At 69.1% G+C, this 56257-nt stretch carries 55 protein-coding genes (2 of these 55 running past the window's edge); 30 read left to right on the top strand and 25 right to left on the bottom strand.

Features of this window, described 5'->3' with window-relative positions; genetic code table 11:
* The 6 genes from ACFVRO_RS17685 to ACFVRO_RS17710 all read left to right on the top strand — a co-directional run.
* On the top strand, positions 1-443 hold the 3' portion of the coding sequence (locus ACFVRO_RS17685; RefSeq protein ID WP_105675295.1) for an NTP transferase domain-containing protein. Its footprint begins 250 nt before the window's first position; only the last 443 of its 693 coding nucleotides appear in the window; its start codon lies off the left edge, out of view; the stop codon is at positions 441-443.
* Positions 444-527: 84 nt separating this feature from the next.
* Positions 528-1517, top strand: a complete 990-nt coding sequence (locus ACFVRO_RS17690) for a hypothetical protein (RefSeq protein ID WP_386954776.1) — start codon at positions 528-530, stop codon at positions 1515-1517.
* A 77-nt stretch (positions 1518-1594) separates the two neighbouring features.
* Positions 1595-1897, top strand: coding sequence for a hypothetical protein (locus ACFVRO_RS17695; protein ID WP_105675297.1), 303 nt, complete (start codon positions 1595-1597; stop codon positions 1895-1897).
* 146 nt (positions 1898-2043) lie between these two features.
* Positions 2044-3405 carry a sugar porter family MFS transporter gene (locus tag ACFVRO_RS17700; protein WP_386954779.1) on the top strand — a complete coding sequence of 454 codons (1362 nt, stop codon included), beginning with the start codon at positions 2044-2046 and terminating at the stop codon, positions 3403-3405.
* Positions 3406-3499: 94 nt separating this feature from the next.
* Complete coding sequence (locus tag ACFVRO_RS17705) at positions 3500-5089, top strand: acyl-CoA carboxylase subunit beta (RefSeq protein ID WP_181155916.1); 1590 nt, start codon at positions 3500-3502, stop codon at positions 5087-5089.
* Positions 5089-5310: an acyl-CoA carboxylase subunit epsilon gene (locus ACFVRO_RS17710; protein ID WP_386954782.1), complete on the top strand. Its 222-nt coding sequence runs from the start codon at positions 5089-5091 to the stop codon at positions 5308-5310. The genes ACFVRO_RS17705 and ACFVRO_RS17710 overlap by 1 nt, the downstream gene beginning before the upstream one ends.
* 209 nt (positions 5311-5519) lie before the next feature.
* On the opposite strand, the gene ACFVRO_RS17715 is transcribed toward ACFVRO_RS17710, so the two are convergent.
* The 5 genes from ACFVRO_RS17715 to ACFVRO_RS17735 form a co-directional block, all read right to left on the bottom strand.
* The gene (locus tag ACFVRO_RS17715; RefSeq protein WP_386954785.1) at positions 5520-6719 is read right to left on the bottom strand and encodes an ROK family transcriptional regulator; all 1200 of its coding nucleotides are present in this window, start codon (positions 6717-6719) and stop codon (positions 5520-5522) included.
* Positions 6720-7021: 302 nt separating this feature from the next.
* Positions 7022-8032, bottom strand: a complete 1011-nt coding sequence (locus ACFVRO_RS17720; protein ID WP_223586168.1) for a hypothetical protein — start codon at positions 8030-8032, stop codon at positions 7022-7024.
* Positions 8029-9264 (bottom strand): sensor histidine kinase, encoded by a 1236-nt coding sequence (locus tag ACFVRO_RS17725; RefSeq protein WP_386954788.1) that lies wholly within the window; start codon positions 9262-9264, stop codon positions 8029-8031. Before ACFVRO_RS17725 ends, ACFVRO_RS17720 begins: the two co-directional genes overlap by 4 nt.
* On the bottom strand, positions 9254-9916 hold the full coding sequence (locus tag ACFVRO_RS17730; RefSeq protein WP_386954791.1) for a response regulator: 663 nt from the start codon (positions 9914-9916) through the stop codon (positions 9254-9256). Before ACFVRO_RS17730 ends, ACFVRO_RS17725 begins: the two co-directional genes overlap by 11 nt.
* 44 nt (positions 9917-9960) lie before the next feature.
* Positions 9961-11187 carry a class I SAM-dependent RNA methyltransferase gene (locus ACFVRO_RS17735; protein WP_386954794.1) on the bottom strand — a complete coding sequence of 409 codons (1227 nt, stop codon included), beginning with the start codon at positions 11185-11187 and terminating at the stop codon, positions 9961-9963.
* Positions 11188-11210: 23 nt separating this feature from the next.
* Between ACFVRO_RS17735 and ACFVRO_RS17740 the strand changes: the two genes are divergently transcribed.
* On the top strand, positions 11211-11849 hold the full coding sequence (locus ACFVRO_RS17740; protein ID WP_386955211.1) for a Maf family protein: 639 nt from the start codon (positions 11211-11213) through the stop codon (positions 11847-11849).
* Positions 11850-11926: 77 nt separating this feature from the next.
* On the top strand, positions 11927-13693 hold the full coding sequence (locus ACFVRO_RS17745; RefSeq protein ID WP_105675316.1) for a biotin carboxylase N-terminal domain-containing protein: 1767 nt from the start codon (positions 11927-11929) through the stop codon (positions 13691-13693).
* 65 nt (positions 13694-13758) lie between these two features.
* On the opposite strand, the gene ACFVRO_RS17750 is transcribed toward ACFVRO_RS17745, so the two are convergent.
* Entirely contained in the window at positions 13759-15213 is a 1455-nt protein-coding gene (locus ACFVRO_RS17750) for an NAD(P)H-quinone dehydrogenase (RefSeq protein ID WP_386954797.1), read from the bottom strand.
* A 48-nt stretch (positions 15214-15261) separates the two neighbouring features.
* Between ACFVRO_RS17750 and ACFVRO_RS17755 the strand changes: the two genes are divergently transcribed.
* From ACFVRO_RS17755 to ACFVRO_RS17765, 3 genes are read left to right on the top strand one after another with little or no spacing between them, the layout of a single operon-like run.
* Positions 15262-16095 (top strand): purine-nucleoside phosphorylase, encoded by an 834-nt coding sequence (locus ACFVRO_RS17755; protein ID WP_105675320.1) that lies wholly within the window; start codon positions 15262-15264, stop codon positions 16093-16095.
* A complete protein-coding gene (locus ACFVRO_RS17760) occupies positions 16092-17762 on the top strand; it encodes a phospho-sugar mutase (RefSeq protein WP_386954800.1) in 1671 nt (556 codons plus the stop codon). The genes ACFVRO_RS17755 and ACFVRO_RS17760 overlap by 4 nt, the downstream gene beginning before the upstream one ends.
* A gap of 19 nt (positions 17763-17781) precedes the next feature.
* Complete coding sequence (locus tag ACFVRO_RS17765) at positions 17782-18048, top strand: HPr family phosphocarrier protein (protein WP_146114333.1); 267 nt, start codon at positions 17782-17784, stop codon at positions 18046-18048.
* Between the two features lie 3 nt (positions 18049-18051).
* Here the strand turns inward: ACFVRO_RS17765 and ACFVRO_RS17770 are convergent, their stop codons facing one another.
* On the bottom strand, positions 18052-19974 hold the full coding sequence (locus tag ACFVRO_RS17770) for a BglG family transcription antiterminator (RefSeq protein ID WP_386954803.1): 1923 nt from the start codon (positions 19972-19974) through the stop codon (positions 18052-18054).
* Positions 19975-20139: 165 nt separating this feature from the next.
* Here ACFVRO_RS17770 and ACFVRO_RS17775 point away from each other — a divergent pair, with 165 nt between their 5' ends.
* The 9 genes from ACFVRO_RS17775 (at position 20140) to ACFVRO_RS17815 (ending at position 28941) form a co-directional block, all read left to right on the top strand.
* Positions 20140-20457, top strand: a complete 318-nt coding sequence (locus ACFVRO_RS17775) for a PTS sugar transporter subunit IIB (RefSeq protein ID WP_105675328.1) — start codon at positions 20140-20142, stop codon at positions 20455-20457.
* On the top strand, positions 20454-20735 hold the full coding sequence (locus ACFVRO_RS17780; RefSeq protein ID WP_105675330.1) for an HPr family phosphocarrier protein: 282 nt from the start codon (positions 20454-20456) through the stop codon (positions 20733-20735). The genes ACFVRO_RS17775 and ACFVRO_RS17780 overlap by 4 nt, the downstream gene beginning before the upstream one ends.
* Positions 20732-22399 carry a phosphoenolpyruvate--protein phosphotransferase gene (gene ptsP / locus ACFVRO_RS17785; RefSeq protein ID WP_386954806.1) on the top strand — a complete coding sequence of 556 codons (1668 nt, stop codon included), beginning with the start codon at positions 20732-20734 and terminating at the stop codon, positions 22397-22399. The genes ACFVRO_RS17780 and ptsP overlap by 4 nt, the downstream gene beginning before the upstream one ends.
* Positions 22400-22410: 11 nt before the next feature.
* Positions 22411-24018, top strand: coding sequence for a PTS mannitol transporter subunit IICB (locus ACFVRO_RS17790; protein WP_386954809.1), 1608 nt, complete (start codon positions 22411-22413; stop codon positions 24016-24018).
* Between the two features lie 63 nt (positions 24019-24081).
* Entirely contained in the window at positions 24082-24513 is a 432-nt protein-coding gene (locus ACFVRO_RS17795) for a PTS sugar transporter subunit IIA (RefSeq protein ID WP_105675336.1), read from the top strand.
* On the top strand, positions 24513-25670 hold the full coding sequence (locus ACFVRO_RS17800; RefSeq protein ID WP_386954811.1) for a mannitol-1-phosphate 5-dehydrogenase: 1158 nt from the start codon (positions 24513-24515) through the stop codon (positions 25668-25670). Before ACFVRO_RS17795 ends, ACFVRO_RS17800 begins: the two co-directional genes overlap by 1 nt.
* A 93-nt stretch (positions 25671-25763) precedes the next feature.
* Positions 25764-27056: a flavin-containing monooxygenase gene (locus ACFVRO_RS17805; RefSeq protein ID WP_386954814.1), complete on the top strand. Its 1293-nt coding sequence runs from the start codon at positions 25764-25766 to the stop codon at positions 27054-27056.
* Complete coding sequence (locus tag ACFVRO_RS17810; protein WP_344011180.1) at positions 27053-27994, top strand: bile acid:sodium symporter family protein; 942 nt, start codon at positions 27053-27055, stop codon at positions 27992-27994. Before ACFVRO_RS17805 ends, ACFVRO_RS17810 begins: the two co-directional genes overlap by 4 nt.
* A complete protein-coding gene (locus tag ACFVRO_RS17815; RefSeq protein ID WP_386954817.1) occupies positions 27991-28941 on the top strand; it encodes an SDR family oxidoreductase in 951 nt (316 codons plus the stop codon). Before ACFVRO_RS17810 ends, ACFVRO_RS17815 begins: the two co-directional genes overlap by 4 nt.
* Before the next feature lie 8 nt (positions 28942-28949).
* On the opposite strand, the gene ACFVRO_RS17820 is transcribed toward ACFVRO_RS17815, so the two are convergent.
* From ACFVRO_RS17820 to ACFVRO_RS17865, 10 genes are all read right to left on the bottom strand, one after another.
* Complete coding sequence (locus ACFVRO_RS17820) at positions 28950-29807, bottom strand: carbohydrate kinase family protein (protein ID WP_386954820.1); 858 nt, start codon at positions 29805-29807, stop codon at positions 28950-28952.
* 27 nt (positions 29808-29834) lie between these two features.
* Positions 29835-30938, bottom strand: coding sequence for a polysaccharide deacetylase family protein (locus ACFVRO_RS17825; RefSeq protein WP_386954823.1), 1104 nt, complete (start codon positions 30936-30938; stop codon positions 29835-29837).
* A 6-nt stretch (positions 30939-30944) separates the two neighbouring features.
* Positions 30945-32060 (bottom strand): adenosine deaminase, encoded by a 1116-nt coding sequence (locus ACFVRO_RS17830; protein WP_386954826.1) that lies wholly within the window; start codon positions 32058-32060, stop codon positions 30945-30947.
* 51 nt (positions 32061-32111) lie between these two features.
* The gene (locus tag ACFVRO_RS17835; RefSeq protein ID WP_386954828.1) at positions 32112-33404 is read right to left on the bottom strand and encodes a thymidine phosphorylase; all 1293 of its coding nucleotides are present in this window, start codon (positions 33402-33404) and stop codon (positions 32112-32114) included.
* Positions 33404-33802: a cytidine deaminase gene (locus ACFVRO_RS17840; RefSeq protein ID WP_341941691.1), complete on the bottom strand. Its 399-nt coding sequence runs from the start codon at positions 33800-33802 to the stop codon at positions 33404-33406. Before ACFVRO_RS17840 ends, ACFVRO_RS17835 begins: the two co-directional genes overlap by 1 nt.
* Before the next feature lie 7 nt (positions 33803-33809).
* The gene (locus tag ACFVRO_RS17845; RefSeq protein ID WP_386954830.1) at positions 33810-35084 is read right to left on the bottom strand and encodes an ABC transporter permease; all 1275 of its coding nucleotides are present in this window, start codon (positions 35082-35084) and stop codon (positions 33810-33812) included.
* Positions 35081-36343, bottom strand: a complete 1263-nt coding sequence (locus tag ACFVRO_RS17850; protein WP_386954832.1) for an ABC transporter permease — start codon at positions 36341-36343, stop codon at positions 35081-35083. Before ACFVRO_RS17850 ends, ACFVRO_RS17845 begins: the two co-directional genes overlap by 4 nt.
* Entirely contained in the window at positions 36340-37854 is a 1515-nt protein-coding gene (locus tag ACFVRO_RS17855) for an ABC transporter ATP-binding protein (protein ID WP_386954835.1), read from the bottom strand. The genes ACFVRO_RS17850 and ACFVRO_RS17855 overlap by 4 nt, the downstream gene beginning before the upstream one ends.
* A 104-nt stretch (positions 37855-37958) precedes the next feature.
* Positions 37959-39041, bottom strand: coding sequence for a BMP family protein (locus tag ACFVRO_RS17860; protein WP_386954838.1), 1083 nt, complete (start codon positions 39039-39041; stop codon positions 37959-37961).
* Positions 39042-39189: 148 nt separating this feature from the next.
* Positions 39190-40305 carry a mannose-1-phosphate guanylyltransferase gene (locus ACFVRO_RS17865; protein ID WP_386954841.1) on the bottom strand — a complete coding sequence of 372 codons (1116 nt, stop codon included), beginning with the start codon at positions 40303-40305 and terminating at the stop codon, positions 39190-39192.
* Between the two features lie 215 nt (positions 40306-40520).
* On the opposite strand from ACFVRO_RS17865, the gene sdhC reads away from it, so the two are divergent.
* From sdhC to ACFVRO_RS17895, 6 genes are read left to right on the top strand one after another with little or no spacing between them, the layout of a single operon-like run.
* The gene (sdhC, locus tag ACFVRO_RS17870; RefSeq protein ID WP_105675364.1) at positions 40521-40955 is read left to right on the top strand and encodes a succinate dehydrogenase, cytochrome b556 subunit; all 435 of its coding nucleotides are present in this window, start codon (positions 40521-40523) and stop codon (positions 40953-40955) included.
* The gene (locus ACFVRO_RS17875) at positions 40955-41398 is read left to right on the top strand and encodes a succinate dehydrogenase hydrophobic membrane anchor subunit (RefSeq protein WP_105675367.1); all 444 of its coding nucleotides are present in this window, start codon (positions 40955-40957) and stop codon (positions 41396-41398) included. The genes sdhC and ACFVRO_RS17875 overlap by 1 nt, the downstream gene beginning before the upstream one ends.
* 20 nt (positions 41399-41418) lie before the next feature.
* Complete coding sequence (gene sdhA / locus ACFVRO_RS17880) at positions 41419-43245, top strand: succinate dehydrogenase flavoprotein subunit (RefSeq protein ID WP_105675369.1); 1827 nt, start codon at positions 41419-41421, stop codon at positions 43243-43245.
* 2 nt (positions 43246-43247) lie between these two features.
* Positions 43248-44015 (top strand): succinate dehydrogenase iron-sulfur subunit, encoded by a 768-nt coding sequence (locus tag ACFVRO_RS17885; protein ID WP_105675371.1) that lies wholly within the window; start codon positions 43248-43250, stop codon positions 44013-44015.
* A gap of 49 nt (positions 44016-44064) precedes the next feature.
* Positions 44065-45279, top strand: a complete 1215-nt coding sequence (locus ACFVRO_RS17890) for a YihY/virulence factor BrkB family protein (RefSeq protein ID WP_386954844.1) — start codon at positions 44065-44067, stop codon at positions 45277-45279.
* Positions 45280-45289: 10 nt separating this feature from the next.
* Complete coding sequence (locus ACFVRO_RS17895; RefSeq protein ID WP_181155919.1) at positions 45290-46129, top strand: exodeoxyribonuclease III; 840 nt, start codon at positions 45290-45292, stop codon at positions 46127-46129.
* Here ACFVRO_RS17895 and ACFVRO_RS17900 read toward each other — a convergent pair.
* Genes ACFVRO_RS17900 through ACFVRO_RS17910 form a run of 3 tightly spaced genes read right to left on the bottom strand, consistent with a single transcriptional unit; the run spans position 46123 to position 48115 of the window.
* Positions 46123-46797 (bottom strand): DUF4166 domain-containing protein, encoded by a 675-nt coding sequence (locus tag ACFVRO_RS17900; RefSeq protein ID WP_386954847.1) that lies wholly within the window; start codon positions 46795-46797, stop codon positions 46123-46125. The two genes, ACFVRO_RS17895 and ACFVRO_RS17900, sit on opposite strands and share 7 nt — an antisense overlap.
* A gap of 2 nt (positions 46798-46799) precedes the next feature.
* Entirely contained in the window at positions 46800-47483 is a 684-nt protein-coding gene (locus ACFVRO_RS17905; protein WP_386954850.1) for a DUF4166 domain-containing protein, read from the bottom strand.
* Positions 47480-48115 (bottom strand): SRPBCC family protein, encoded by a 636-nt coding sequence (locus ACFVRO_RS17910; protein WP_386954852.1) that lies wholly within the window; start codon positions 48113-48115, stop codon positions 47480-47482. The genes ACFVRO_RS17905 and ACFVRO_RS17910 overlap by 4 nt, the downstream gene beginning before the upstream one ends.
* Positions 48116-48175: 60 nt before the next feature.
* Between ACFVRO_RS17910 and trpS the strand changes: the two genes are divergently transcribed.
* Together trpS and ACFVRO_RS17920 are read left to right on the top strand one after the other, a co-directional pair.
* A complete protein-coding gene (gene trpS / locus ACFVRO_RS17915) occupies positions 48176-49180 on the top strand; it encodes a tryptophan--tRNA ligase (protein ID WP_386954855.1) in 1005 nt (334 codons plus the stop codon).
* Positions 49181-49204: 24 nt separating this feature from the next.
* Positions 49205-49957 (top strand): hypothetical protein, encoded by a 753-nt coding sequence (locus ACFVRO_RS17920; RefSeq protein WP_386954858.1) that lies wholly within the window; start codon positions 49205-49207, stop codon positions 49955-49957.
* Positions 49958-49969: 12 nt separating this feature from the next.
* Here ACFVRO_RS17920 and pth read toward each other — a convergent pair whose 3' ends face one another.
* Both pth and ACFVRO_RS17930 read right to left on the bottom strand, forming a co-directional pair.
* Entirely contained in the window at positions 49970-50551 is a 582-nt protein-coding gene (gene pth, locus ACFVRO_RS17925; protein WP_386954860.1) for an aminoacyl-tRNA hydrolase, read from the bottom strand.
* A gap of 99 nt (positions 50552-50650) precedes the next feature.
* Entirely contained in the window at positions 50651-51253 is a 603-nt protein-coding gene (locus tag ACFVRO_RS17930) for a 50S ribosomal protein L25/general stress protein Ctc (RefSeq protein WP_386954862.1), read from the bottom strand.
* Positions 51254-51476: 223 nt separating this feature from the next.
* Between ACFVRO_RS17930 and ACFVRO_RS17935 the strand changes: the two genes are divergently transcribed.
* Positions 51477-51602, top strand: coding sequence for a hypothetical protein (locus tag ACFVRO_RS17935; RefSeq protein WP_341941679.1), 126 nt, complete (start codon positions 51477-51479; stop codon positions 51600-51602).
* A 118-nt stretch (positions 51603-51720) separates the two neighbouring features.
* Positions 51721-53169: an NADP-dependent phosphogluconate dehydrogenase gene (gene gndA / locus ACFVRO_RS17940; protein WP_105672235.1), complete on the top strand. Its 1449-nt coding sequence runs from the start codon at positions 51721-51723 to the stop codon at positions 53167-53169.
* A gap of 57 nt (positions 53170-53226) precedes the next feature.
* Here the strand turns inward: gndA and ACFVRO_RS17945 are convergent, their stop codons facing one another.
* From ACFVRO_RS17945 to ACFVRO_RS17955, 3 genes are all read right to left on the bottom strand, one after another.
* Complete coding sequence (locus ACFVRO_RS17945) at positions 53227-53952, bottom strand: ABC transporter ATP-binding protein (protein WP_386954865.1); 726 nt, start codon at positions 53950-53952, stop codon at positions 53227-53229.
* Positions 53953-53981: 29 nt separating this feature from the next.
* Positions 53982-55436 carry an ABC transporter permease gene (locus ACFVRO_RS17950; protein ID WP_386954868.1) on the bottom strand — a complete coding sequence of 485 codons (1455 nt, stop codon included), beginning with the start codon at positions 55434-55436 and terminating at the stop codon, positions 53982-53984.
* 87 nt (positions 55437-55523) lie between these two features.
* On the bottom strand, positions 55524-56257 hold the 3' portion of the coding sequence (locus tag ACFVRO_RS17955; RefSeq protein ID WP_386954870.1) for an SMP-30/gluconolactonase/LRE family protein. 151 nt of this gene lie beyond the right edge of the window; only the last 734 of its 885 coding nucleotides appear in the window; the start codon falls outside the window, past its right edge; it ends in the stop codon at positions 55524-55526.

The raw sequence follows: 56257 nt of genomic DNA on the forward strand, positions 1-56257 counted from the left end.
AGAGCCTGCTGCGCGCACTCGGAGCGACGGGCAAGTCCGGCGTGCTGTGGATGAACGGCGACGTCGTCTTCGACCCGATGATCCTCGGCCGCGCCGCCGCGTACATCGAACGCGACCAGTCGTTCGTCACGGTCAACACCTCCAAGGTCAGCGACGAAGAGGTGAAGTACACGGTCACCGCCGAGGGCTTCATCAAGGAGCTGTCCAAGACCGTCAAGGGCGGTCTCGGCGAGGCCGTCGGCATCAACTACATCTCCTCCGCTCACAAGAAGGCCTTCATGCGCCAGCTGCAGCGCGTCGAGGACCAGGACTACTTCGAGCGCGGCCTCGAACTCGCGATCGCCGAAGACGGCATCCTGCTCGAGCCGATGGACGTCTCCGACCTGTACGCGGTCGAGGTCGACTTCGCAGAAGACCTCGAGCGGGCGAACCTCTTCGTCTGATCCGCTGCTGCTTCGCCCGAATGCCCGCCCCTCCGGGGGCGGGCATTCGGCGTTTTCGCGGGTGCGCTCCCTAGTATCTGAGTCATGGGGACGAAGGTGCAGAAGATCCATTCCCTCCCTGACGGCTCGCCGTGGGACAAGGGAGTACCGCCGACCGGTTCGGACGAGCATCCGTTCGCGATCCGCGGCCTCGATCGCGTGCTGTCGATCCAGCGGCCTCTCGTGCTCGCGCACATCCGGAGCATCCGTCTTCGGCACCCGCACGCGACGCCGGCGGAGATCATCCGCATCCTCGAGATGCGATACCTCGCTGCCGTGACGACCGGCGGCGCCGCCGTGGGGGCGACGGCTGTGATACCCGGCATCGGAACAGGTGTCACGCTCGCGCTCTCCGGGGTCGAGACGCTGGGCTTCGTCGAGTCGACCGCACTCTTCGCTCAGTCCGTCGCGGAGGTGCACGGCATCGCCGTCTCGAATCCCGATCGTGCGCGAGCTCTGGTCATGACTCTGATGCTCGGCAAGGAGGGCGTCGCGCTGGTCGGCCAGCTCGCCGGACAGGCAGCCGGGCGCGGAGGCACCAGAACGGCCTATTGGGGCGAGCTCGTGACGAAGTCACTCCCCCGCGCCGCCGTCGGGCCCATGGTCGATCAGCTCAAGAGCATGTTCGTCAAGCAGTTCGCAGCGAAGGGCGGTGCGTCGTTCATCGGAAAGGCACTGCCGTTCGGTGTCGGCGCGGTCATCGGCGGCACCGGCAACCACATTCTCGGCAGGAGGGTGCTGACCACTTCGCACCGCGCTTTCGGCGTTGCTCCTGTCGGACTGCCGCTCGAGTTGGAACCGGTGGACGGCGCGGAGAAGCTCGAGCTGCGGATGCTGCACGGCGCGCAGTTCGTCGGCGGCGCTGTCGCGAGCGCGGCCGGCACGGCTGCACGCGGAGTGACATGGGCTGGCCGCAAGGCGCTCTCCGTCGGTCGACGCCCGACGTCGGACGCAGCGGAGGTGGAGAGCCTCGGTTCACACGCCCTGCCCGATGACCTCGGAACCGATTCATCGTCCACAGCGACCGATCGCTGATCCGTTCTCCACAGATCCGTCGGGCTCGGGTCCGACGCGGGGACAGAAGGTCGGCGGCCGCTCCTAGCGTGACCCGCATGCCGAGACCCGCTGTCCCTTCCTTCGTTCCGTTCCCCTCCGCGTACCGCGTTCCCTGGCACGTCTCGCGTGCGGATCCCGCCCACCCCCTCGTGATCAACCACGCGGCAGAACCCGCCGACTTCGTGCGAGTGTTCCGCGATGACGGCGGTCGGGATCGCACACAGCTGTGGGGGCAGGTCCTCCCCGCCGAGCAGATCGAGGTGTGCCTGTGCGCGGCTGACCTCGACGAGGTGATCGTGACCGTAGCCTGGTTCCGTCAGGCAGACGGGTTGGAGTACGTGTGGAGGTTCGTCGCATGACGACGATCAACCACGCGTCCGATCCGTCGGCATCGGTCCGAGTTGACACGAAACCGTCGCGAGGGCCATTCTCACCACACAGGCCGCATCTGATGCATCGGCCGAAGGAAGGCAGCGAGATGCACGCACTCACGGAGACGCCGAGGTTGACGCGTCTCGCAATCATGATCGGCGTCGCGGCCGCAACCGTCGGGATCATCTACGGCTACGACTCGTCGAACATCGGTGGAGCGCTCATCTACCTCACCGCGGAGTTCAGACTCGACGCCGCAGGACAGGGCCTTCTGGCCACCACGGTGGTCGTGGGAGAGATCGCCGGCGCGCTCTTCGGCGGCGCGCTGGCGAACCGCATCGGCCGGAAGCCGACGATGGTCCTGGTCGCATCGACCTTCACCCTCTTCTCACTGCTGAGCGGCATCGCTCCGAGCCTGGAGTTCCTGATCGCGGCTCGCTTCCTCCTCGGACTCACGATCGGGGTCTCGGTCGTCGTCGTCCCGGTGTTCGTTGCGGAGTCCGCACCGACCCGCTCACGAGGCGCCTTCCTCGTGCTGTATCAGGTGGCGACGGTGTCGGGCATCGTCCTCGGCTACCTCATCGCCATGGCGCTCGCGCCGACCGGGAGCTGGCGATGGATGCTGGGACTCGCCGCCGTTCCGGGAATCATCATCACCGTGCTGCTCCTGCGCCTCCCCGACACGGCGCGCTGGTACATCATGAAGGGGCGCACGGCCGAGGCGAGAAAGGCCCTCACGCAGATCGAGGGCGACGCGATCGACATCGATGCCGAGATCGAGACCATCACCGCGGGATTCGCCACCGCCCACACCTCCGGCTGGCTCGACCTGCTGCGACCGCCCTTCCTTCGCGCCACGCTCTTCGTGGTCGGACTCGGGTTCTTCGTGCAAGCGACCGGCATCAACGCGATCGTCTATTACAGCCCGAGCATCTTCAAGTCGATGGGCTACACCGACCATGTGACCCAGCTCGGGCTCAGTGCCCTCGTCCAGGTCGCCGGTCTCATCGCGGTCTTCATCGCTCTGCTCGTGATCGACCGCATGGGGCGCCGCCCTGTGCTCCTCATCGGCATCGGAACGATGATCGCGGCGAACGCCCTCCTCGTCGGCGTGTTCCTCGTCGGCGGCGGGACGTTCGACGGAGCGCTCACCGTGCTGGGCTTCATCGGGCTGATCCTCTTCACCGCCGGTTTCACCTTCGGCTTCGGATCCCTCGTGTGGGTGTACGCCGGAGAGGCCATGCCCGCGCATCTGCGTGCTCTCGGCGCGACCGTCATGCTCACGGCCGACCTCGTCGCGAACGTCATCGTGGGACTCGTCTTCCCCTCTCTCCTTCAGTCGGCGGGCGGTGCGGGCACGTTCGCGATCTTCGGCGTGATCGCAGTGCTCGCCTTCGGATTCGTCACCTGGCTGGCACCGGAGACCAAGGGACGCCCACTGGAGGACATCGGCCGGTTCTGGGAGAACGGCGGGTCCTGGACGGCGAAGAGATGAGCCGGATCCTTCGACGGGAGTCGCCAAAGGATCCGGCGCCCCGTTGTGGCGAGCATCCAACGGACATGCCCGCCCCGACGCTAGGGTGGAAATCGTGACGGAAAAGCCCGAACTCTTGACCACCGCCGGCCGCATCGCAGACCTTCGCGCGCGCTACAACGAAGCCGTTGTCGACGCTGAGAAGGTCGCGCAGGAGAAGCAGCACGCGAAGGGCAAGATGACCGCCCGCGAGCGCATCGAGCTCCTCGTCGACCCCGGCAGCTTCGTCGAATTCGACGAGTACGTGCGCCACCGCACGACCGCGTTCGGCATGGACCGCAACCGCCCGTACGGCGATTCCGTCGTCACCGGCGTCGGCACGATCCACGGACGCACCGTCGCGGTCTACTCGCAGGACTTCACGACCTTCGGCGGATCGCTCGGCGAGGTCTCCGGCGACAAGATCATCAAGATCATGGAGTTCGCCCTCACCGGAGGCATGCCCATCATCGGCATCCTCGACTCCGGCGGCGCGCGCATCCAAGAGGGCGTGCTCGCCCTCAGCAAGTACGGCGAGATCTTCCGCCTGAACACCCGCTCCTCCGGTGTCATCCCGCAGATCTCGATCATCATGGGGCCGGCAGCCGGCGGCGCGGTGTACGGACCCGCGCTCACCGACTTCGTCATCATGGTCGACAAGACCAGCCAGATGTTCGTGACCGGCCCCGACGTCATCAAGACCGTCACCGGCGAGGACGTGGGCATGGAGGAGCTCGGCGGTGCGCTGACGCACAACACCCGCTCCGGCGTCGCTCACTACCTCGCAGAGGACGAAGACGACGCGATCGACTACGCGCGCACGCTGCTCGGCTTCCTTCCCGACAACAACATGGCGGAGATCCCGGGGTACGAGAGCGGCTTCGAGTGGGAGACCACGGATGCCGACCGCACGCTGAACACGATCATCCCCGACTCCGCGAACCAGCCCTACGACATCCACACCGTCATCGAGCACGTCGTCGACAACGGCGACTTCATCGAGGTCCAGCCGCTGTTCGCCCCGAACATCGTGATCGGCTTCGGCCGCGTGGAGGGCCGCTCCGTCGGCATCATCGCCAACCAGCCGTCGCAGATGGCCGGAACGCTGAACATCGAGGCCGGCGAGAAGGCCAGCCGGTTCGTCCGCTTCTGCGATGCGTTCTCGATCCCGATCGTGACGCTCGTCGACGTGCCCGGCTACCTGCCGGGCACCGATCAGGAGTGGACGGGCGTCATCCGACGTGGTGCGAAGCTCATCTACGCCTACGCCGAGGCGACGGTGCCGCTGGTCACCGTGATCCTGCGCAAGGCCTACGGAGGCGCGTACATCGTGATGGGCTCGAAGCAGCTCGGTGCCGATGTGAACCTCGCCTGGCCGACGGCCGAGATCGCGGTCATGGGCGGCCAGGGCGCCGTGAACATCCTGTACCGCGGCGAGATCAAGAAGGCCGAAGAGGCCGGCGAAGACGTCGCAGCCGTGCGCACGCGCCTCGCGAACGAGTACACGTACAGCGTCACGAGCCCGTTCCTCGCTGCGGAACGCGGAGAGATCGACGGCATCATCGAGCCCGCGAACACGCGCGTCTCGATCGCGAAGGCCCTGCGAGCGCTCCGGGGCAAGCGTGCGGAGCTGCCCCCGAAGAAGCACGGGAACATCCCGCTGTGATGGACTCGTCAGAATCCCTGCCGCCGACCGTCGAGATCACGCACGGCACGGCGACCGAGGAAGAGCTCGCCGCCCTGATCGCGGTCGTCAGCGACGCCTACGCACGCGAAGAGGAAGCCGCGGTCGCGGCGGAGACCCGCGTCTCTGCCTGGTCACGCACCCAGCGATCGCTGCGCACGCCGTTGCGCCGCGACATCCCGTGGGGGCGCTTCTCGGGGTGATCCCGCGGTCCCGTGCGCGATACTCCGCGGCCGCGTGAGAGAGTCTGCGGATCCGTGGGCCCCCCAGCCCACGGATCGCGCAGACACACTTTCGCCGAATCGACAGCGGAATCAGATACCGCGGTCTCCCCAGATCGGCGTACACGCAATAATACATCGATTAGAGTTATTGGTGTCAAGAGGGCGCGCCGAAATCCTCGCGCCGGAGGTCACTCCTCCAGGTAGAGGTCGGACGCCCGCGGGGTGAGTACCGAGTCGAGCACGACGCATGCCGCACCGACCGCGCCGACGTCATCGCCGACCACCGTGCCGTCCACGGGGAGCGCGTGCACGGCTCTCGTGGCGCTGAGCCTGTCCAGGAGCGTCGGGATCTCGGCGAGGTACACCTCGGCCAGGCGAGACCAGAACGGGCCTCCCAGCACGACCCTGTCGACGTCGAGGACATTGGTCAGGGCCGCGATCAGCACCGTCAGATGCTCGGCTGCACGACGCAGCACCTGCAGAGCGGGCTCGTCACCGGAGGCAGCCCGCTCGCACAGCAGCGTGAAGCGCGCCTCGACGGCCTCGACATCGCTGCCCTCCCGGTCGTCGACGAAGACTCCGGCGCGCTCGGCCTGCTCGACGATCGCCTGCGGGGTGCACACCACCTCGACGCACCCGCGCATCCCGCACAGGCAGGACGGTCCGTCGGGGTCGACGATGATGTGCCCGATCTCGCCGAAGTTCCGCGTCGAGCCGCGCGCGGGGTCCCCGTCGCGCACCAGGGCCGCTCCGATCCCCGTTCCGAGGTACACGAACAGGAACGAGTCGTCGGCGGGCCCGTGGCCGGTCCACAGCTCCCCCACCGCGGCCGCCGTCGTGTCCTTCTCCAGAGTCACGTCGAATCCGGTCGCCTCCGCCAGGACGGCTCGCAGCGGGACCCGGTGCCATCCGTGCAGTTTCGGAGGATCGATGACGGTGCCCTTGGCGGCATCCAGCGGCCCAGGCGCCGCCACGCCGATGCCTGCGACATCGTCGCGAGCCACACCGGCATCGGCGATCAGCATGTCCACGGCCTGCGCCATGACATCGACGATCCGTCGCGGATCCTTCGCGGGCGTCCGGACGACCCGGCGGCGCACGACCGATCCGGTGAGATCGAGGAGCACGAAGGTGATCACGGCCGGATCCAGGTGGATGCCGATCGAGAAGCGGCTGTCCGCGACCAGCCGCAGGGTGATCCGTGGCTTCCCTGGCCCGTTGATCGTGCGCCCTGCCTCGGTGATCAGACCGTCCTCGAGCAGTCGCCGCGTGATGTTCGTCACCGTCTGCGCCGAGAGGCCCGTGGCGTCGGCGAGCTCGATCCTGCTGAGCCCCTCACCGGAACGACGAATCGCCTCCAGGATCACGGACTGATTGAAGTCACCCATGCGGGGGAGATTCGTACCTCGGCGTATGCCCATCGTCCTATCCTTCCGCATCCGCCGCCGATTCGTGTCCCCCAAAATACCTACAGACAACGTTTCCCCGAAGGGAGAGACTTAGGGGGACGCTTCGCGTTCGGCTGGTCTCTCTGTCCCAGGGTAGACAGACGATGATCGGCCACCAGCGGACAGTTTTCGGGTAACTGGGCCGCAACGGCGAGGGGCGGGCGGCTTCGCCGCCCCTCGCCCATTCTCTTCTCTCTCGGCTCTGACCCCCTCCCCCGATCAGAGCCGAGATGGGGGCGCCGCTATCGCGCCGCCGGGTCTCGCGGGATCTCGTGCCAGAGATCGACGGAGTCGTCGTCGCTCGACGAGCCTGCGCTGGCACGGCCCACGACCGTCACCGCGACTCTCTCGTCGCGTGCGGCGCGGACGATGACACGATCGGCATGAGCATCCGCGAGCACCCTGGCGAGCTCATCGCGGATCTCGGCGCGACGCTCCTCCCCGATCTCGTCGAGACCGCCCTCGTCGAACACCGTCACCGCGACGCCTCGGCGCCGAGCGTCCGCGATCGCGTCGCGCACCGCGTCGTTCAGCAGATCCGCCCCTCGGAGCTCATCCCGGAGCCGCCCTTCGGCCAGCCTCGCCTCGAGGCGTTCCTCCTCCGTGAGGTCGCCGTGCGCGGCCACCGTGCGGCTGAGCACGGGACCGGCGACGGCCAGAGCGAACTGGGTGCGAAGCCGCCGTTCGCGCTGACGGACCTGCTGGGTCGCATGCCATGCGGAAACGGCCTGCTGGATGTCGGCCAGTCTCTCGGTGTCGCGGATCGCCCGATCCCAGAACAGCACGAGGAGCCGCGCCACGACGACCCACATGATCGACCCGACGAGCCCCAGGGAGAGCGAGACGAGCAGACCCAGATGGATCGACGAGACCACGACGAGCCCCAGCAGCGTGATCCATCCGATGAGGAAGCGTCGACGGACGATGCAGACGACGCCGAGCAGCCCGATGCCGCCGATGTACCACGTCGCGAACGGGGCCGTGCGGTAGGCGGCGTCCAGCGAATGGGTCGCGAGGCTCGGGATCAGGAAGCTCGACACCGCCGCGGAGACACCCGCCCAGAGCGGCATCCGCACGGTCGTGGCCGAACCCCAGAGGATCGCGATGTTCACGACGACGAGGTACACCGCGATCGCGGCGACCATCAGCAGGGGCGCGCTGGGCTGCTCGATCCACCACACTCCCCTGGCAGCGAAGTACATTGCGAAGCCGACGGCGAGCAGCGTCGCCACACTGCGCACTGTGCGGTTCATGAGCGCTCCCACCCGAGCGTGACGACCGTGCCGGCCTCGCCGGAGTCGATCGACGCGGTTCCGGCGACGCCGGCCATGCGCGCGAGGATCGACGCGCGGATGCCGAGCCTGTCGGCCCCGATCGCCTCGATGTCGAACCCCGGGCCGCTGTCACTGATCGTGACCCGGATCCCCTCGTCCCCGCGCCCCTCGGCGATGATGTGCAGTCCCCTGCCGCCCGCGTGCGTGACGGAGTTGCCGAGCGCCTGCCTCGCGGCGAGGACGAGCGCCCGTGCCACACGCCCTGGAAGGAGCCCGATGCCGCCGCGCTCCTCGACGATCGCATCGGCGCCGAGCTCGGAGAGGGCTCTGCGCAGCTCAGCGACGATCTGCGCGACGGCGACCGGTTCGTCGCTGCCCTCCTGGGCGACGGCCGCCTCGGTGTTGGCGAGCCTCGTGAGCGCCTCCCGCGCCATGGCGACGGCGAGATCCTTGGCGCGATCCCCCTCCGCGCGCTCAGCGGCGATCAGTGCGGCCAGCACGCTGTCGTGCATGAGCGCGGACATCGCCACGCGCTCCTCCTCCGCCGCGGCTGCCGCTGCGGCTGCGGCATAGGCCGACACCGCCCGCCCGCGGACGTCGTCGACGCCGGAGGCCACCGAGCGGAACATCCAGCCGAGGGAGATGATCACGATGCCGAGGATCAGCGTGAACGACACGTCGAACGCGGTGGTCACCCAGAACTCCCGCGAGAACTCGCCCTGCACGAGGCGCACGTAGCCGTAGACGAACGGCATCCCCGCGGCCCAGGTGAACTGGAGCCAGAGCGGGAACGCGAGCATCGCCGCCACCACCCCGACGTTGACGAGGAAGAAGATCCACGGCTGCTCCGCGGCGACCTTGATCCGCTGATCGACGACCACGGGCCAGACGGCGAGCGCGAGCACGTAGGCGACCGCGAAGATGCCCGATGTCGTGCGGACTCCGCGTCCGATCAGACAGGCGATCAGCATCGCGATGAGTGGCACGAAGACCACCAGCAGCATCGCCACCTGCGGAGCGTCCGGGAGGGACAGCGATGCGAGCGCGGCGATCAGTGCCTGCACGCCCAGTGCGGCGGAGCCGATCGCGGCCACGGTCGCGAGGATGCGCTCCATGCGCTTGCCCGTGAACCTCTCGAAGCCGGTCTCGGCCCCGCCGGGAGAAGGGATCTTGCTCCAGGCTTCGCGAATGCTGAGCGTGTCAGCCGGCACTCGGCGCACCGCCGGCGGCCACGATTCCGTCCTCCATCGCGCGCCGGAGCAGATCGACCTTCGTCGAAGCCGGGCGCCCGACGCTGACGTACTTCACGCGGATGCGCGAGATGTTCTCCTTCGCGGTGGAGTACGCGACGCCCAGCCGTTCAGCGACCGCCTTGAGCGGCAGACCGGTGGCGTACAGGCGCAGCACCTCGCGCTCTCTGGAGGAGAGCTGCGCGTCGGCGAAGTCCCTGTCCCCGTCGACCGCACTCGCCCACTCGACGTTGTTGAGCGCTTCGCCCTGTGCCACCGTGCGGATCGCGTCGAGGACGTCGTCGAGCGCGGAGGACTTGCTCACCACTCCCGCAGCTCCGGCGGAGAGCGCTTCCCGCACAGCCGCGGGCCGATCGGCGACGCTGTGGATGACCACGCTCGCGCCGTCGTTGACGACCGCCGTGACGTTCTCGGTCACGGTCGTGCCGTCTCCGAGGGTGAGATCGAGCACGACGACATCCGCCGGCGCCTCCCCTGAAGCCGCACGCCAGTCGAGGTACGAGGCGACCGTGCTGCCGGAGAAGACCACCGTCTGCTCGCCGTCACGCGCGCACGCCGCCTCGAGTCCGAGGCGGACGGACTCGTGATCATCGATGAGTGCGACCCTGCTCATCCGTCCAGCCTACTGAGTTTGTCCAGATGCTTTACGGTCTCGTGTCACCGAGTGAGAAGAGCGACCACCTCGAAGTGGTGGGAATGGGGGAAGAGATCGAAGGCGCGCAGCGTGGAGACGGTCCATCCGTGACCCCGGAACGTGCCGAGATCCCGCGAGAGGGCGACCGGATCGCATGCGACGTAGGCGATGGCGTCGGGCGCCAGCGCGTGCAGCGCGTCGACGACCGCCCTGCCCGCACCAGCGCGCGGCGGGTCGAGCACGACGGCGCCCGCGTTCGCGTTGGAGGGGAGCGACGCCAGGTAGCGGTCGACTCGGGCGGTGACGGCCGTGGCGTCGATGCTCGAGAGGTTCTCGCTGGCGTGAGCGGTGGCCCTCTTGCTCGATTCGACGGTGACGACGTCGGTGGCGCCGAGATCGCCCAGGGTCGCCGCGAACAGCCCGACTCCCCCGTAGAGGTCGTAGTGCGTTGATGCCTCGTCGACGTGTCCGTCGAGCACTCCGTAGACGGCAGCGTCGAGCACGGACGCGGCACGCGGATGCACCTGCCAGAAGCCGCCTGCGTCGACCTGGAAGCGACGGTCGCCGACCGTCTCGTAGACGACCTCGGGGTCGCGGCGGCGTCCGCGCTGCGGCATCCGCCCCGAGTCCTCGTGGCGGATAATCCGCACCCGCCCGTCACCGGGCTCGACGAGATCGATGCGGCCGGGCTTGCCGCCCTGGAGCGCGAGAGCGGCCTGGGCGACCGCCGGCCGCGCAAGGGGGTGGGATGCCACGGGGATCACACGGTGACTGCGTGCGGCGTAGGGGCCGACGATGCCGTCGTCGTCGACGTGCAGGCTCACCCGCGTGCGCCATCCGGTGCCGTCGCCGGAGTCGACGGCCTCGATCTCGGGCGCCTCAATGCCACCGCCCGCGAACCGGTCGAGCGCCTCGGCGAGAACCTGCTTCTTCAGGGTCCGCTGGTGCGGCAGGGCGATGTGGCCGAGGTCCGCGCCGCCTGCACGGTCGTCGGGGTCGCGCGAGACGTCGGCCTCCGCCCACACGTGCGGTCGGCGATGCTCCGACGGCTCCAGAACCTCGACCGTCTCCGCGCGCCAGAAGCTGCGCGACTCATCGGTCGACGAGGGGTCGAGCCGCGCCCGCACCCGCTCGCCGGGGATCGCATCGGAGACGAACACGACGCGGCCCTCGTGGCGGGCGATGAAGGTGCCGCCGTGAGCGATCCCCGTGATGTCGAGATCGAGCAGCGGTCCTGCGGAAGAAGTCATTCTTCGAGGATACGGTGGTGGACATGCGCGTCTGCCTCGCTTCCACCTCCCCCGCCCGCCTCATGCTGCTGCGTCAGGCGGGTATCGAGCCGCTCACCCTGTCTCCCGACGTGGACGAGGACGCGGTCGCGGCAGCGGCAGCCGCCGAGCGCGGTGCGGAGCTGCCTCCGGCAGAGCTCGTGCTCCTCCTCGCCAGGGCGAAGGCCGCGGACGTCGCGCACCGGCTCGCCGCCGAGGGCGGGTTCGACGGGCTCGTGATCGGCGGGGACTCTATGTTCGCGCTCGGCGGGCGCGTCTACGGCAAGCCCTACACGGCGGAGGAGGCGACCAGGCGCTGGCGGGAGATGCGCGGCGCCACCGGCATCCTGCACTCCGGTCACTCCGTGTACCGGGTCTCTCCCGGCGTGGCGCCGACGGAGGCGACGGCGGTCGCCGAGGCGTCCGTGACCTTCGCCGACGACATCACCGATGCCGAGATCGCGGACTATGTGGCGACGGGAGAGCCCCTCCACGTCGCGGGCGCGTTCACCGTCGACAGCCTGGGCGGTGCGTTCATCACCCGCGTCGACGGCGACCCGTCGACCGTGGTCGGCATGTCGCTGTCGACCACGCGACGCCTCGCCGCCGAGCTGGGCGTGCCGTGGACCTCGCTGTGGTCGTAGCACCCCGACACGTTTCTCGTCTTTTCTTGTGGAGAGTCGTCAAATAGATCGGCGGGCTTCTCGCTAGGCTGGCAAGCATGCCTGATATCGCCAAGGTTCTCATCGCCAACCGCGGCGAGATCGCCGTACGCATCATCCGCGCCGCACGCGACTCCGGTATCGCCTCGGTCGCCGTCTACGCCGACCAGGATCGGGATGCTCTGCACACGCGGCTCGCCGACGAGGCCTACGCCCTCGGCGGAGCCACCAGCGCCGAGACGTACCTGCAGATCGAGAAGATCCTGTCGATCGCGCGCCGTGCCGGAGCGGATGCCGTGCACCCCGGCTACGGCTTCCTCGCCGAGAACGCCGAGTTCGCGCGCGCCGTCATCGGCGCGGGAATGACCTGGATCGGCCCGTCCCCCGAGGCCATCGAGGCACTCGGCGACAAGGTCACCGCACGTCACGTCGCCGAGAAGGTGGGCGCACCGCTCGCCCCCGGCACGCCCGGTCCGGTGTCCGGCGCCGACGAGGTCATCGCGTTCGCGCAGGAGTTCGGTCTCCCCATCGCCATCAAGGCGGCCTACGGAGGCGGCGGACGCGGCCTCAAGGTCGCCCGTGAGCTCGACGAGGTCGCCGAGCTCTTCGAGTCCGCGACGCGCGAGGCGGTCACCGCCTTCGGCCGCGGCGAGTGCTTCGTCGAGAAGTACCTCGACAAGCCGCGTCACGTCGAGACACAGTGCCTCGCGGATGCCGAGGGCAACGTCGTGGTCATCTCGACTCGCGACTGCTCGCTGCAGCGCCGCCACCAGAAACTCGTCGAGGAGGCGCCGGCCCCGTTCCTCACCGAGGAGCAGAATCGCCAGCTGTATGCGTCGTCGAAGGCGATCCTCAAGGAGGTCGGCTACGTCGGCGCCGGCACGTGCGAGTTCCTCATCGGCGCCGACGGCACCGTGTCGTTCCTCGAGGTGAACACACGCCTGCAGGTCGAGCACCCCGTGTCCGAGGAGGTCACCGGCATCGACCTGGTGCGCGAGCAGTTCCGCATCGCCGCCGGCGGCACCATCGACTACGACGATCCCGAGCCCCAGGGCCACTCGATCGAGTTCCGCATCAACGGCGAGGACCCCGGTCGCGGGTTCCTGCCCCAGCCGGGCCCGATCCACGTCTTCAAGACGTTCGGCGGCCCCGGCATCCGCCTCGACTCCGGCGTCACCGCCGGAGACTCGGTCTCCGGCGCCTTCGACTCGCTCCTCGCGAAGATCATCGTCACCGGCAAGGACCGCGCCGAGGCTCTCGAGCGCTCGCGCCGCGCTCTCGACGAGTTCGAGGTCGCTGGCCTTCCCACGGTCCTCCCGTTCCACCGCAAGGTCGTGAACGACCCGGCCTTCACCGCGGAGGACGGCGTCTTCGGCGTGTACACGCGCTGGATCGAGACCGAGTTCGTGAACGACATCCCCGCCTGGGACGGCGAGCTGGAGCCGCTGGCCGAGACCAGCGGGCGCCACACGGTCGTCGTCGAGGTCGGGGGCAAGCGCCTCGAAGTCAGCCTCCCCGACCGTGTCGCCGCCGCCGTGGGCACGGCAGGGCGCCCCGCGGCCGTTCCGCCGTCGCGCCGCAGCCACTCCACGACCGTCAACGCGGGCGCATCCGGCGACGCGGTGAAGTCCCCGATGCAGGCCACAGTGGTCAAGATCGCGGTCGAGGAGGGGCAGCAGGTCGTCAAGGGCGATCTCGTCGTCGTCCTCGAGGCGATGAAGATGGAGCAGCCCCTGCAGGCCCACAAGGACGGCGTCGTCGGCAACATCAACGCGGATGCCGGCGCCACGGTCTCCGCAGGACACCAGCTGCTCACGATCAGCTGAGCCGCCGGTACGGAAAAGGCGCCCCGCTCCGGCGGGGCGCCTTTTCCGTACCGTCGTCGGTCCGCTCAGGTGATGTTCGCGTTGACCAGGTGCATCGCGCGGCTCGCGTCGGTGATGCTGCTGGACAGCGAGGGGTAGGCCGCGAAGACGCGCGAGACCTGGTCGACCGTCAGGCGACGCTCGACGGCGACCGCGATCGGGTAGATCAGCTCTGAGGCCTTCGGGGCGACGATCACGCCGCCGATGACGGTGCCGGATCCCTTGCGCGCGATCAGCTTGACGAAGCCGTCCTTGATGCCCATCATCTTCGCCCGGGGGTTCGCGGCGAGCGGCAGCTTGTAGACGAGGCCGTCGGCGACGCCGTCCTCCACGTCCTTCTCCGAGAACCCGACCGTCGCGATCTCCGGCGCCGTGAAGATGTTCGAGGTGATCTTGATCTGCTCGAGCGGGATGACGATGTCTCCGAGCGCGTGGAACACCGCCGTGCGGCCCTGCATGGAGGCGACGGATGCCAGCGGGAAGAAGTTCGTGCAGTCGCCGACCGCGTAGATGTTGGGCACGGACGTGCGCGCCACCTTGTTGACCCGGACGTGACCGGACTCGGTGAGCTCGACCCCCGCGTCCTCCAGCCCGATGCCCGCGGTGTTGGGGATCGAGCCGACCGCCATCAGGCAGTGGCTGCCGTCGACCGTGCGGCCGTCGGAGAGCGTGACCGTCACGCCGTCCTTCGTGACCTCGACGCGGTCGGCACGCGCCTTGGAGAGCACCTGCATCCCCCCGCGCTTGAAGACCTTCTCCAGGACGCGCGCCGCATCCTGGTCCTCACCGGGGAGCACCTGCTCGCGGCTGGAGACGAGCGTCACCTTCGCGCCGAGGTTCATGTATGCCGAGGCGAACTCCGCCCCGGTCACACCGGAGCCGACCACGATGAGGTGCTCGGGGAGCGCCTTCATGTCGTACAGCTGAGTCCACGTGAGGATCCGCTTGCCGTCGGGCTTCGCCGAGTCCAGCTCGCGGGGAGAGGCGCCGACCGCCACCACGATGGTGTCGGCCTCGACGCGGTCGAAGTCGGTCCCGCCCTGACCGGTGGAGACGACGATCGCGTTCGCCCCCTCGATGCGGCCGTGGCCGGAGAGGATGCGGACGCCCGCGTCCAGCAGGGTGGAGCGCATGTCCTCGGACTGCTGGCCGGCGAGGGCGATGAGCCGTTTGTTGACGGCGGCGAGGTTGATCGCGATCTCGGGCTTGAGCGGCTTGCCGTGCTCGCCCTTCGCGTAGAACTGCACGCCGAGGTCGCTGGCCTCGGAGATGGCGACGGCGGCGTCGGCCGTCGCGATCAGGCTCTTGGAGGGGACCACGTCCGTGAGGACGGCGGATCCTCCGACGCCGACGCGCTCGACCAGTGTCACCTCGGCTCCGAGCTGGGCGGCGGCGAGAGCCGCCTCGTAGCCGCCGGGACCGCCGCCGAGAACGGCGACGCGCTGAGTGCGCTCGAAAGTGGTGGAAGACATGGAATCCATTCTTCCGCAATCCTGGCGGGGAGCCCTCCACCTTCCTAGAGTGGATCCATGCCCGAGATTCACAGCAACCCCCTCGACGACCCCACCGCGAACCCGTTCGAGGTGGCGGCGACCGCCGCCGCCGACATCGCGCGGCTGAGCGGCGTCGAGAAGCACGACATCGCCCTCACCCTCGGCTCCGGATGGGGCAAGGCCGCCGACATCATCGGCGAGACGGTCGCGACCATCCCGGCCACCGAGGTCACCGGCTTCTCCAAGCCCGCCCTCGAGGGCCACGTCGGCACCCTGCGCAGCATCCGCACCCCCGACGGCAAGAACGTCCTCGTCATCGGCGCGCGCACCCACTACTACGAGAAGCACGGCGTCCGTCGCGTCGTCCACTCCGTCCGCACCGCCGCGGCCACGGGGGCGAAGATCATGGTCCTCACCAACGGCGCCGGCGGCATCCGCGAGACCTGGAAGCCCGGCCAGCCCGTGCTCATCAGCGATCACATCAACCTCACCGCCGACTCCCCTCTCGAGGGTGCGACCTTCGTCGACCTCACCGACCTGTACTCGACGCGTCTGCGCGACATCGCCAGGACCATCGACCCCACCCTCGACGAGGGCGTCTACACGCAGTTCACCGGTCCGCACTACGAGACCCCCGCCGAGGTGCAGATGGCGAAGCACATGGGCGGCCACATCGTCGGCATGTCCACCGCCCTCGAGGCGATCGCCGCCCGCCAGGCCGGCATGGAGATCCTCGGGTTCTCCCTCATCACCAACCTGGCCGCCGGCATCCAGAAGACGCCGCTCAGCCACGCCGAGGTCATCGAAGCCGGTCAGCTCGCCGAGCCGGTGATCACCAAGCTGCTCGCCGACGTCATCGAGGCGCTATGAGCGAGGAGCTTCTCGCCACGGCCCGTGCCTGGCTGCGTCAGGACCCCGACGCGCAGACGCGCGACGAGCTCGCGGGCATCGTCACCCGCGCCGCGAGCGGCGACGAGGCGGCAGCCGCCGACCTGGCCGACCGCTTCGGCGCCCGGCTCGCCTTCGGCACCGCAGGGCTCCGCGGCGAGCTCGGAGCGGGCAGCAACCGGATGAACCGGGTGCTCGTCGCCCAGGCCGCCGCGGGATTCGCCGCGTACCTGCGGGAGAGGGCCGATGGCCGCACGCCGACCGTCGTGATCGGCTACGACGGCCGCCGCAACTCCCGGGTGTTCGCGACGGATTCCGCCGAGATCTTCGCCGGGGCCGGCCTGCGCGCGATCCTGCTCCCCCGTCTGCTGCCGACGCCCGTGCTCGCCTTCGCGGTGCGCCGCCTCGGCGCCGACGCCGGGGTCATGGTCACGGCGAGCCACAACCCGCCGAACGACAACGGCTACAAGGTCTACCTGGGCGGCGAGAATCAGGGATCGCAGATCGTCGCCCCCGCCGACGCGGAGATCGCCGCGCACATCCAGCGGATCGCGGATGCCGGCGATGTGAAGGCCCTTCCGCGGTCGTCGGCGTACGAGACGGCCGGTGAGGACGTCGTGACCGCGTACGTCGAGGCCACCGCGGCCGTCGCTCCGGCGCCCTCGTCGGCGACCGGTCTGCGCTGGGTCTACACCGCGATGCACGGCGTCGGATGGGAGACGCTCTCGCGCATCCTCCGCGTCGCCGGCTACCCGCAGCCCATGGTGGTCGGCGAGCAGCTCGACCCCGACGCGACCTTCCGCACGGTGTCCTTCCCGAACCCGGAGGAGCCGGGCGCGATGGATCTGGCGTTCGCGCGTGCACGTCGCGTGCAGGCGGACTTCATCCTGGCGAACGATCCGGATGCCGATCGCCTCGCCGTCGCGATCCCCGATGAGACCGCCGAGGGCGGCTGGCGTCGCCTCACCGGCAACGAGGTGGGGCTGCTGCTCGGCGCCCGTGCGGCACGCGCGGCGGCCGGAACGCCCGGCGCGTCCCTCGCGTGCTCGCTGGTGTCCTCCCCCGGCCTCGGCGCCATCGCGGCGCATCACGGACTGGACTTCCACGAGACGCTCACGGGGTTCAAGTGGATCTCCCGCGCACCGGGGATCGCCTTCGGATTCGAGGAGGCGCTGGGCTACCTCGTGAACCCGGAGACCGTCCGCGACAAGGACGGCATCTCCGCGGCGATCGCGATCCTCGGCCTTGCCGCGGAGGCGCGCGAGCGGGGTGCGACCATCGCGACGCTCCTCGCCGAGCTGGGCGAGACCTACGGGCACTTCGCCAGCGGCCAGGTGTCGGTGCGAGTCGACGACCTCTCCGTCATCGGCAACGTCATGCTCTCGCTGAGGACGCTACCGCCGACCCAGATCGGCTCGCACGCGATCGCCTCCGCCGAGGACCTGCTCCGTGCCGCACCGGGGGCACCCTCCGGAGACGTGCTGCGCTACCGGCTCGCCGACGGGTCGCGCGTCATCGTGCGCCCGAGCGGCACCGAGCCGAAGCTCAAGGTGTACATCGACGCGAAGGGCGACACCGCCGACACGGCGGCGCAGGCCGTCGCCGACCTCGAAGCGGGAGTCCGCGCGCTGCTCGGAGACCGCTCCTGAGCTGCCGGCGGTGGTGACGATGCAGACCAGGCGGATCACGATCAGCGCCCACAACGGCATCCACGCGCGCCCTGTGGCCGAGCTGGCACGGCTGGCGATGTCGTCCGCGCACCCCGTGATCGTCCGCACGGCTGCGGGTGCGGAGGCCGACCTGAGCAGCGTGCTCGCGGTGATGGACCTCGCGCTCGGCGAGGGCGACGTCGTCGAGCTGGAGACGGCGGATGCCCCGGCATCCGCCGCTCTCCTCGACTCGATGGCGGCCGTGCTCGACCCTCGAGACCGGTGATCGTCAGCCGTCGATGACGGAGACGAGCTCATCGAGGAACGACTCGAACGTCGTGCCCCTGCGGACGATCCTCTGCACGCTCTCGCGTTCGCTGAAGACCTCGACGAGCTGCTCGAACACGGTCTGGAATGCAGCGCGGTCGCTCTCGCTGAACGCGGCGAGGGCGACCACCTGCACGCGGCCGTCGCCCCACGCCACCGATCCGTCGGCGACGCCGATCGCGATCGCGGTGCGGGTCGCGGTCATCTGCAGCGCGTGCGGGACGGCGAGCGCGTCGGTGAACGCCGTGGACGACATGCGCTCGCGCACGATCGTGTTCTCGACGTAGTCCTCGCCGATCAGTCCGCTGCGCACGAGCCGATCGCCGAGGCGGCGGATGATCTGCTCCTCGCCCTCGTCGGGGAGAGGGTGCACGAACGCCTCGGCGTCGAAGTAGCGCGACAGCTCCTCGCGGAGCCTGTTGAGACGCCTCGCTCTCCTCAGCCTCGCCGCCGCCTGCTGCACGCGTTCGGCGTCGGTGTCGGAGAAGAACGGGTGGATGCGGACGAACCGCTCCCCCGCGATCCCCGGCTCGATCGTGCTGAGGACGAGGTCGGTCCCGAAGGACGCCCAGTCGGGGTCGACGCTGGTCACGACGCTGGTCACCTCGATCGAGGACCCCAGCGATCGGTCGACGCTGGAGCGGAGCAGCTCGTGCAGCTCGTAGTAGCCGGGGCAGACGATGGTCGCGGTGAGGATCGACGCCGCCGCACGGCTACGTTCCAGTCGCCCGCCGACGTGCATGGCGATGTAGGCGATCTCGTCGTCGTGGATGGGCGATCCCACCCGGTCGTGCAGCCCGCTCGCGATCGAGACCGCGACCTCGAAGATCATCGGATACGTCGACTTGAGCGACCGCGTGAGCGGGTTCCGCGACAGCGCCTGCGTCTCCGCGCGGCGGAGCAGATTCTGGATGTGCAGCGCGAGCCGGAGCACGAAGGTGTCATCGACGAGGTCGAGCTGGTACTCGGATGCCGCCCGCTGCAGCTCCTCGCGCACGGCCCGCTCGACGCGCGGCTCGACGCCGCTGCGTGCGACGTCTCTGGTGGCCGTGTCGCCGGGTGCGACGACGCGCGTGAGCACGAGCGAGGCCAGGTGGGCGCTGTCGCCGTCGCCGAGCGGCACGCCGAAGTGCTCCTCGGCGAGCCGGGCGAGGACTCTCCCGACCTGGGGGATCTCGTCACGGACTCCTTCCGCCTCCGCGGCGAGCGCATGCCCCGCCGCGACGCGGTCGGCCGCGATGGCGATGTGCAACAGCACGTCGGAGATCGCGAGCTCGTTGACGAAGTAGCCCAGCGCTCCCAGTTCGTCGACCAGCGCGGACTTGAACGGCCCGACAGCACTCGCGTCGACCGCGTTGCCGACGAGCGCGGTGCGGAAGACCTCGGGGTGGAAGGACGCGGCATCCGACTCGTCGTGGGCGAGCCGGCTGATCAGGCGGCGCCTCGCCTCCTCCGAGCCGCGGAGCCTCACATGCTCGCGGTCCCGCTCCAGGGAGAGCCCTGAACCGTCGAGAAGGCCGCGCACCCTGGTGAGATCGGCCTCGAGCGTCGCCTCGCTGACGTGCAGCCGATCTGCGGCCTGGAAGACGTCGATTCCCCCCGCGTCGTCCAGGAGCATGCGCACCACGGCGTGCAGGCGATGCCGTGGGGTGCTCTCGGCGCCCGTGCGCGTGCGGAGAGCATCACGTGCGGATGCCCCTGCCCGGTAGCCGGCGGGACCCGACTCGACGGCGTCCGCGCCGGTGACTCTCGCGTTGAGAGCCGCCACGTAGGAGCGGATGCTGCGCGGAGTGACGCCGACCTGATCGGCGAGACTCGCCGCCGTGACCCAGGTGTCATGACGGAGCAGGGTGGTGAGGAGCTGGTCCTGGCGCTGGCGCGACATGTTCCTCCGATCCTCACTCGCGGGTGACGGCCCTGTCCCGCGCATCCCATGATGTCAGCATCCGGGGAGCGAAGGGCGGAAGGCGACGTTCCGCGGGGGCGGAAAGGTTCGTGTTGGCCACGCGCCCCCAGCGGCTCACAGACTGTTCTCAGGAAGGCGGAATCAATGAAGATCCTCGTGATTTGCGGTGCGGGCGCGTCGAGCACCTTCGTCGCGCAGCGCCTTCGCCGCGCAGCCGAGGCTGCGGGGCTCGACTGGGAGACCTCCGCGGGCACCGCTCAGGCGGTCACCGAGTCCAGCGCCGACCTGATCCTCGTCGGACCGCACCTGAAGGACCGCGCCGCCGATCTGCAGGAGGTCCTGCCGATGCCGGTCGCCGTGCTCCCCGACGACGTCTTCTCCGACCGCGACGGGCGCCGCACGCTCGCGCTCGTCCGCGCCCTCCTCGCTGACAACCGCACCTCTTCGGAAGGAAGATCATGACCGCCACACGCACCGTACGGATCGGCTCATCCCACGGCCTGCACGCCCGCCCCGCGAAGTTGTTCGCCCAGGCGGCGAAGGACTCGGGCATCGCCGTCACGATCGCGAAGGACTCGGGCAAGGCCGTCAATGCCGCCAGCATCCTCGGGGTGATCGCCCTGGCGATCGAGTTCGGCGACTACGTGACCCTCACCGCGGACGGCGAGAACGCCGAGGGTGTGCTCGACACGCTCACGGAGCTGCTGACCACCGACCACGACCAGGAGAGCGCCGGATGACCGAGCTCAGAGGAGTCGGGATCGGCCTGGGCGTCGCCCAGGGCCCCGTGGTGCGCATGACGGAAGCCATGCCCGCGCCGCAGAACACCACGAGCACCCTCGGCGCGGACGCCGAGCGGACGCGCGCCCGCGAAGCCGTCGCCGCCGTGGCGCAGGAGCTGACCGCCCGAGGCGCGACCGCAGGAGGATCGGCGCAGGAGGTGCTCGAGGCCCAGGCGATGATCGCCGAGGACCCGACCCTCCAGGACGAGATCGACGAGCGGCTGAACGCCGGCGGCACCGCCGAGTGGGCTGTGCACGACGCCTTCGCGGGCTTCAGAGCGACTCTGGAGGCCGTCGGCGGCTACCTCGGCGAGCGCGCCGCAGACCTCGACGACATCGCCCAGCGGGTGCTCGCGCGGCTGCGCGGGGTCGACGCCCCCGGCGTGCCCGACCCCGGTCACCCCTTCGTCCTGGTCGCCCGCGACCTCGCTCCCGCGGACACCGCTCTGCTCGACCTGGAGAAGGTGCTCGCCCTCGTCACGTTCGATGGCGGGCCCACGTCGCACACGGCGATCCTGGCCAGGGAGAAGGGCATCGTCGCGATCGTCGGCGCCGCGGCGGCCGCAGACCTCGCCACCGGCCAGACGGTCATCGTCGACGCCGCCGCCGGGATCGTCACGGCCGACCCGAGCGACGAAGAGAAGACGCGCGCCGCCGAGCGCGCCGCCGCACGCCTCTCGGCGGATGCGGCACCATTGACTCCCGGCGCCCTCGCCGACGGCACGCGCATCGCGCTGCTGGCGAACCTGGGAAAGCCTGCAGACGCGGCCGATGCCGTCGCGCGCGGGGCCGAGGGCGTCGGGCTCTTCCGCACGGAGTTCCTGTTCCTCTCCTCGGCGCAGGCTCCGACGATCGCGCAGCAGCGCGAGTCCTATCGGGAGCTGCTCGCGGCGTTCCCCGGCAAGAAGGTGGTCGTGCGGATGCTCGACGCCGGCGCCGACAAGCCGCTGGCGTTCCTCAACGACTCGCACGAGGAGAACCCCGCACTGGGGCTTCGCGGCCTGCGTGCACTGCGCGCCAGCGAGGACATCCTGCGCGAGCAGCTCACGGCTCTCGCGGAGGCGGATGCCGAGACCGACGCCGACCTCTGGGTCATGGCGCCGATGGTCGCCACCGTCGAGGAGACCGTGTACTTCACGACCCTCGCGCGTGAGTACGGGCTGAAGACGGCGGGAGTGATGGTCGAGGTGCCGGCGAGCGCGCTGCTCGCCGATCGGGTCCTGGCGCACGCGGACTTCGCCTCGATCGGCACGAACGACCTCACGCAGTACACGATGGCCGCCGACCGCCTGCTCGGTTCGGTGGCGGGCTTCCAGGACCCCTGGCACCCCGCCGTGCTGCGCCTCGTCCGAGAGGTCGGCGCCGCCGGCTCCCGGCTGGGCAAGCCCGTGGGGATCTGCGGAGAGGCCGCGGCCGATCCGCTGCTCGCCGTCGTGCTCATCGGCCTGGGAGCGACGAGTCTCTCCATGGCTCCGTCGGCCCTGGCCGACGTCCGCCGCATCCTCGCCACCCGCACCCTCGACGAGGCGCGCAGCCTCGCCGAGGCCGCCCTCGCCGCAGACGATGCGGCATCCGCCCGAACCGCCGTGACCACCCTCACGGCTACCCTCCCTCAACACTGAAAGAGACCATCATGACGACGACGTCACCCGCTGCCACAACGCGCAGCCTCCGAACGGGCGTGCAGCGCTTCGGCACGTTCCTCTCGGGCATGATCATGCCGAACATCGCGGCATTCATCGCCTGGGGCTTCATCACCATGCTCTTCATCGCAGTCGGGTGGTTGGGCAACTGGCACCCGGTGTCCGACATCCTCGGCGGGTTTGGAAACGCCGACCTCATCGGCTGGCAGGGAGCGATGACGGCGCTGGCGACGACCGAGGACGGCACGACCTTCCCGCAGTACGTCGGGTTGGTCGGCCCGATGATCACCTACCTGCTTCCGCTCCTCATCGCCAACACCGCCGGCCGCATGGTCTACGGCGAGCGCGGGGGCGTCGTGGCGACGATCGCCACGATGGGCGTGATCGTCGGCACGAACATCCCGATGTTCCTCGGCGCGATGATCATGGGGCCCCTCGCCGGGTGGCTCACCAAGAAGATGGACAAGATCTGGGAAGGCAAGATCAAGGCCGGCTTCGAGATGCTGGTGAACAACTTCTCCGCGGGCATCCTCGGAATGCTGCTCGCGATCGCGGGGTTCTTCGCCTTCGGGCCGATCATGATCGCGATCAGCTCCTTCCTCGGCGGCATCGTGGACTGGCTCGTCGGCCACAGCCTGCTTCCTCTGCTGTCGATCATCGTCGAGCCGGCCAAGGTCCTGTTCCTGAACAACGCGATCAACCACGGCGTCTTCACCCCGCTCGCCCTGCAGCAGGCCGAGGAGACCGGCAAGTCCATCCTCTTCCTCATCGAGGCGAACCCCGGGCCCGGTATCGGACTGCTGCTCGCATTCACCTTCTTCGGCATCGGGGAGGCGAGGGCTTCTGCTCCGGGCGCGGCGATCATCCAGTTCTTCGGCGGCATCCACGAGATCTACTTCCCGTACGCGCTCAGCAAGCCGATGACGATCCTGGCGCTGATCGCCGGCGGAGCCACTGGTGTCACCACCAATATGGTCCTCGGTGGCGGGCTCTCGTTCCCTGCGGCTCCCGGGAGCATCATCGCCGTGTTCTTCGCGGCATCCAATCCCGCCGCCGGCGGCGTCGGCAACGTGCTGATCGTGCTCCTGTCCGTGCTGCTCGCCGCTGCGGTGACCTTCCTGCTCACCGCAGTCATCCTTCGGGCCTCCCGTAAGCGGGATCTCGAGGCCGAGGACAACTTCGGCGCAGCCATCGCCCAGACCGAGGCGAACAAGGGCAAGTCCTCGGCGGCGATGGACGCGCTGCGCGGCGCCACCGCCTCCGCGACGTCCGAGTCCTCGACGACCGCGACGCTCACCGCTCCGATCTCGAAGATCGTGTTCGCGTGCGACGCCGGAATGGGGTCCTCCGCCATGGGCGCGAGCGTGCTGCGCAACAAGTTCAAGAAGGCGGGCATCGAGGACCTCACGATCATCAACCAGGCGATCGCGAACCTCGATGGCACGGCCGATGTGGTCATCACCCAGCAGCAGCTGACCGACCGCGCGAAGGCGCAGTCCCCGAACTCGCTGCACGTCTCCGTCGACAACTTCATGAACTCTCCGAAGTACGAAGAGGTCGTCGAGATGGTCCAGGAACAGCGCGCCTCCGACGCGTGACAGACCGGCGGGGCGGATGCTGCGGCACCCGCCCCGCCACCACACACTCAGAAAGGAATCACCATGAGCGTTCTCACCCCCGGACAGGTCCGCATCCACGCAGGGTCCGTCTCGCAGGAGGCGGCTCTCCAGGAGGCCACCGACATCCTCGTCTCCGTCGGCGCGGTGACGCCCGCCTACGTCGATGCGATGCGTCAGCGCGAGGAGACCGTGTCCACGTTCATGGGCAACGGCCTGGCGATCCCGCACGGCACCAACGAGACGAAGGACGAGATCCTCGCCTCGGCCCTGTCCGTCGTGCGCTACGACGGCGGAGTCGACTGGGCGGGAGAGCAGGCCAACTTCGTGGTGGGCATCGCCGGCAAGGGCGACGAGCACCTCGAGATCCTCTCCCAGATCGCGATCCTGTTCTCCGATGACGACGAGGTCGCGAAGCTCGCGGCGGCGCAGACGGCCGACGAGCTCTACGCCCTCCTCTCGGCGGTGAACGCCTGATGAAGGCGGTCCACTTCGGCGCGGGCAACATCGGCCGCGGATTCGTCGGACTGCTGCTGCACGACGGCGGGTACGAGATCGTGTTCTCCGACGTCGCCGACGAGCTCGTCGACGCGATCAACGCGACCTCGGAGTACACCGTGCACGAGGCCGGCCCCGGCGGAGTGGATCACGTCGTCACCGGCTTCCGGGCGGTCAACAGCCGTCTGGACCCGGATGCCGTCGCCGACGAGCTCTCCACGGCGGACGTCGCGACCACCGCCGTCGGCCCCACGGTGCTGCGATTCGTGGCTCCGTCGATCGTCGCGGGGCTCCGTCGCCGCAACGCGGACGCTCCTCCGCTGCAGATCATGGCCTGCGAGAACGCGATCGGCGCCACCGACCAGCTGCGCGCGGAGGTCGAGAAGGCCGCGGGGACGGATGCCGCGGAGCTCCTGGCGAAGGCCGTGTTCGCGAACACCGCCGTCGACCGCATCGTGCCCGCTCAGGCGCCGGGGCAGGGCGTCGACGTCACGGTGGAGCCGTACGTCGAGTGGGCGATCGAGGCGGGGCCCTTCGGCGACTCCCGTCCGTCGATCCCCGGGGCGCATTTCGTCGACGATCTCGCTCCGTACATCGAGCGCAAGCTCTTCACGGTCAACACCGGCCACGCGGCGACGGCGTACTTCGGCGCCCGCGTCGGCGCCACCTCGATCGCCGCGGCGCTGGCGGATCCCGATGTGGCGAGAAGCGTCGAAGCCGCCCTGGAGGAGACGTCTGCCGTCCTGACGGCCGAGCACGGGCTCGACCCGGCCGATCTCGCCGCGTACCGGGCGAAGATCCTGGAGCGGTTCCGCAACCCCGAGCTGGAGGACAGCGTCGACCGCGTCGGTCGGCAGCCGCTGCGCAAGCTCTCCCGCCACGAGCGCTTCATCGGCCCCGCCGCGATGGCGAGCGAGCGCGGCCTCTCCACGGCGGGGCTCGTCGCCGCGGTGTCGGCTGCACTCGAGTTCGTCGAACCGGCCGATCCGCAGGCCGTGGAGCTGCAGCAGAGGCTGCACGATGAGGAGGCCACGGCACTGACCGCCGAGGTCACCGGACTCGATCCCGAGCATCCGCTGTTCCGCTCGGTCCGGGATGCCGTGATCGCCCGCCAGGGGCAGCTCGGCGTCGTCTAGAGACTTCCTCCTGTGCTCCGGCCGGGGCGGTGCGATACGGTTGCGATCGATTCACCGGACCCGACCGGAGCACAGCGATGTGCAGGGAGACTCATGAACACGTACGCCGTCATCGGCGCGGGGCCCTCCGGCCTCGCCGCCGCCAGAGCCCTGACCAGCCGTGGAATCCCGGTCGACGGCTACGAGGCCTCGCACGGGGTCGGCGGCCTCTGGGACATCTCGAACCCGCGCAGCACCATGTACGAGTCGGCGCACCTCATCTCCTCCCGGACGACGACCGAGTTCGCCGAGTTCCCGATGCGCTCGGACGTCGACTACCCGGGCCACCGGGTGCTGCTCGAGTACTTCCGCGAGTACGCCGAGCACTTCGGGCTCACCGAGCTCTTCCGCTTCGAGACCAGGGTCACGCGTCTCGAGCCGCGTGACGGCGGCTGGGATCTCACCGCAACGGGGCCAGACGGGACGAGCACCCGCTGGTACGCGGGAGTCGTCCTCGCGAACGGCACCCTCGCCGAGCCGAACGTGCCCGCCTTCCCCGGCGAGTTCACCGGGGAGATCCTGCACACGAGCGCGTACAAGAGCGCGGCGCAGCTCTCCGGCAAGCGCGTGCTGCTGATCGGGGCGGGCAACTCCGGCTGCGACATCGCCGTGGATGCCGTGCACCATGCGGCATCCGTCGACATGAGCGTCCGCCGCGGCTACTACTTCGTCCCGCGCTACCTCTTCGGCAGGCCCAGCGACACGCTGAACCAGGGGCACCCCCTCCCCGCGCGCATCAAGCAGGCCGTCGACACCCGCGTGCTGAGGGCGTTCACGGGAGACCCCGTGCGGTTCGGATTCCCGAAGCCCGACTACCGCATCTACGAGTCGCACCCGATCGTGAACACGCTGATCCTCAACCACCTGGGGCAGGGCGATCTGCGCGTCCGTGCCGACGTCGAGCGGTTCGACGGCCCGGTCGTGCGCTTCCGCGACGGGAGCACCGGCGAGTACGACCTGGTGATGCTGGCGACCGGCTACACGCTCGACTACCCGTTCGTCGACAGGACGCACCTGCACTGGCGCGGCGCCTCGCCGCGTCTGTTCCTGAACCTGTTCCCCGCCTCGTTCAACGGCCTCTACGTGATGGGCATGGTCGAGGCGTCGGGCATCGGCTGGCAGGGGCGCTACGAGCAGGCCGATCTGCTCGCCGCCTACCTGGAAGCCGTCGAGACCGACCCCGCGCGCGCCGCGCGGTTCCGCGACCGCGTGACGGGCTCACCGTGGCCGGACCTCACCGGCGGGTACCACTACCTGGGCCTGGACCGCATGGCCTACTACGTCAACAAGGACGCCTACCGCGGCGCCGTCCGCCACGAGAAGGACGCGCTGGAGGCGGGAGCATGAACGTCGACGACGTCGTGCTGACGTTCTCCCCCGGGTCCCTCACCATCCTCAACATCGTCCTGGGCCTCATCATGCTGGGCATCGCACTGGACACCTCCCCCGAGGACTTCCGGGTCGTCGCCAAGCATCCGAAGCCGTTCGTCATCGCGATCCTCGCGCAGCTGCTCCTGCTTCCCATCGCGACCTTCCTGCTCACCCTCGTGCTTCCCGTGGCGCCGTCGATGGCGCTGGGGATGCTGCTCGTGGCCTGCTGTCCGCCGGGCAACATCTCCCAGGTCCTCACGCACCGCTCCGGGGGCAACGTCGCGCTGTCGGTGTCACTCACCGCGGTGGGCAACCTCGTCTACATCGTCGCCATGCCCCTGAGCATCACGTTCTGGGGGTCTCTGCACCCGACGGCCCGCACGCTGCTCCGCTCCGTCGAACTCGACCCGTGGCGGATGCTCGTCGAGATCCTGCTGATCGTCGGTCTGCCGTTCGCGGTCGGGCTCCTGATCCGCGCGAAGCTCCCCGCCCTCACCCGACGGGTGCAGCCCTTCGTGAAGTGGTTCAGCCTACTCGCCCTGCTCGGCTTCATCCTCGTGGCGCTCGTGGGCAACTGGGCGGTCTTCGTGCAGGTGCTCGGGATCATCCTGCTCGTCGTCACGGTGCACGACGCGGTGGCACTGGCGCTCGGCTACGGCACGGCCGTGGTCGGCGGACTCGGCACCCGGGAGCGCAAGGCCATGACCTTCGAGGTCGGCATCCGCAACGCCGGTCTCGGACTCGGACTCGTGTTCCTGTTCTTCGACGGTCTCGGTGGCATGGCGATCGTCGCGGGCTGGTGGGGCATCTGGGACATCATCGCCGGCCTCGTGGTCGCCGGTCTCTGGGCCCGGCACACGAAGCGTCGAACCGGCTCCGCCACCGGAGACGCGACGCTGAAGGCGGCGTCATGAGCCGGGTGCTCATCACCGGGGGCGGCGGGTTCCTCGGGTCGCACGTGGCCGCGGCTCTCGCCGCTCGCGAGGACGTCGAGCTCGTCGTCTCCGCCGATGTCCGCGCGGGAATTCCGCGCGACGGCATCGTCGACGAAGTGCTGGACGTCACGGATGCCGACGCGATCGCGCCCGTGCTGCGGGCGCACCGGATCGACACGGTGGTGCACCTCGCCGCCATCGTCAACCCCGGACGCGACGTCGAGCTCGAGTACCGCGTCGACGTGACCGGCTCCGCCCAGGTGCTCGCGGCCTGCGTCGAGACCGGTGTGCGCCGGATCGTCGTGTCCAGCTCCGGGGCGGCCTACGGCTACCACCCTGACAACCCGGACTGGATCGACGAGGATCAGCCGCTGCGGGGCAACGACGCCTTCCCGTACTCGCGGCACAAGCGCCTGGTCGAGGAGATGCTCGCCTCCTACCGAGACGCGCACCCTGAGCTGGAGCAGGTGGTGTTCCGCATCGGCACCATCCTCGGTCCGACCGTGCGCAACCAGATCACCGCGCTCTGGGACGGCCGGCGCCTCCTGCGCATCGCCGGCTCCGACTCTCCTTTCGTGTTCGTCTGGGTCGACGACGTAGCCGCAGCGATGGTGCGCGCGGCGACGGACGGCCCTGCCGGGATCTTCAACGTCGCCGGAGACGGACGGATGACGGTGCCCGAGATCGCCGCACGACTCGGCAAACCCCTGCTGGTGCTGCCCGCCTGGGCGTTGTCGGCCGCCCTGCGGATCGGAAGGACGCTGCGGCTCACCGAGCACGGCCCGGAGAAGGTGCCATTCCTCCGCTACCGTCCGGTGCTGGCCAACGCACGGCTGAAGGATGTCTTCGGGTTCGCTCCCTCACGTACGTCGGCGGAGGCTTTCGAGGAGTATCTAGCGACGCATCCGGGGGTCGCTCGCCGCTGACGAGCGGATCAGCCGAGCACGGCATCGAGGAGCGGATGCAGGTGCCTGGTGCCGAGCACCGTCGCCGCCGACCGCGCCCCGGCTGCCAGCGCCTCCGGAACCGCAGCGCCCGTCAGCCGCGCGTCGAGGACGCCCGCGAGGAACGCGTCGCCCGCGCCGTTCGTGTCGACCACGTCAACGGGCTCCGCCGCCACACGGTGCTCGACGCCATCGGCATCCACCCCGACTGCACCGTCGGAGCCGAGGGTGCACACCGCGAGTCCGGCGCCGCGATCGATGCACGAGCGCAGGAAGGCGACAGGATCGGCGAGCCTGTCGGCATTGCAGAAGACGGCATCCGCCGCCTCCAGGAAGGGCCGGTGGAACTCCGCCTCGCCGTCGTAGTCGTGCACGTCGACCCAGATCGGTCGTCCGCTGTCTCGGGCGAGGGGCAGCATCCGCAGCGGCTCGGCGGCGAGATCGAGCACGATCGCATCGGCTGCGGCCATCGCGGCGCGCAGCTCGTCGTCATCGTCGCCCGCGGTGGCGGCGGGGGTCGAGAGGTACAGCGAGACCCGCGCGCCCGCTCGGGTCATCAGGTTGATGTGGCGTTCGGTCGTACCGATCCCCCAGCGCACCGGCACTCCGGCGGCGTTCAGCGCGGCGCGCACACGGTCGCCGTGCTCGTCAGCCCCCGCCTGCGCGTAGAGCAGCACGGAGCGGCCGAGCCCGGTGAGGCTCAGCGCCTTCCCCGCGCTGGTGCCGCCGACGGTGTCCCAACTCGCCTCGGCGAACTGCATGTGCGGCACCGGTTCGGGGAGCCTGTCGAGCACCACGATCGAGTTCCAGGAGGCGGGACCGGCGATCACGACGGAGGCGGAGAACATGCCCCCATCCTGCCGCAGCGGGCGCACTCAGCCGATGCGCTTGATCAGCGAGTCCACCGTCATCCCGTAGTCGATCCGCACCACCGGAAGCGCGAGCTTGTCGGTGCCGATCCCCACGAGTCCCGGCTCGATGGTGCGGGCCATCTCGTAGCCCGCCTGCGTCACGCCCTGCTTCGCCGTGTCGTTGTAGTGTCCGTACGGATAGGCGATCACCTGGCGCACACCGAGGATGTCCCCCGAGGTGTTGAGATCGGCAGCGATCTGATCCGCCGTCCAATTGACCATGCGGCCCTTGCCGTTGTCGCCGGCCTGATGCATGTCGTGGGTGTGCGAGCGCCGCTGCACGTAGATCGACGGAGCGGGGTCCTGGCGATAGGCCGTGATCATGAACGACGTCGACAGCAGCTTGTACTTGTCGATCACCGGGACGGCCAGATCGAACCAGGTCTGGTCGGCGTCGTCGTCGGTGATGATCACGGAGCGCGCAGGCAGATAGAGCTTCCCGTCGATGAAGGCGCTGAGCTCGTCCCACGTGGGGAGGTAGAAGCCGGTCGTCGCGATGTGGTTCATCTGCGCGTCGAAGTCGCCGATGTACGCGTAGTTGCCGCGCAACCAGCCCTTCTCCCCCTCGGGGTTCGCCGTGAACTGGTGGTACATGAGGATCGGGATCTTCGCGTTCTCTGCGACGTTCTCCTCCGGCGTCTTCCACGAGGCGAACAGCTCGACCTGCTGGTCGGTGCAGACCACGGGATCGGCGCCGTTCACACGGGCTGCCGGGTCGAACGCCGCCGCTGCTGCCGCCGTGGGATACCAGCCCGCGAACACCTTCCCCTCGATCGCCGGGATCGGGAGGTTCTGATACAGCGCCGCCTGCGACTGCAGCAAGGGATCGGCGGGAGCGCCCTCTCCCGAGAACGTCACCGCGCATGCCTGCGGATCGTCGGCATCGGCGACCAGCTGCTGGGCAGGGGTGAGCGGATGCTCGATCACCCCCGCCTGCGCGCGCGGGACGGGCTCCTCGGGAGTGCGCCCAGAGATCCAGGCGTAGGCCCCGGCCGCTCCCCCTCCCAGGAGCACCACCGCGGTGATGATGAATGCGATGACCTTGCGCTTGCGCTTCCCCCCGACCATCGTGATCTAGATGTCGAAGCCTTCGGCGATCATCTCGACGAGCTCTTCCCGCTCCTCGACCGGGAGGAAGGCCGCAGCAGCGGCGTTGAACTGGAAGGTCTCCAGGTCGTCGAGGTCGTACTCGAAGGTCTCGACGAGCAGGGCCAGCTCGCGGGTGAGCGAGGTGGCGCTCATGGTGCGGTTGTCGACGTTCACCGTCACGGCGAAGCCGAGCTGGTAGAGCAGGTCGAAGGGGTGGTCGGCGAGCGTCCTGCCCCACTTCTCGATCGCGCCGGTCTGCAGGTTCGACGAGGGCGAGAGCTCGAGCGGGATCTCGCGATCGCGCACCCAGCGGGCGAGGTCGCCGAACTGCACCTGCACCTCGTCGCCCTCCTCCGTGATCACCTCGAGGTCCTCGGCGATGCGCACGCCGTGACCGAGGCGCAGCGCGCGGCCGTCGAGCAGTGCAGAACGGATCGACGCGAGACCGGCCGCCTCTCCGGCATGCACGGTGACCGGGAAGAAGTTCTCGGCGAGGTAGTCGAACGCCGCACGGTGGTTCGACGGCGGGAAGCCGTCCTCCGGACCGGCGATGTCGAAGCCCACGGCCCCGCGACCGCGGAAGTCCACCGCGAGCTCCGCGATCTCACGCGCACGGTCGGTGTGCCGCATCGCGGTGATCAGCTGGCCGACGCGGATGCTGCGACCCGCGCGGTCGACGGCGTCCTCGCCCTCCTCGATGCCCTGCTGCACGGCCTCGACGGTCTGCTCCAGCGTGAGGCCGCGCGCGAGATGCTGCTCAGGCGCCCAGCGGACCTCGCCGTAGATGACGCCGTCGGCCGCCAGATCCTGCACGAACTCGCGGGCGACCCTGGTCAGGCCCTCCTGCGTCTGCATGACGGCGGTCGTGAGGTCGAAGGTCTTCAGGTACTCGACGAGCGACCCGGAGTCGCTCTTCGTCGCGAACCACTTCCCGAGTTCGACGGGGCTGCTCTCCGGCACCTCGAGCCCGATGGCATCAGCCAGCTCGATGATGGTGGCCGGGCGCAGAGCGCCGTCGAGGTGGTCGTGCAGCGACACCTTCGGCAGGCTGCGCAGTGACGCTCCCTGAATGGAGACGTCGCCGTTCGCGTCGATCGACATGGAAGTTCCTCTCGGTCGCAGGTTCGCTCTGTACAGGCTAGCGGTCGGCGCTCAGGCCGTGATGCGCTCGCGCACGATCGGGCCGGAGGCCGGAGCCTCGTCGCCGATCTCCCACGAGCCCGCGAGAGCCTCGAGCGCGCGGGGGAACCGCGCCTCGTCGGCCGCGGACAGCGTGAACAGCGGCTGCCCCGCCACGACACGGTCACCGGGCTTGGCGTGCAGATCGATGCCCGCCTCGAAGACCACGGGGTCCTCGGCCCTGGCGCGGCCGGCGCCGAGACGCCACGCGGCGATCCCGAACGGGAGCGCATCCATGCGCGACACGACGCCGTCGGCGTCCGCCGTGACGACGTGCGTCTCCCGAGCGGTCGGCAGCGCGGCGTCCGGGTCGCCGTCCTGGGCGCGGATCATCGCCTTCCAGCTGTCCATCGCACGTCCGTCGTCGAGCGCCTTCTCCACATCGGCATCCGGCTGTCCGGCGAGGGCGAGCATCTCCTTGGCCAGGGCGATGGTGAGCTCACGCACGTCGGAGGGGCCGCCGCCGGCGAGCACCTCGACCGATTCGCGCACCTCGTTGGCGTTGCCGATCGCGAGTCCGAGCGGCACGTTCATGTCGGTCAGCAGCGCCGTGGTCGCCACGCCGGAGTCGGTGCCCAGCGCGACCATCGTGCGGGCCAGCTCGCGGGCGCGGTCGATGTCCTGCATGAAGGCGCCTGAGCCGAACTTCACGTCCAGCACGAGAGCATCGGTGCCCTCGGCGATCTTCTTCGACATGATGCTCGACGCGATCAGCGGGATCGCCTCGACCGTGCCGGTGACGTCGCGCAGGGCGTAGAGCTTCTTGTCGGCGGGGGCGAGGCCGGAGCCCGCCGCGCAGATCACGGCGCCCACGTCGCTCTGCATCTGCGCGAACATCTCCTCGTTGCTGAGCGCCGCGCGCCAGCCGGGGATCGACTCGAGCTTGTCGAGCGTGCCGCCCGTGTGGCCGAGACCGCGGCCGGAGAGCTGCGGCACCGCGACGCCGAACACGGCGACGAGCGGGGCGAGCGGAAGGGTGATCTTGTCGCCGACGCCGCCGGTGGAGTGCTTGTCGACGGTCTTCTTGCCCAGGCTCGCGAAGCTCATGCGCTCCCCCGTGGCGATCATCGCGTCGGTCAGCACCCGGATTTCGTCACGCTCCATGCCGCGCTGGAACACGGCCATCGCGAACGACGCCATCTGCGCGTCGGACACGTAACCACGGGTGTACGCGTCAACCATCCAGCGCAGCGCCGGCTCGGGGACGACCCCGCCGTCGCGCTTCGCGCGGATCACGTCGACGGCGTCGAAGGGCTCAACAGACATCAGCGAACGTCCTCAAGGTCTCGGGGGCCGAACGCATCCGGCAGTACTTCATCGATGGTGCGGATGCCGGAGACGGTCTCCAGGAGCATCCCGGGCATGGCGTGCTCGAAGAGCAGCTGGCGGCAGCGGCCGCACGGCATGATCGTCTCGCCGTCGTTGTTGACGCACACGAAGGCGACGAGCTTGCCGCCGCCCGACATGTGCAGGTCGCCGACCAGCGCGCACTCCGCGCACAGAGTCACTCCGTAGGAGGCGTTCTCGACGTTGCATCCGGCGACGACCCTGCCGTCGCTGACCAGTGCGGCGGCGCCGACCCGGTAGCGCGAGTACGGCGCGTACGCCTTCGTCATGGCATCCGTCGCGACCTGTCTCAGGTCGTCCCAGTCGATGTCGGTCATGTCTCTCCTAGGACTTGATGTACGGATCGCCGTCGGCCGCCGGCGGACGCGAGCGTCCGACGAGACCTGCCACGGCGAAGATCGTGACGACATACGGCAGCATCAGCATGAACTGGCTGGGCACCGGGGAGCCGATGACGCTCAGCACGCCCTGCAGGTTCGTCGCGAAGCCGAACAGCAGCGCCGCCAGCGTGGCCTTGATCGGGTCCCACTTTCCGAAGATCACGGCGGCGAGGGCGATGAAGCCCGCACCAGCGGTCATCTCGGGGTTGAACCGCGGCACGGAGACGAGCGTGTAGAACGCGCCGCCCATGCCGGCGATGGCGCCGGCGATCAGCACGTTCATGTAGCGCGTCCGGGCGACGTTGATGCCCACCGTGTCGGCGGCCTGCGGGTGCTCGCCGACGGCGCGCATGCGCAGACCCCACCGGGTGCGGTACATGCCGAACCACACGACGAACACGACGATGTACATGAGGTACACGACGATCGTCTGCCGGAACAGGATCGGCCCGAGGATCGGGATCTCGCTGAGGAGCGGGATCGGCAGCACCTCGAACGGGGTGACCGTGTTCAGGGTCGCCTGGTTGGGCGCGAGCACCTGCCGGAACAGGAAGGTCGTGACGCCGATGACCAGCACGTTCAGCACGACGCCGACGATGACCTGGTCGACGTAGTAGGTGATGGCGAAGACGCCGAGGATCAGCGCGACGAGCACACCCGCCGCCATCGCGGCGATGAGCCCAGCCCACGGGGAACCGGTGGCCGACCCGACGATCGCCGCGGTGAAGGCGCCGGCCAGCAGCTGCGCCTCGATGGCGATGTTCACCACGCCGGCCCGCTCGCCGATCACGCCGCCCAGGGCACCGAAGATCAGCGGAGTGGCGAGGGCCAGTGCACCGCCGAGCAGACCGATCATCGGCAGCGTGCCCGAGCTGCCTGCGGCGGCCCAGGCCAGGAAGCCGAAGATCAGCGCGATCGCGAAGACGGCGGTGAGCCACAGCGGGATGGCGCGTCGCTTCGACGCCAGGAACCATGCCGCAGCGGAGATCGCCGCCGCGATGATCACGGCGATCCACGCGGTCGCGGTGCCAGGCACGACGAGGTTCGGGATCGCGATCAGCTCGGAACCAGCGGTGAGCTTGAACGTCGAGTCGCCCGGACGGGACACGAGCAGCGGAAGCAGCGCGAACAGCACGGTGACCACGCTGAAGATGATCGGCGTCTTCCAGGAGACGACCGCGACGGTACGGGGCTCTGCATCGAGAGTCTGCACGCTCATGCCGACACCTCCTTCTTCGCGGCGCGACGCTGTCGGCGGCTCGCGCGACCGGGCTGCGGGAGACCGAACATGGCCCGCACGAGCGGCGGCGCCGCGATGAACAGCACGATCAGGGACTGCACGACCAGGACGATCTCGATCGGCACCCCCTGGGAGGCCTGCATCGTGAAGCCGCCGGTCTTGAAGGCGCCGAACAGGAGTCCTGCGCCGAGGATGCCGAGCGGGCGCGAGCGACCGAGCAGGGCGACCGTGATCGCATCGAAGCCGATGCCCGCGTCGATGCCGCCGCTGAAGCCCTTCGGCTCGGTGCCGAGCACCTGGCTGACGCCGGCGAGGCCGACGAGGGCTCCGGCGATGAGCATGACCGTGAAGTACATGCGCCCCACCGAGATGCCAGCGGTGCGGGCGGCTGCGGGGTTCTCCCCCACGGCGCGGAAGCGGAAGCCGAGGCTCGAGCGCTCCAGCAGCCACCACGTGATGGCCACCGCGACGAGGGCGAGGAGGAAGCCGAGGTGCAGCTTGTACATCGGGCCGAGGATGAGGGGGAAGATCGCGTTCTCCGCCATGGGCGCGGTCTTCGGGTTGTTCGAGCCCGGCGCCTGCAGCAGTCCCTGCGTCGCCAGCATCCAGGCCAGGAGGTAGAACGCGATGTGATTGAGCATGATCGTCACGATCACTTCGTGCGCACCCGTGCGCGCCTTGAGGAGACCGGCGATGCCCGCCCAGATCGCACCGGCGACGATGCCGGCGATGAGCGCGGCGATCATGTGCAGCGGGAACGGGAGGTCCCACGCGGTGGCGACGTATCCGGCAGCGGCAGCCGCCATCAGCATCTGCCCCTGGCCGCCGATGTTGAAGAGGCCGGCGCGGAACGCGAGTCCAACGCCGAGACCGGCCGCGATCAGCGGCGTGGCGAACTTCAGCGTCTCCGTCAGCGGACGGATGCCGATGAGGAAGGAGTCCGCGTTGAAGTTGTAGATCGATCCGCGGAAGAGAGCGGCGTACGCGCCTCCGACGGCGCTGCCGATCGCATTCAGCGTGTCCATGGGCGCCGCGAAGAAGTAGCTCGACGCCGCCTGGACCTCGGGGTCCGTCAGCGCGATCATGAGCGAGCCGACGATGATGGCCGCGAGCACGGCGAGCACCGAGACGAGGGCGTTGCCGCTGACGATCTCGGTGAGAGCGGCGCGCCACTTCGAGGGCGCCGGAGCCTCGGGCGTGGTCGTGACCGCGTCGGGCTGGGTCTGGGCGGAGGTCATGCCTGGGCTCCTTCGTTCGCGGCGCCTGCCATCATCAGACCGAGGGTGTCGCGCGGGGTGTCCCCCGGGACGATGCCGACGATCTTGCCGCGGTACATCACCAGGATCCGATCGGCGAGGGCGGTGACCTCGTCGAGCTCGGTGGAGATCACGATCACGGGGACGCCGGAGTCGCGCGTCTCGATCACGCGCTTGTGGATGAACTCGATCGAGCCGACGTCGACGCCGCGGGTCGGCTGCGCCGCCACGAAGAGCGACAGGTCGCGGCTCAGCTCGCGGGCGAGCACGACCTTCTGCTGGTTGCCGCCCGAGAGACGCCCTGCGGCCTGCGTCGGCCCCTGGGTCCTGATGTCGAACTCGGCGATCTTCTCGCGGGCGAAGTCATCGCGCACGCGCAGCTGGAGGGCGCCGTTCTTCACGAACGGGGCGCCGTTGGAGCGGTCGAGCATGAGGTTCTCGGCGATCGAGAACTCCTTCACGAGACCGTCGACGCCGCGGTCCTCGGGGACGAAGCCGACGCCGACGTCGAGGATCTGCTTGACGGTGCGGCCGACCAGCTCCTCGCCGTTCAGGCGGATGCTGCCGCGGACCCTGTCCTGCAGGCCCATCAGCGCCTCGGTGAGCTCGGTCTGGCCGTTGCCCTGCACGCCGGCGATGGCGAGGACCTCGCCGCCGCGGACCTCGAAGGAGGCCTCGTCGACGAGGACCGCTCCGGTGACGTCCGTCACGGTGAGGTTCTCGACCACCAGGGAGTTGGTGCGGAGGTTCGGGGCGTCCTTGTGGACGGTGAGCTCGACGGCGCGGCCCACCATGAGAGAGGCGAGCTCGGTGTTCGACGCGGTCGGGGAGGCTTCGCCGACGACCTTGCCGAGACGGATCACCGTGATGCGGTCGGCGACCTCGCGGACCTCACGGAGCTTGTGGGTGATGAAGACGATGGCGGTGCCCTGCTCCTTGAGCTGGCGCATCGTCGCCATGAGCTCGTCGGTCTCCTGCGGGGTGAGCACGGCGGTCGGCTCGTCGAAGACCAGGATGCTGGCCTCGCGCGACAGCGCCTTGATGATCTCGACCCGCTGCTGCACGCCGACGGGGAGGTCCTCGACGACGGCGTCCGGATCGACGTCGAACCCGAAGCGGTCGGAGATCTCCTTGACCTGACGGCGGGCGGCGGCGAGGTCGAGGCGACCGCCGAAGCTGGTCTTCTCGTGGCCCAGCATCACGTTCTCCGCCACGGTGAAGACGGGGACGAGCATGAAGTGCTGGTGCACCATGCCGATGCCCGCGTTCATCGCGTCGCCGGGGCCGGAGAAGTGCTGCACGACGTCGTCGATGAGGATCTCGCCCTCGTCGGCCTGGTAGAGGCCGTAGAGGACGTTCATCAGGGTCGATTTTCCTGCGCCGTTCTCGCCGAGAAGGCAGTGGATCTCTCCGGGCTGGACGACCAGGTCGATGTGGTCGTTGGCCGTCAGTGCGCCGAACCTCTTCGTTATGCCGCGCAGCTCGAGCTTCATGTGTCCGATCCTATTCATGACATCGCCGTGCTGCCCAGAGATCGCCCGGGCAGACGACATCGGGGAGGCCGACTGGGCCGGCCTCCCCGATGCTGTGGTGGTTGTTACTCGCTGAGGTACGAGGTGACCTTGATCTTGCCGGAGATGATGTCCGCCTTGATCGTGTCGACCTTCTTCACGAGCTCGGCGTCGACCTTGCTCTCGAAGTTGTGCAGCGGGGCGATGCCCACGCCCTCGTTCTCGAGGGTGCCGATGTACGGCTCACCGGAGAACTTGCCCTCTGCGCTGGACTTGACGGCCTCGTAGGTCGAGACGTCCATGGCCTTGAGCACCGAGGTGAGCACGAAGTCGGCCGTGGTCGGGTCGGTGTTGAAGAGGTCGGCGTCGGCGCCGATCAGCGCGATGTCCTTGCCCGAGTCCTTGATGGCCTGGAGGCCGGACTGGTAGATCGGACCGCCGACCGGGAAGAGCACGTCGACACCCTGGTCGATGATGTTCGTCGCGGTGGTCTTCGCGTCCTGGTTGGCCTCGAAGCCACCCGTGAAGGAGCCGGTCTTGCCGTCCCAGCCGATGACCTCGACGGCCGTGCTGTTCTCGGTGTTGTAGTAGTCGACGCCCTGCTTGAAGCCGTCCATGAAGATCGTGACGGTCGGGAACTCCATGCCGCCGTACGTGCCGACCTTGCCGGTCTTGGTGTAGCCGGCGGAGAGGTAGCCCGCGAGGAACGCGGCCTCGGCCGTGTTGTAGAGCAGCGGCTTGACGTTGTCGGGCTTGCTGTCGCCGCCCGCGTCGTCGATGAGGATGAAGTCGGTGTCGGGGTTGGCGGTCGCCGCGTCGACGGTCGCCTGCGAGAGCGCGAAGCCGACGGTGACGATCGTGTTGCAGCCCTCGGAGACCATGTTGTCGATGTTGGGGCCGTACTCGGTCTCGGCGTTCGACTCGGCCTTCTTGAGCGTCACGCCCAGCTCTTCGGCGGCCTTGTTCGCGCCCTCGAAGGAGAGCTGGTTGAACGACTTGTCGTCGAAGCCTCCGGCGTCGGAGACGATGCACGGAGTGAAGTCGGATGCAGCGGGCTTGTCAGAGCCGCCCGGCTTGTCGGTCGGAGCCTGGCCACAGCCGGCGAGGGCGAAGATGACGCCCGCGGCGACGGCTGCGCTCAGCAGCTTCTTGGTGGTGGAGATGGTCAACTCATGCCTCCCTCAGCGAACCCGCGGCCATCGCGGATCGCTCAAAGTTACCTACTGTTTCGACGTTTGGGCATATCCGGCCCGCGCCTGCTGGCGAATGGTTACAAAGCTGAAATCAATTCAGCAGATGAGCATGCAAGCGTGCTCATCAGAGCACGTCGCCACGCCCCGTCAGCTTCAGCGACTCGACGACGCCCTTGACGCGCTGCGCGTGCTCGACGGTGGTCACCAGCAGGGCGTCCGGGGTGTCCACCACCACGATGTCCTTCACCCCGACCAGGCTGATCACGCGGCTCGTCTGACTCACGAGGATGCCGCTCGCCGCATCCGACAGCACTCTGGCCTTGGGGCCGAGCACGGCGAGGTCGTTCTTGCGGCCGTTGGTGATGAGCTTCGTCAGAGAGGCGAAGTCGCCCACGTCATCCCAGTCGAAGTGACCGGGCACCACGGCGAGGCGTCCGCGCTGGGCCGCGGGCTCCGCGACGGCGTAGTCGATGGCGATCTTCTTCAGGCGGGGCCAGATGCGGTCGACGGCGGGGCCGCGACGGTCCCGGTCGTCCCATGCCTCGGCGAGCTCGATGAGCCCCGCGTGCAGCTCAGGCTCGTTGATCGCCAGCTCGTCGAGCAGCACGCTCGCCTTGGCGATGAACATGCCCGCGTTCCAGAGATAGCTGCGGTCGGCGATGTACGCCTTCGCGGTCTCCAGGTCGGGCTTCTCGACGAAGCTCTCCACGAGTGACGCCTCGCGGGCGCCGTCGACGACGAGCTCCTCCCCCTGCTTGATGTAGCCGAAGCCGATGGCGGGCTCTGTCGGCGTGATGCCGATCGTGCAGATGTACCCCTCGCGCGCGACCTCGACGGCATCCCGCACGGCGAACTCGAACACGCGGGTGCCGCGGATCACATGGTCGGCGCTGAACGAGCCGATGATCACGTCGGGGTTGCGGCGGTGCAGGATCGCGGCGGCCAGGCCGATCGCCGCCGCCGACTCGCGCGGCTCCGACTCGAGGAAGACGTTGAGATCGGGGATGTCGGGGAGCTGCTCCTCCACCGCGGCGCGGTGCGCGCGGCCGGTGACCACGGCGATCCTGTCGTGCCCGGCGAGCGGCTCCAGCCTGTCCCACGTGTCACGCAGCAACGAATGACCAGAGCCGGTGAGGTCGTGCAGGAACTTGGGGGCGTCCGCCCGCGACAGCGGCCAGAGCCTGCTGCCGATGCCGCCAGCAGGGATCACCGCGTAGAAGTCCTTGATCGGTTGGGTCACCTGGCCAGAGTACCCGCCGCCCATCATGCGCACAGGCTCTCGACACCATGCGGAAATCCTCTCGACATCGAGACATTTAGGTTGCCCTTCGTCGCTCTCAGCGATCTGACAGGAATAGGATGGACACCGATCGGCCGTGCCTGATGTGATGACAGGCTCACACTTGGACCACGCACTGCACGCGACCGAGTCACTTCGATCCAGGGAGGACGACCGTGTCCACAAGCGCTCGCTTGACACCGTCGATTTCGGAAACCACGTCCAAGACCCCGCGCGGCACCCTCTACCGGGGCCGCGAAGGCATGTGGTCGTGGGTGCTTCATCGCATCACCGGAGTCGCCATCTTCTTCTTCCTGTTGGTGCATGTGCTCGACACAGCGCTCATCAGGGTGTCGCCGGAGGCGTACAACGCGGTGATCGGCACCTACAAGAACCCGATCATGGCGCTCGGCGAGGTCGTGCTGGTCGCCGGCATCGTGTTCCACGCGATGAACGGCCTGCGCATCATCGCGGTCGACTTCTGGTCGAAGGGCGCCAAGTACCAGCGTCAGCTGTTCTGGGTCGTCATCGGCGTCTGGGCCGTGCTGATGGCCGGCTTCGTGCCGCGCCACCTCGCGCTCGCGTTCGCCGGCTTCGGAGGAGGACACTGATGACCGCTCAGACCGTCGCCGCCCCGATCCGCCGTCAGCGCGGATTCAACCTCGAGAAGTGGGGCTGGCTCTTCATGCGCGGCTCCGGCATCGTGCTCGTGGTGCTGATCTTCGGCCACCTCTTCATCAACCTGATGGTCGGCGAGGGCATCCACGCCCTCGACTTCGCATTCATCGCCGGCAAGTTCGCCACGCCGTTCTGGCAGTGGTGGGACGTGCTGATGCTGTGGCTCGCGCTCATCCACGGCGCCAACGGCATGCGCACCATCGTCAACGACTACGTCACGAACAACACGGCACGCAAGGTGCTCATCTGGGCACTGGGCCTCGCAGCCGGCCTCCTCATCCTCCTCGGCACGCTCGTGGTCTTCACGTTCGACCCGTGCCTCGGAGTGACCGAGTCGAGCACCCTGTGGGACACCTGCCAGGCCGTGGCTAACTGATAGAGAAGGCATACGAAAAAGTGACTACTGAGGCGCAGGAGTCCGTCGTCCGCGACGGCGTGCACTACCACCAGTTCGACATCGTCATCGTGGGCGCCGGCGGCGCCGGCATGCGCGCCGCCATCGAGGCGGGTCCCGGGGCCAGGACCGCCGTGATCTCCAAGCTCTACCCGACGCGCTCCCACACGGGAGCGGCGCAGGGTGGCATGGCCGCCGCCCTCGCGAACGTCGAGGAGGACAGCTGGGAGTGGCACACCTTCGACACGGTCAAGGGCGGCGACTACCTCGTCGACCAGGACGCGGCGGAGATCCTCGCCAAGGAGGCGATCGACGCGGTCATCGACCTCGAGAACATGGGCCTGCCCTTCAACCGCACCCCCGAGGGCAAGATCGACCAGCGCCGCTTCGGCGGTCACACCGCCGAGCACGGCAAGACCCCGGTCCGCCGCGCCTGCTACGCCGCGGACCGCACGGGGCACATGATCCTGCAGACGCTGTTCCAGAACTGCGTCAAGCTCGGCATCAACTTCTTCAACGAGTTCTACGTGCTCGACCTGTTGACGGTGAAGGATGCCGACGGCAAGACCCAGGTCTCGGGCGTCGTCGCCTACGACCTCTCCACGGGCGAGCTGCACGTCTTCCAGGCCAAGGCCGTGATCTTCGCGACCGGCGGCTTCGGCAAGATCTTCAAGACCACCTCGAACGCGCACACCCTCACGGGAGACGGCGTCGGCATCGTGTGGCGCAAGGGGCTCCCCCTCGAGGACCTGGAGTTCTTCCAGTTCCACCCCACCGGCCTCGCCGGCCTCGGCATCCTCCTCACCGAGGGCGCCCGCGGCGAGGGCGCGATCCTGCGCAACGCCTCGGGCGAGCGCTTCATGGAGCGCTACGCCCCGACCATCAAGGACCTCGCTCCGCGTGACATCGTCGCCCGATGCATGGTGCAGGAGGTCCTCGACGGCCGCGGTGCCGGGCCCCACAAGGACTACGTGCTGCTGGACTGCACGCACCTCGGCGCGGAGGTCCTGGAGACCAAGCTCCCCGACATCACCGAGTTCGCCCGCACGTACCTGGGCGTCGACCCCGTCGTCGAGCCGGTCCCTGTGATGCCGACCGCGCACTACGCGATGGGCGGCATCCCCACGAACAACAACGGAGAGGTGCTGGCGGACAACGACACCGTCGTCCCCGGTCTCTACGCCGCCGGTGAGTGCGCGTGCGTCTCGGTGCACGGAGCCAACCGTCTCGGCACCAACTCGCTGCTGGACATCAACGTGTTCGGCAAGCGCAGCGGCCGCAACGCGGTCGAGTACGTCAAGACCGCGGAGTTCGTCCCGCTGCCCGAGAACCCGGCGGCGTTCGTCTCCGACATGCTCGAGGGCCTGCGGAACAACCAGGGCACCGAGCGCATCGCGGTGCTCCGCAAGACTCTGCAGGACGAGATGGACAAGGGCGCCCAGGTGTTCCGCACCCACGAGTCCCTGCAGCACGTGCTCGGCGTCATCGCCGACCTGCGTGAGCGGTACAAGAACGTCCACGTCGACGACAAGGGCCACCGGTTCAACACCGACCTGCTCGAGGCCGTCGAGCTGGGCTTCCTGCTCGACATCGCCGAGGTGGTCGTCTACGCGGCGCAGAACCGCGAGGAGAGCCGCGGCGGCCACATGCGCGACGACTTCCCGAAGCGCGACGACGAGAAGTACATGCAGCACACGATGGCGTACCTCACGGGAGACGCGCACTCCGCCGACCCGAGCGACCACATCCGGCTGGACTGGAAGCCCGTCGTGTTCACGAAGAACGAGCAGGGCGAGTTGAACTACCCGCCGATGGAGAGGAAGTACTGAGCATGGCGAACGCAGTCGCAGAAGCACCGGCAGCAGACTCGGCATCCGAGGTCATCCAGTCCTTCATCGTCACCTTCAACATCCGCCGCTTCGACCCCGAGGTCGACGCGGAACCGCACTGGGTCGACTACGACGTGGAGCTCTACTCCACCGACCGCGTGCTCGACGCGCTGCACAAGATCAAGTGGGAGGTCGACGGCTCGCTGACCTTCCGCCGCTCGTGCGCCCACGGCATCTGCGGCTCCGATGCGATGCGCATCAACGGCCGCAACCGCCTCGCCTGCAAGACGCTGATCAAGGACCTCGACATCTCGAAGCCGATCTACGTCGAGGCGATCAAGGGTCTGCCGCTGGAGAAGGACCTCGTCGTCGACATGGAGCCGTTCTTCGCCTCCTACCGCGAGGTGCAGCCGTTCCTGGTGGCGAGCTCCGTGCCCGAGAAGGGCAAGGAGCGCATCCAGACCATCGCCGACCGCGAGATCTTCGACGACACCACCAAGTGCATCCTGTGCGCCGCGTGCACCTCGTCGTGCCCCGTGTTCTGGACCGACGGGCAGTACTTCGGCCCGGCCGCGATCGTCAACGCGCACCGCTTCATCTTCGACTCGCGCGACGACAACGCCGCCGTGCGTCTCGACATCCTCAACGACAAGGAGGGCGTGTGGCGCTGCCGCACGACCTTCAACTGCTCCGAGGCGTGCCCCCGCGGCATCGAGGTGACCAAGGCCATCGCCGAGGTCAAGCAGGCGGTTCTCCGCGGTCGTCCCTGACCTCTCTCGCGCTGTTCGACACGCCTCCGCCCTTGGATAGGGTGGAGGCGTGTCTGATTCCGGTGGCGCCGCGCCCGAAGCCGGTCGCCTCGATGTGGCAGTCGAACGCGCCACGGCGCTGACCCGGCGCACGCTCGGCCTCTTCCCCGTGCGCGTCTGGCGCCACTTCCTGCAGCACAACGGGTTCCTCCTCGCCGCAGGCGTGAGCTACCAGGCGCTGTTCGCGATCTTCGCGGCGATCTACCTCGCGTTCGCGATCGCCGGCCTGTGGCTGGGCGGGAGCGCGGAGGCGGTCGAGGGGATGATCGGAGTCATCAACAGCTACATCCCCAACCTCATCGTCCCCGAGGGAGGCCTCGTCACCCCCGATCAGGTGCAGGAGATCGCCGCGAACACGACAGGGGTCCTCAGCGTCACCGGTCTGATCGCCCTCGGCACCGTGATCTGGACGGCGATCGGATGGGTCACTTTCTCCCGACGCGCGACGAGGGACATCTTCGGCCTGCCGCCGGACCGCCGCAGCTACGTGCTGCTGAAGGCGAGAGACCTGCTGGCCGCGCTGATCTTCGGCGTCGCACTGATCGCCGGCTCGCTGCTCAGCTCAGCGAGCGCGGGGATCCTGAGCTGGCTCCTCGACCTGCTGGGCTGGGACACGGGCTCCGGCGGACTGAACCTCAGCATCCACATCGGCACCGTCCTCATCTCGTTCGTGCTGCTGTCGTCGGCTCTGGCCGCCATGGTCCGCTTCCTCACCGGAACGTCGCTGCACTGGCGCATCATCTGGCCCGGTGCTCTTCTCGGCGGCGGCGCGATGACGATCCTCCAGTTCGGAGCCGGCTTCCTGCTGAGCTACACGCCCTCGAATCCGCTGCTGGCGACGTTCGCGATCTTCATCGGCCTCCTGCTCTGGTTCCGCATCAACGGCGTGGTGATGCTGGTGGCCTCCTCCTGGATCGCGGTGGCGGCATCCGACCGTGACGTCCCGCTGCTGCAGCAGACGGAGGCGGAGAGGCGCCTGGCGGAGTACCAGGCGCTGCTGACCGCGGCGCGGATCCGCGTCCGTGAGGCCACGGCCGCGCTCGACTCTGCTCCGTGGCACCGCGCCTGGGCGGCGGGGCGCGACCTGCGCGCCGCCGAGGCCGACCTCGAGGCTCTCGAGGCCGCCGCTCCCCCGCCCGCCGAGCCGAGCACGCCGATCGCGCAGCGCCTCCTGAGCGAGCTGAACCGGACCCGGTCCACGCGGAATGTCGGCGGCGCCCCATAGGCTTGTGTCCATGTCTCATCTGCGTATCGCCACGGTCAATGTCAACGGGATCCGCGCAGCGGCTCGCAACGGGATGAGCGGATGGCTCGACGCCGCAGACGTCGACATCCTGACGCTGCAGGAGGTCCGCGGGCAGGACGAGCACCTGGAAGCGGCCCTCCCCGGTTGGACCTTCGTGCACGACGAGGCGAGCGCCAAGGGTCGCGCGGGAGTCGCCATCGCCAGCCGCACCCCCGCGATCGCCTCGCGGACCGACTTCGGCGACCAGGACTTCGACTCGAAGGGCCGCTGGATCGAGGCCGACTTCGAGATCGGCGGGCGTCCGCTCACCGTGGTGAGCGCCTACGTCCACACGGGCGAGGCCGACACCCCGAAGCAGGACGAGAAGTGGAAGTTCCTCGACGCGTTCTCGACCCGTCTCGCCGAGCTCGGGAAGGATGATGCGCTCGCGCTCGTCACCGGCGACCTCAACGTCGGGCACCGCGAGCTCGACATCAAGAACTGGCGCGGCAACCGCAAGAAGGCGGGCTTCCTCCCGCGTGAGCGCGCCTACTTCGACCGCTTCCTCGGCGAAGCCGGTGCGGATGTCGAAGGGGTCGACGGCTCCGTGGGCACCGGTCTCGGCTGGGTCGACGTGGGGCGACGGTTCCACGGCGAGGTCGACGGCCCGTACACCTGGTGGTCCATGCGCGGCCAGGCCTTCGACAACGACTCCGGCTGGCGGATCGACTACCACCTCGCGACTCCGGCCCTCGCCGAGCGCGTCACGGCTTATCACGTGGCACGCGCCGCGGCCTACGACCAGCGCTGGAGCGACCACGCGCCGGTGGTCGTCGACTACAGCTACTGATCCTCGACGCTCGAGTACCGATACCAGCCCCGGTACTCGAGCAGGGTTCCTGCGAGCGGATTCCGCACGGTGACGGCGATCGTGCGTCGGGCGTTGTCGTCGTCCCATCCGTCTTCGACATCCACGTGCACGGCGAGGATGCCGCGGAGGGCGATCCGGCGGCCGCCGAGACGCAGTGCCGCGCGGCGGGTTCGCATCCGCAGGGTCCCGCCGTCTCCGACCGCGCACTCCTCGATGAGCTCGACGCGTCCGCGCTCGCCGAGCAGCGTGCGCACGAGTCCGGGGTGCACGCTGGTGGTCATCACATCGGAGACGCGCTGCGCACCGCTCGGGAAGCGGAAATCCCGCGTGGTGCGGAGCGTCACCCTCTCGATCGCAGCGTCTCCGACCGCCACCGTCGTCACGGTCGACTCGGTGAGCACCGAGAACGGCACGTCCGAGGCGATGCGCGTCACGACGGCATCCCTCCCCAGCAAAGGCATCGCGAGGGCGTTGAGCAGACGGTATCGGCTCCCGGCGCGCGCGAACACGCCCTCGCCCCGGGCGTGCGACGCTGGTGTGCGCATCTGGGCGGCGATCTCGGGGTGCAGCAGCGCGGCGTCGGGGCCCAATGCCCGCAGGAATGCCTCTCCGCTCCTGACCGGAACGCCTTCCCGATCGCCGGACATGATCACTCTCGCCGTTCCTCGCGGTACGGCTTCACCGTCTCCGGCATGTCCTGTCCGTCAACGAAATCGCAGGTGAACGTGCCCCGGTACCCGAAGAGGAAGCCCAGCACGTCGTTGCGCACCTCCAGCTCGATGACATAGCATCCCCGCTCGTCATCGAAGCGCTCGGTGAGGTGGGCCCGTCCACTGAACAGCATCGGGAAGCGGAACGCGATCGGCCCCTCGTAGAAACGCTGGGAGCCCGAGGTGAGCCGCAGCCCGCCGTCGTCGGTGACGGCGAGGTCGAGGTCGACGGCCAGGTGCTGGTGCGTACCCAGGTAGTCGACGATCCGGCCCCTGCTGTCGCTGTAGATCATCGTGGCATCAAAACGGCGTCGGAGACCTGGCCGGATCTCCATGGTCCGCACGAACGTGACGGTCTCGCGCCCCAGGCTGTCGATGTACGCGTGATTGTCGATCTGGAAGGGGATGTCGGTCCCCCGGTCGGGGAACAGGATGTTGCGCAGCGTGCCGATGGCGAGGAACGGCAGTGTCCACCACGGGCCTCGGCGCACCTCGTTCATCACGCCCCGCCCGACGCAGCCGTAGCCTGCGGCGATCCCCACGCCGAAGCGGCGCTGCATCTCCGGATGCAGGCGCGCGAAATCGGCGCCGAGCGCCCTGGCGAAGATCCCGTCGGCGCTCATGCGTGCAGCTCCGACAGCGAATCCGGCGCCTGCTGCATGATCGTGCCTCCTGCGGAGACGGGACGCGACAGGCACCTCCTCGCGTGGGCGCGCTGTCGCCGACCGGGCATGACGGAACGCCAGAACCCGGTGGCCTCCGGCGGCACGTCCTGCTCCGCCCAGAGCCGCAGCCTGTCGAAGCTCCATGCGGTGAGCCACCACACGAAAGGGCGCGTGACGAGCGGATCGAGGAAACGTCCGAGCGGTCCCCACCCCGGCGCGTAGTCGTATCCGGTGATGAAGCGGACGCCGTCCTCGGTGGGGACGTACCGCCAGTACCCGCGGCCGGCGCCGAGCGGCGAGAGCCGGTCGGCGGTGTCGAAGAGGAGGGCGGAGGTGCGCTCCCCCGCGGGACTGCGCCTGTCCCCTCGCGAGACGCCGGTGCCGCGGATGGTGTGGATGCCGAGGTCCAGCTCGTACGCGAACTCCTGCGCGCCGTCGTCACGGACACGCGTCGGCCGGATCGTCGTGAACCGGCCGTCCCAGCGCACATGGTGCTCCGGGGTCTGCGTCAGCTCCCAGACGCGCTCGATCGGCGCGTCGATGAGGATCTCGACGTAGAGCGCTCGTTCCCTCCTGCGTCGTTCTCCCATAGCCACAGGGTAGAGGATGCGGAACGCGGAGCCTCGTCGCACGGCGCATAGGATTGACAGGTGAACAAACCTCGCTTGTACTCCGGAATGCAGCCCTCCGCCGACTCCCTCCAGATCGGCAACTACATCGGCGCGCTCCTGCAGTGGCGAGAGCTGCAGACCTCCTACGACGCGTACTTCTCCGTCGTCGATCTGCACGCGCTCACGGTCGCGCAGGACCCGGCCGAGCTCCGCGAGAAGACGCGCCGCACCGCGGCGCAGTACATCGCAGCCGGCATCGAGCCGTCGCAGTCCACTCTCTACGTGCAGTCGCACGTGCGGGCGCACGCCGAACTCGCCTGGATCCTCTCCACGATCACGGGCTTCGGTGAGGCCGGACGCATGACGCAGTTCAAGGACAAGTCGGCGCGCTACGGAGCCGACGCCACGAGCGTGGGCCTGTTCACGTATCCGGTCCTGATGGCCGCGGACATCCTGCTGTATCAGACCGACGTGGTGCCGGTGGGAGACGACCAGAAGCAGCACGTCGAGCTCACCCGTGACCTCGCCGAGCGCTTCAACTCGCGCTTCGGCGAGACGTTCGTCGTGCCGCGCCCCGTGATCCAGAAGGACACGGCGCGCATCTACGATCTGCAGAACCCGACCTCGAAGATGTCGAAGTCGGCCGAGAGCGATGCCGGCGTCCTGTGGATGCTGGACGACCCCGCCAAGTCGGCGAAGAAGATCATGCGCGCGGTGACCGACAACGAGGGCTCGGTGCGCTTCGACCGCGAGACCAAGCCCGGGGTCTCGAACCTGCTGACGATCTATGCGGCCCTCACCGGTCGTCAGGTCGCCTCGATCGAAGACGAGTACGCGGGCCGTGGCTACGGCGACTTCAAGAAGGGTCTGGCCGAGGTCGTCGTGAACGAGTTCGAGCCCGTCCGCACCCGCGCGCTCGAGCTGCTGGACGACCCCGCCGAGCTCGACAGGATCCTCGCGGCCAATGCGCAGCGCGCGGATGCCGTCGCCGACGCCACCCTGGGCGACGTCTACGATCGCGTCGGGCTGCTGCGGCGCATCTGATCGCGACGGCCCTAGGATGGGGGCGTGACTGATCCGCAGCTGCCCCCTCCTTCCGGCGCCGTCCCTCCCGTGCCCCCTGCCCCGCAGGGTGCGGATACGACGTCACCGCAGATGCCGCCGGTTCCTCCGGTCACTCCCCCTGTCGCGCAGCCGTCGCCCGCCTTCCCCACGGAGCCGCCCGCGTACCCGGCGCAGCCTCCGGCATATCCGGCGCAGCCGCCGGCTTTCACGGCGCAGCCCCCGGCGTTCCCGACGCAGCCCCCGACATACCCGGCGGCGGCCGGCATTCCCGCTCCCGGCCCCGCGTACCAGGCTCCTCCCGGTGCGTATCAGGTCCCGGTGGGCGGCTATGCGGCCCCCGCAGGAGCCTACGCCGCACCCGAAGCGGCATCCGTGAAGCCCAAGGGCCTGCTCGGCACCCTCTCGCTCATCCTCGCCGTGGTGGCCGCGATCGTGATCCCGATCATCGCCGGAGTCTCCGGCTTCGAGATCGGCCGCCACCTCCCCTCGTCGGGGTTCGACTCGAGAGATCCCGAGTTCCTCTCGCTGCTGTCCCCCGCGCGGGACCAGGTGCTCTGGACGGAGATCTCGTTCTGGGCCGGCACGGTGCTCGGCATCGCGGCGATCGTCGTCGGCATCATCGCGATCGCCAAGAAGCAGCGGCGTGGCCTCGGCATCGCCGGCCTGATCCTCGCCGTGATCGGCGCCGGAGGCTTCTGGGTGATCCTGCTGTTCTCGGTCTCGATCGGCACCGCGACGGGCCTCGGCGGCTCCTGAGCCCCGACGGGATCAGCGCGGCGCGTGGTGCTTCTGCTGCGCCGCGAGCAGTCCCTCTGCGACGAGGAGCTCGACGGCATCCGCCGCGTCCGAGATGAGGATGGGCAGGTTCGCACGCTCGTCCTTGCCGAACGGAGACAGCACCCAGTCCGCGGGATCCTGTCGTCCGACCGGCCGTCCGATGCCCACGCGCACGCGCGGGAAGTCGGGGGTGGTGATGGCGCGCGCGATGTCGCGGACGCCGTTGTGCCCTCCGTGGCCTCCACCGGTCTTCAGCTTCACGGTGTCGAACGGGATGTCGAGCTCGTCGTGCACGACGATGATCTGCTCCGGCGGCACCGAGTAGAAGCGCGCGAGGGCCGCGACCGGCGTGCCCGACACGTTCATGAAGGTGTTCGGCTTCGCGAGCACGAGCTTGTCGCCGCCGGGCCGCAGCCAGGTCTCCACGACCCGCGCCCCGCCCTTGTGCTCGCGGAAGCTCTCGTTCCGACGGGAGGCGAGCTCGTCGACGACCATCTGCCCGATGTTGTGCCTCGTCGTCTCGTACCGGGGTCCCGGGTTGCCGAGTCCGACCACCAGCCAGGTGGATGCCATCTCATCGTCCTTTCGCCCGCGCGTCCGCAGGACTCGGTCAGGATACGACAGAGGGGGCGCGATCTGCTCGCGCCCCCTCTGCGGTGAATCGGTCGGAGATTACTCCGCGGCGGCCTCGGCCTCGGCGGCGGCGTCTGCCTCGTCGTCCGCAGCGGTGCCGGAGGACGGGACGGAGATCGCGACGACGAGCACCTCGGGGTCGGAGAGCAGCGTCGAGCCCTTGGGCAGGACGACATCGGCGGCGGTGATGTGCGCGCCGTCCTCGAGACCCTCGATCGAGACCTCGAGGTTCTCCGGGATGTGCGTGGCCTCGGCCTCGATGGACAGGGTGGTCGCGTCGAGGTTAGCGATGGTTCCGGAAGCGGACTCGCCCACGAGAACGACGGGGATGTCGATCGTGACCTTCTCGCCCTTCTTCACCACGAGCAGGTCGATGTGCTCGATGATCTGGTGCACCGGGTCCTTCTGCACGTCCTTGACCAGGGTGAGCTGGTCGCCCTTGCCCTCGATCTGGAGCTCGAGAACGGCGTTCGCGCGACGGATGATGAGCGAGACCTGGTGGCCGGGCAGTGCGACGTGCACCGGCTCGGTGCCGTGGCCGTAGATGACGGCGGGGATCTTGCCTGCGGCGCGGAGGCGGCGGGCGAAGCCCTTGCCGAAGCTGGTGCGCAGCTCGGCCTGGACCTTGGTGTCTTCAGACATGTGGTTCTCCTTCGGGACACGCAGCGGTGCGCCACGCGGTGGTCTCTTCGTCATGATCTCGAACGCAGACGCGCGAGAAAGCCACCGGGCCTGCTCCGCCGCGTCGATAACGGACGCCTGCGCACGCGCAGAAGCGTCCCTCGCCGAGGTACATCCTCAATGGTACCCGATCACCCGATAGGCTGTAGCCACCGATCATCCCACCCAGATCACGGAGAATCCCATGCTCGACGGCGCCTTCCTCTCACACGCACTCGCATGGCTGATCGGCGCGATGACGGTCTGCGCGGCGGTGTTCACCTTCGCCGCGCTGTTCTCCCTCGGCCGCTCGGGCTACCGCAAGGACTGACTCCCCCGCGCCTCCTCGTTCCTCGGATGCTCCGCGCATCCACGACACACGCGCGCTCCCGCTCTCCTCGTCGCGATAATCTGGGTTCATCCCCTACTTCACGATCGAGGAGCCCTCTGTGCCCGAAGCATCAGCGAACATCGGAGTCGTCGGACTCGCCGTCATGGGTTCGAACCTCGCCCGCAACCTCGCGAGCCGCGAGGGCAACACCGTGGCGATCTTCAACCGCAGCTACGAGAAGACGCAGTCCGTGCTCGACGCGCACCCGGAGGCGGGCTTCATCCCGGCCTCCACCTACCAGGAGTTCGCGGACTCGCTGCAGAAGCCGCGCACCGCGATCATCATGGTCAAGGCCGGCGGCCCGACGGATGCCGTGATCGACTCCCTGGTCTCGGTCTTCGAGCCCGGCGACATCATCGTCGACGGCGGCAACGCCTTCTTCCCCGACACGATCCGCCGCGAGAAGGCGGTCCGCGAGACCGGCATCAACTTCGTCGGCGCCGGCATCTCCGGCGGTGAGGAGGGCGCGCTCCTGGGCCCGTCGATCATGCCCGGCGGTTCCGACGAGTCGTGGGTGACCCTCGGCCCGATCCTGAAGTCGATCGCCGCCGTCGCCGAGGGCGAGCCGTGCGTCACGCACGTCGGCCACGACGGCGCCGGCCACTTCGTCAAGATGGTGCACAACGGCATCGAGTACGCCGACATGCAGCTCATCGCCGAGGCCTACGACCTCATCCGCCGCGGCACGGGCAAGTCGCCGGCCGAGATCGCCGAGATCTTCGCCGAGTGGAACAAGGGCGAGCTGGAGAGCTACCTGATCGAGATCACCGCCGAGGTGCTCCGCCAGATCGACGCCGCCACCGGCGAGCCGCTGGTCGACGTCATCGTCGACCAGGCGGGCGCGAAGGGCACCGGAGCATGGACCGTGCAGACGGCCCTCTCGCTCGGCGTGCCGGTCTCTGGCATCGCCGAGGCCACCTTCGCCCGCTCGCTGTCCTCGCACCCCGAGCAGCGCGCCGTGGCATCCGCGCTCCCCGGCCCCGACGAGGAGTTCGCCGTCGCCGACCAGGAGGCGTTCATCGAGGACGTGCGCCTCGCGCTGTACGCGTCGAAGATCGTCGCGTACTCGCAGGGCTTCGACGAGATCCGCGCCGGAGCAGCGGAGTACGACTGGAAGATCGACCTCGGCGCCATCTCCAAGATCTGGCGCGGCGGCTGCATCATCCGCGCGCAGTTCCTCAACCGCATCGCCGACGCCTACGACGCCGAGCCCGGCCTGCCCGTGCTGATGACGGCGCCGTACTTCGCCGAGGTCTTCGGACGCGCCCAGGCGGCGTGGCGCCGCGTGGTCGTCGCCGCTGCCGAGGCCGGCATCCCCGCTCCCGCGTTCTCCTCGTCGCTGTCGTACTACGACGGCATCCGGGCCGACCGCCTGCCGGCCGCCCTCGTGCAGGGCCAGCGCGACTTCTTCGGCGCGCACACCTACAAGCGCATCGACAAGCCCGGCACCTTCCACACGCTGTGGTCGGGCGACCGCACCGAGATCGAGGCGGAAGACACGCACTGAGCGCGTCAGACACCATGACGAAGGCCCCGGCTCACCGCCGGGGCCTTCGTCATCTGCTCAGCGCGTGATGTCCTGTACGCGTCCGTTCGCCAGACGCAGCCGCCGCGTCGCCCGACGGGCCACGGCCGAATCGTGAGTGACCACGATCATCGTGATGCCCTCGGCGCACAGGTTCTCCAGCAGCGTGAGGATCTCGTCCCTCATGCTCTCGTCCAGATTGCCCGTCGGCTCGTCGGCCAGCAGCACCCGTGGGCGCTTGACGATGGCCCTGGCGATCGCGACCCGCTGCTGCTGTCCTCCGGAGAGCTCGGTCGGCAGGTGGCTACCCCGGTCGTCGAGGCCGACGTGGGCGAGCGCGGCGGCGACCCGCGACTCCCGCTCCGCTCGAGCGAGGGACAACGGCTCCAGCGCCATGTTCACGTTCTCCGACGCGGTGAGCGTCGGGATCAGGTTGAAACCCTGGAACACGAACCCGATCTCCTCGGCGCGAATCCGGTTGAGTTCGCGGGCGGTCGCACGGGCGAGCTCCGCTCCGCCGAATCGGAGCGATCCGGATGACGGCCGGTCGAGAGCGCCGAGGAGCTGCAGGAGCGTCGACTTCCCTCCGCCCGTCGGCCCCTGGATCGTGACGAACTCGCCCGGCATGATGGCGAGGTCGACGCCGGTCACCGCGGTGACCGTGCGCCCCTTCTGCGCGTAGGTGCGGGTGAGACCCTCCGCCTGATAGAGCGGAACCCCTGGTTCCGTACCCTCCGCCGAGTGCACTGCTTCTGCGATGCTCATGTCTGATTCTCCTTGTCCGTACGAGTCCGTCATGCGACCGAGCGCAGTGCCTCGGCCGGGCTGAGCCGTGCGGCCCGCCATCCTCCGAAGGCGCCGGCGACCAGTCCGCCGAGGACGGCGAGGCCCACCGCGGCGGCGAGCACCCAGGGGGTGAACGGCGCGTGGAGCACGATGTCCGCCGCTTGCTGCACCTGGAACATGCCGCCTCCCGTGGGGCCGCCCTGACCCCCGGGACCGCCCTGTGCACCGCCGCTCGAGGCGGCGACCGTCGGCTTCAGCACGTTGATGAGCACGATCCCCGCGATGCCGAGGACGAGGCCCGCCGCGCCGCCGATCAGCCCCTGGAGCATCGACTCCCCGGCGACCTGACGGACGACCCTGCCGTTGGACCAGCCGATCGCCTTGAGCGTGCCGAACTCCCGTGTGCGCCGCGAGACGCCGGAGAGCGTGAGCAGTACCGAGATAAGCACGGCCACCGCGAGCACGATGACCGACAGCCACGTGCCGAGGTTCGTGATCAGCGAGGTCGCGCTCGAGAGCGACGCGGACACGGTGGAGGCGAGCTCGGACTGCGAGGTGACCGTCGCATCGGGCAGCTCCTTCGTCAGCGCCGTCTGCACCGCATCGATCCCCGATGCGGAGTCGGCCTGCACGTAGATCGTCGAGACGACGTCGCCCGCGCCGGAGAGCTCCTGCGCGGTGTCGAGCGGCAGATAGACGTTCGCCGCGGTGTCTGCGGTGTCGGAGGTCGAGGCGACGATGCCGACGACCTGCACGGTCGAGCCGGCGACGTCGATCGTGCCGCCGACGGCGATCTCGTTCGTCGCCGCATAGGTCGCATCGACGAGCGCGACGAGCGCCCCCGCATCGCCGCTGGTGAAGGCGCGGCCGTCGCTGACCTCGACCGAGGCCAGCGGTCCGACGGATGCCGTCCCCGGGTCGATCCCCAGCACGGAGAACGAGTCGATTCCGAACGAGCCGCCGCCCGCTCCGTCTGCGCCGCCCTGCGGGGCGGTCTCGCCCTCCTGGGGAGCACTCTGGCCGCCCTGCGGAGCGAATCCTCCGCTCGGCATCTCGCCCGTGAACGTGGAGTCGGTCAGGCTGAGCGCCGCGGATGCCGCGGCCACGCCCTTCGTCGAGGACACCGTGTCGAGCACCGAGCTCTCCAGAGTGCCGCGCATGAGGTCGGTCCGCAGCGTCGAGCGGCTGAGGGTCGTCGTCTCTCCGTCTGTGCTGCCGTCGTCAGCACCGAAGTCGAAGCGCTGGGGTCCGCCCTCCCCCGGCTCTGCTGCGGCGCCGGTCACGGTGAGGTCGGTGCCGACCCCGTACACCGACTCCAGCGCCTGGGCCTGCGCATCGCGGACTCCCGTGGTGAGCGCGTTGACGACGATCACCAGGCCGATGGCGATCGCCAGGCCGATGGCGACGATCAGCGTCTGTCTCTTGCGGCCCGCCAGTTCGCGCCGCAGATATGTCCCGTACATGTGTCTCCTTCCTCCGCGCGATTTCGCGGGTGAGGATGACGGTATGCACCGCCGCTATGGGGACCTGAGGGACGCCCGATGGGAAGCCTATGGACGCGGACGGCGCCCGCGCCACGGCAGCGCGGGTGCGCCGGGAGCATCGATCTCGACGCCCAGCAGCGCGCCGTCCGCGGTCGACGGATGCTCCAGCCCCACGCTCGCCGTCGTGATCACGAGGAGTCGGTCGACGAGGGCGACGGCGGTCGGTCGCTTCGCGGGGAGCTCGATCGTCTCCACGAGTCGACCTGCGGGAGAGTAGCGACGCACTTCGGCGGCATCCCAGACCGCGACCCAGAGCATGCCCTCCTCGTCGATGGTCATGCCGTCGGGGTTGCCGCCGTCGACGCGGCACACGGTGCGCCGTCCGGAGAGCCGCCCGTCCGGAGCCACGTCGAAGGCCTCGATGCTGCGATGGGGCAGCGTGTCGATGTAGTAGAGCGTCGAACCGGAGTCGTCGAAGACGAGCCCGTTGGACACGGTGACCCCGCCGAGCCTCTCGGTGGCGACGCCCTCGGCGTCGATGCTCCACAGCGCGCAGTGCGGGTCGCGGGGCATCGACTGACTGCCCACCCAGAAGCGTCCGGCGGGGTCGCAGCCGCCGTCGTTCATGTAGTCGCCGGGTGCGGCGAGGTCGGCGATCAGCGGGACCACCGACCCGTCGTCCCCGACGTGGACGAGTCCGCGGTCGACGGCGACCGCCCACCCCGCTCCCGCATCGGCGAGCGGAGCGGGAGCGCCGATCTGGGCGCCGACGACGACGGAGGAACCGGCCACGACCCTGC

The sequence above is a fragment of the Microbacterium sp. NPDC057944 genome, assembly GCF_042887445.1.
GTDB lineage: Bacteria > Actinomycetota > Actinomycetes > Actinomycetales > Microbacteriaceae > Microbacterium > Microbacterium natoriense.

Coding starts and splice junctions, on each gene's coding strand:
- ACFVRO_RS17695 (WP_105675297.1), top strand. CDS start 1,595: ATGCCGAGACCCGCTGTCCCTTCCTTCGTTCCGTTCCCCTCCGCGTAC.
- ACFVRO_RS17715 (WP_386954785.1), bottom strand. CDS start 6,719: ATGGGTGACTTCAATCAGTCCGTGATCCTGGAGGCGATTCGTCGTTCC.
- pth (WP_386954860.1), bottom strand. CDS start 50,551: ATGGCATCCACCTGGCTGGTGGTCGGACTCGGCAACCCGGGACCCCGG.
- ACFVRO_RS17805 (WP_386954814.1), top strand. CDS start 25,764: ATGAACACGTACGCCGTCATCGGCGCGGGGCCCTCCGGCCTCGCCGCC.
- ACFVRO_RS17910 (WP_386954852.1), bottom strand. CDS start 48,115: ATGGGAGAACGACGCAGGAGGGAACGAGCGCTCTACGTCGAGATCCTC.
- ACFVRO_RS17720 (WP_223586168.1), bottom strand. CDS start 8,032: ATGAACCGCACAGTGCGCAGTGTGGCGACGCTGCTCGCCGTCGGCTTC.
- ACFVRO_RS17740 (WP_386955211.1), top strand. CDS start 11,211: ATGCGCGTCTGCCTCGCTTCCACCTCCCCCGCCCGCCTCATGCTGCTG.
- ACFVRO_RS17900 (WP_386954847.1), bottom strand. CDS start 46,797: ATGTCCGGCGATCGGGAAGGCGTTCCGGTCAGGAGCGGAGAGGCATTC.
- ACFVRO_RS17730 (WP_386954791.1), bottom strand. CDS start 9,916: ATGAGCAGGGTCGCACTCATCGATGATCACGAGTCCGTCCGCCTCGGA.
- ACFVRO_RS17845 (WP_386954830.1), bottom strand. CDS start 35,084: ATGAGCGTGCAGACTCTCGATGCAGAGCCCCGTACCGTCGCGGTCGTC.
- ACFVRO_RS17775 (WP_105675328.1), top strand. CDS start 20,140: ATGAAGATCCTCGTGATTTGCGGTGCGGGCGCGTCGAGCACCTTCGTC.
- ACFVRO_RS17825 (WP_386954823.1), bottom strand. CDS start 30,938: ATGGTCGGGGGGAAGCGCAAGCGCAAGGTCATCGCATTCATCATCACC.
- ACFVRO_RS17935 (WP_341941679.1), top strand. CDS start 51,477: ATGCTCGACGGCGCCTTCCTCTCACACGCACTCGCATGGCTGATCGGC.
- ACFVRO_RS17735 (WP_386954794.1), bottom strand. CDS start 11,187: ATGACTTCTTCCGCAGGACCGCTGCTCGATCTCGACATCACGGGGATC.
- ACFVRO_RS17830 (WP_386954826.1), bottom strand. CDS start 32,060: ATGTCGATCGACGCGAACGGCGACGTCTCCATTCAGGGAGCGTCACTG.
- ACFVRO_RS17855 (WP_386954835.1), bottom strand. CDS start 37,854: ATGAAGCTCGAGCTGCGCGGCATAACGAAGAGGTTCGGCGCACTGACG.
- ACFVRO_RS17815 (WP_386954817.1), top strand. CDS start 27,991: ATGAGCCGGGTGCTCATCACCGGGGGCGGCGGGTTCCTCGGGTCGCAC.
- ACFVRO_RS17835 (WP_386954828.1), bottom strand. CDS start 33,404: ATGTCTGTTGAGCCCTTCGACGCCGTCGACGTGATCCGCGCGAAGCGC.
- ACFVRO_RS17820 (WP_386954820.1), bottom strand. CDS start 29,807: ATGTTCTCCGCCTCCGTCGTGATCGCCGGTCCCGCCTCCTGGAACTCG.
- ACFVRO_RS17755 (WP_105675320.1), top strand. CDS start 15,262: ATGCCCGAGATTCACAGCAACCCCCTCGACGACCCCACCGCGAACCCG.
- ACFVRO_RS17875 (WP_105675367.1), top strand. CDS start 40,955: ATGACCGCTCAGACCGTCGCCGCCCCGATCCGCCGTCAGCGCGGATTC.
- ACFVRO_RS17750 (WP_386954797.1), bottom strand. CDS start 15,213: ATGGATTCCATGTCTTCCACCACTTTCGAGCGCACTCAGCGCGTCGCC.
- ACFVRO_RS17905 (WP_386954850.1), bottom strand. CDS start 47,483: ATGAGCGCCGACGGGATCTTCGCCAGGGCGCTCGGCGCCGATTTCGCG.
- ACFVRO_RS17810 (WP_344011180.1), top strand. CDS start 27,053: ATGAACGTCGACGACGTCGTGCTGACGTTCTCCCCCGGGTCCCTCACC.
- ACFVRO_RS17745 (WP_105675316.1), top strand. CDS start 11,927: ATGCCTGATATCGCCAAGGTTCTCATCGCCAACCGCGGCGAGATCGCC.
- ACFVRO_RS17800 (WP_386954811.1), top strand. CDS start 24,513: ATGAAGGCGGTCCACTTCGGCGCGGGCAACATCGGCCGCGGATTCGTC.
- ACFVRO_RS17930 (WP_386954862.1), bottom strand. CDS start 51,253: ATGTCTGAAGACACCAAGGTCCAGGCCGAGCTGCGCACCAGCTTCGGC.
- ACFVRO_RS17945 (WP_386954865.1), bottom strand. CDS start 53,952: ATGAGCATCGCAGAAGCAGTGCACTCGGCGGAGGGTACGGAACCAGGG.
- ACFVRO_RS17795 (WP_105675336.1), top strand. CDS start 24,082: ATGAGCGTTCTCACCCCCGGACAGGTCCGCATCCACGCAGGGTCCGTC.
- ACFVRO_RS17840 (WP_341941691.1), bottom strand. CDS start 33,802: ATGACCGACATCGACTGGGACGACCTGAGACAGGTCGCGACGGATGCC.
- ACFVRO_RS17710 (WP_386954782.1), top strand. CDS start 5,089: ATGGACTCGTCAGAATCCCTGCCGCCGACCGTCGAGATCACGCACGGC.
- ACFVRO_RS17850 (WP_386954832.1), bottom strand. CDS start 36,343: ATGACCTCCGCCCAGACCCAGCCCGACGCGGTCACGACCACGCCCGAG.
- ACFVRO_RS17690 (WP_386954776.1), top strand. CDS start 528: ATGGGGACGAAGGTGCAGAAGATCCATTCCCTCCCTGACGGCTCGCCG.
- ptsP (WP_386954806.1), top strand. CDS start 20,732: ATGACCGAGCTCAGAGGAGTCGGGATCGGCCTGGGCGTCGCCCAGGGC.
- ACFVRO_RS17765 (WP_146114333.1), top strand. CDS start 17,782: ATGCAGACCAGGCGGATCACGATCAGCGCCCACAACGGCATCCACGCG.
- ACFVRO_RS17780 (WP_105675330.1), top strand. CDS start 20,454: ATGACCGCCACACGCACCGTACGGATCGGCTCATCCCACGGCCTGCAC.
- ACFVRO_RS17950 (WP_386954868.1), bottom strand. CDS start 55,436: ATGTACGGGACATATCTGCGGCGCGAACTGGCGGGCCGCAAGAGACAG.
- ACFVRO_RS17895 (WP_181155919.1), top strand. CDS start 45,290: ATGTCTCATCTGCGTATCGCCACGGTCAATGTCAACGGGATCCGCGCA.
- ACFVRO_RS17885 (WP_105675371.1), top strand. CDS start 43,248: ATGGCGAACGCAGTCGCAGAAGCACCGGCAGCAGACTCGGCATCCGAG.
- ACFVRO_RS17790 (WP_386954809.1), top strand. CDS start 22,411: ATGACGACGACGTCACCCGCTGCCACAACGCGCAGCCTCCGAACGGGC.
- ACFVRO_RS17760 (WP_386954800.1), top strand. CDS start 16,092: ATGAGCGAGGAGCTTCTCGCCACGGCCCGTGCCTGGCTGCGTCAGGAC.
- ACFVRO_RS17770 (WP_386954803.1), bottom strand. CDS start 19,974: ATGTCGCGCCAGCGCCAGGACCAGCTCCTCACCACCCTGCTCCGTCAT.